This window comes from Brevundimonas sp., assembly GCF_051858995.1.
Classification (GTDB): domain Bacteria; phylum Pseudomonadota; class Alphaproteobacteria; order Caulobacterales; family Caulobacteraceae; genus Brevundimonas.
Window position 1 is genome coordinate 220,811 of sequence record NZ_JBHYGN010000009.1, and the last position, 52,967, is coordinate 273,777.

Consider the following 52,967-nt stretch of genomic DNA (forward strand, 5'->3'; position numbering starts at 1 on the left):
GTCCTATGCGGATGCTGGCCTCGACTATCGACCCCGCTTTACTCCCATCCTGCGGGCGCTTCTGAACGACGGTCCCGCCAGCATCCGCACCCTGTCAGGGCGGACGGGCGTCACCCATTCCGCCGTCAGCCAGACGGTCAGCCAGATGGCGGCGCGGGACTGGGTCTCGCTGGAGCCGGGGAAGGACGCTCGCGAGCGCATCGTCGCCCTGACGCCCTTCGCCCTCGAGCAACTTCCCCGGCTGGAGGCCTGCTGGGCCGCCACCGCCGCGGCCTCCGCCGAGCTGGAAGCTGATATCGGCCAGCCCCTGGCCGAGGTCCTGGCTCGCGCCCTCGACGTTCTCGCCCAACGCCCTTTCCGGGACCGCCTCGCGGCGTTGTCCGCCAACGCCAAGGAAAGCCACTGATGACCCGCCTCTGCTTGACCCTTTCCGTCTGCGCCCTGGCCTTCGGGGCCGCTACGCCCGTGATGGCCCAGCGCGCCGAGGCCGTCGCCGTGGCCCGGACCGCCGTTGCGCCCCTCACCGCCGCCCAGCGCGCCGGGGCGGTGGCCGCCATCATCGCCGCGGTCGAGACCCGCTACGTCTTCCCCGAGCGGGTGGCCGTCATCCGCGACCGCCTGAATGAGGGTCTGTCGTCTGGTCGCTACGACACGCCCGACCGGGGCGTCTTCTCCGAGCGGCTGACCAACGACCTGCGTGAGGCCAGCGAAGACCGGCACATGTATCTGAACAATGATCCGGCCCAGTACGCGGCGGCGATCACCACCCAGGGCGACGTGTTCGACAATCCCGAGTTTCAGGCCATCTGGGCCGCCGCCGCGCGCCGCAGCAACAACGGCCTGACCGACATGCGCATCCTGCCGGGCAATGTCCGCTATCTGCGCATCAGCCAGTTCCACTGGGTTCAGGACCGCACGGGCCAGGCCTATGACGACGCCATGCGCTTCCTGCGCGACGGGGACGCGGTGATCATCGACCTGCGGGGCAACGGCGGCGGTGATCACGCGGCCGTCCGCTACCTGCTCAGCCACTTCATGAAGCCGGACCAGTTGGACATCACCTTCCTTGAGGCGGGGGAGGAGCCGGTCCAGTCCCGCACCCTCGACCACCTCCCGGCGGGCCGTCTGGTCGGCAAGCCGCTCTATGTCCTGACCAGCCGTCAGGTCGGCTCCGCCGCCGAGGCCTTCGCCTATGACGTCCAACAGTTCCGGCTGGGCAAGCTGGTCGGCGGCGTCACGGGCGGGGCGGCCAACAACAACACCTTCGTCCCCATCGCGCCCGGCTTCATGCTCAGCGTCTCCTATGGCCGCCCCGTTCACCCCGTCTCCGGGACCAACTGGGAAGGTGTCGGAGTCAGCCCCGATGTCGCGATCGATCCCACAACCGCTCTGGAAGCCGCGACCGCCCTGGCCCTGACCGGCCTGCTGGAGCGGGCTGATGCAGACCCTGTGGATCGCGCCGGATGGGAGTGGGCCCTTGTCAACGCCGAGGCGCGGCTGCACCCCGTCACCCTCGCGCCCGAAAGCCTCGAACGCCTGACCGGCAACTATGGCGGGCGGATCATCGAACTGGAGAACGGCGTCCTGTTCTGGCGTCGCAGCACCGGCGACCGCTACCGCCTGACGCCCCTGAACACCGACAATCTGTTCACGGTCGAGGGGACCGACGATCGGCTCCGCACCCGCCTGACCGGTGAGGTGATGGAGGTCTATCGCGTCGAGGAACCAGCCCCGCAGACCATCCCCCGCAGCTGATCCGGACGGAGCTGGCACCGGTCCATCGGGCAGGCGCTTGACTCTCGATCTGTTGTGTCTGATATTTCTGTCATGACAGAAATAGAGAAAATTCCGGCGCCCATCGAACGCTTCGTCCTGCACTGGGGCGAGATGGGCGGCTTCTGGGGCGTGAACCGTTCTGTCGCCCAGATCCATGCCTTCCTGATGACGGCCGAAAAGCCGACGACCGCCGAGGACATCGCCGTGTCCCTGGAGATGGCCCGGTCGAACGTCTCCAACTCGCTGAAGGAGCTTCTGGCCTGGAACCTGATCCGTCGGGTGCCAGTGCGGGGCGACCGTCGCGATCATTTCGAGGCCGAGGTCGATGTCTGGGAGGTCGCCAGCCGCATAGCCGCCGGGCGCAAGGCCAAGGAGATCGACCCGGCGCTGGAGACCCTGCGCGCCTGCGTCGCCGAGGCGGAGAATGACCCCACGGTCCATCCGGTCGCGCTGAAGCGGCTGAAGGAGATGCTGGAGTTCACCGACACCATCGACCGCTGGTACGGCCAGATCACCACCGTGGCCCGCCCCAAGCTGATGGCGCTGCTGAAACTGGGCGCCCGCATCGCGGCGCTCATTCCCGGCGGCAAGTAAGAAGAGAGAGGAGAGGGGACGATGGGGGCCGTCGCTGCAGTCAGGATCGAGGATCGGCTTGGAGACGCCGAACTGGCCGACCTCCGCTTCCGCGCCCTCCTGACCGCCGACGACTGGGCGGCCCTCCCGCTCGCCGTGCGCCATCGCTTCAGCAAGCGGATGAGGCCCGGCGCCACCATCGTCTATCGCGGCGAGGTCGAGAGCGTGCACGCCAACCTCATGGGCCGCCTTCTGGCCCAGGCCTGCCGTCTGATCGGCGCGCCCCTGCCTCTGGTCTTCAATCCTGGCGTCAGCGTCGTCACCGTCACCGAGGACGCGGTCGGTCAGGGGCAGGTGTGGAGCCGGATGTACGTCCGCGCCGACGGCTTCCCGCAGGTGATCCACAGCGCCAAGCGCTTCGCCGGCCCGACCGGTCTGGAGGAGCATATCGGCGGCGGCGTCGGCATGGCTCTGAAGGTGACGGCGGAGGAGGGCGCGCTGGTTTTCCGTAGCGCCTTCTACTTCGCCACCCTGCTGGGCCTCCGCGTGCGCTTCCCGCGCTGGGCCGAGCCCGGCGCCCTGACCATCACCCACCGCGATCTGGGGCAGGGCCGCTTCGCCTTCACTCTCGCGCTGGACCATCCGTGGTTTGGCCGTCTCCTGGGCCAGCACGCGATCTTCCGGGATCCCCCGGCTGACGAGGCCTGAAATGACCGACCTGCTCTGGACCCTCGTGGCGCTCCAGATCGCCATGGGCGCCTTCGACACCCTGTTCCATCACGAACTGACCGAGCGACTGGCATGGAAGCCGTCGCAGAAGTCCGAGCTTCGGCTGCACGGCGTCCGCAACCTGATCTACGCCGCCCTCTTCCTGCTGATCGGCTGGGCCGAGCCGAAGGGCGCGCTCGCCGTCGCCATCCTGATCCTGCTGGCGGTTGAGGTCGTCATCACCCTGACCGACTTCGTGGAAGAGGATCGGACCCGCCGCCTTCCCGCCTCCGAGCGCGTCACTCACACCCTGCTGGCGCTGAACTATGGGGCGATCCTGACCCTTCTGGTTCCGCTGCTGCTGCGCTGGACGGCGGAGCCCGCCCGGCTGGTCGTTGTCTCCCATGGTCTGTGGAGCCTGATGATGAGCGCCGCCGCCCTGGGCGTTTTCGTCTTCGGCCTGCGCGATCTGGCCGCGAGCGCGCGTTCTGATCGCCTCATCCAGCCAGACCCTGCGATCATGGGAGGTGAGTTACCCGGCCGCCGTCGGGTCTTGGTCACCGGCGCGACCGGCTTTATCGGCCGTCGTCTGATCGCGGCCCTGACCGGCGCGGGCCATGGGGTCATCGCCCTTGTCCGCGATCCGAAGACCGCCGACCTGCCCGCGCCCATCACCATCGTCACCGACCTGACCCAGATCGCCGACGATGCCCGCATCGACGCCGTCATCAATCTGGCGGGCGAGCCGATCAGCGACAGCCCGTGGACCCTCGCCAAACGCCGTCGCATCCTGCGGTCGCGGCTCAGGGTCACCCAGGACGTTCGCCGCCTGACCGCCCGTCTGAAGGTCCGGCCCGAGGTGTTGGTCAGCGGCTCCGCCATCGGCTGGTACGGTCTCCACGGAGACAAATCGCTGGACGAGACCGGTCCGGCCAACCCCTGCTTCAGCCATCGTCTGTGCCATGCCTGGGAGCAGGCGGCCCTGCGCACCGAAACGCTCGGCGTCCGGGTGGTCACGCTCCGCATCGGACTGGTTCTCGGCGCCGACGGCGGCATGCTGTCCAAGCTGCTGACCCCGTTCGAGTTCGGCGTCGGCGGGCCGATGGGTTGTGGCCGCCAGTGGATGTCGTGGATCACCCTGGACGACTGCGTGCGGATGATCCTGCACGCCGTCGCCGAGCCGCGCGTGGTCGGCCCGATGAACGCCGTGGCGCCCAATCCCGTCACCAATCGCGATCTCAGCCGCGCCCTTGGGCGCGTCCTGAACCGTCCGGCCCTGTTGGCCGCGCCGGCGGCTCCCCTGCGTCTGGTGTTCGGCGACTTCGCCGAGGAACTGCTTCTGGGCGGTCAGCGCATCCTGCCCGGTCAGGCCCTCGCCACCGGCTTCCGTTTCCGCCATCCGGAGATCGAGGGCGCCCTCCGCGCCGTCGTCGGCGCCCGCGCGCGTCCGGCCACTGGCGTGAAGAGGGGCAAACGACTATCTTGTCAGGCGGCGGGTCATGCTGTGGCTCACGTCGAAGGCAACATATCCTCGCGGCCTTAATTCACTCGAAGGGATCTGCCCCTGTCCGACCTCGTGGGGTTGGGCACGCGGAGCCCACCTGGCTACCCAGGCTCGAGAGGATTCAAACCGTCCTTCACGGCTCTTACGGCGCCGCCACCCTCTTCCCCCTGCAGGAGCTGACGATGAAGCGCGGCTGGTTCGGACCCAAGGTGTTCGGCTGGGGCGCCTCTCCGGCGTCGTGGCAGGGTTGGGTCGCCACCGGCGTCTTCGTCCTGGCCATGGGCGCGACGGGTCTGGTTCAGCCGGGCGACAGTCTCGCCGCCTGGATCGCGCGCGGCGTCGTGCTGGCGGTCTTCCTCGGCTTCATCGCCGTCACCTACCGTTCGGACGCCCGGACCTCGCTTTGACCCTCCCCGACAAGCCCGCCCTGCGCGCCGAGGCCCGCGCCCGGCGCAAGCGGCTGGCCGGTCTGGACCCCGAGGCCGCCCAGCGCGCCGCCTCCCACATCGACACCCTGCCGACCGGCGATCCGGTCGCCGTCTATCGCGCCATCGGATCCGAGCTGGATACCGACGCCCTCGGTCTCGCCCTGATCCGTCAGGGGCGGACGCTCTGCCTGCCGGTGGTGCTTCAGACGGACGCCGCCATGATCTTCCGCCGCTGGTCGCCCGGCGAACCGCTGGAGCTGGATCAGGCGGGCGTGCCCGCGCCCTTGCCGCTGGCCGAGACGGTGATCCCGCGGTTGATCCTCACGCCCCTGCTGGCCTTCGATCTTGAGGGCGGCAGGCTGGGTCAGGGCGGCGGCTATTACGACCGCACCTTCGCCGCCCTTCCGGACGCGATCCGCATCGGCTTCGCCTACGCCGGACAGCAGGTCGAGGACCTGCCGGTGGAACGGCACGACATACGCCTGCATGGCGTTCTGACCGAGGTCGGCTATACCGCCGCCCGAAAGGTACTCTGAATATGCGTCTCGCCTTCTTCGGTGATGTGGTCGGCAAGTCCGGCCGCGACGGTCTGTCCGACCATCTTCCCGCGCTCAAGCGCGACCTGAAGCTCGACTTCGTGGTGGTCAATGCCGAGAACGCCGCGGGCGGTTTCGGCATCACCGAGCACACCGCCAACGAGCTGTTCATGGCCGGCGCTGACTGCCTGACGCTGGGCAACCACAGCTGGGACCAGCGCGAGGCCCTGACCTATATCGTGCGCGAGCCGCGCCTGATCCGGCCGCTCAACTATCCGCGCCTGATGGACGCTCCGGGGGCGGGCGCCAATCTGTTCGAGACCCAGTCCGGCCGCACCATCCTCGTCATGAACGTGCTGGGCCGCGTCCACATGGACCCGATGGACGATCCGTTCAGCGCGGTGGAGAAGGAACTGGCCGCCTGTCCGATGGGCATGGCCGCCGACGCCATCATCGTCGACATCCATGCCGAGGCCACCTCCGAGAAGATGGCCATGGGCCATTTCTGCGACGGCCGCGCCTCTCTGGTGGTGGGCACCCACACCCACGTCCCGACCGCCGACTGCCAGATCCTGCCCGGCGGCACCGCCTACCAGACCGACGCCGGCGGCTGCTGCGACTATGACTCCGTCATCGGCAACGAGAAGGAAGAGCCCCTGCGGCGCTTCACCACCCGCCTGTCGGGCGGTCGCTACACCCCGGCCCATGGCCCGGCCACCATCTGCGGCGTCTATGTCGAGACCGACGACCGCACCGGCTTGGCCACCCGCGTCGAGCCCCTGCGCGTCGGCGGTCGCCTCAGCCAGGCGATCCCGGTCGTCTGACAGGGATTGATGGATCGGTTTACGTGCGTAATCTAACTGGATTACAAATGTAATTAGGGGGCGTCATGCTGACTGTTCGTCTCCTTGCCGTCGGCGCTGCCGCGTCTCTCCCGCCCGGACTGGCTCAGGCCCGTCCCAAGCTCGCGCCCGCCGTCGTCTTTCAGGACGCAGCCCTGCCGATGCAGGCCATCATGCTTCTTCTCCTGGTCGCCAGCCTCGCGGCCATCGTGGTCGCGGCGCGCAAGGTCCTGTCCGGCCCGCGACTGACCGGCGGCTCGGCCTATCTGCAGGCGCTGCGTCTCGGCGGTCCGCTGATCGGTCTGCTGGGCGCGGCCTACAATGTGCTGATGGTCAATCTGGCCATCGCCAACGTCGGCGAGCAGCCGCCTTACCCCGTCATGGCGCCGGGCTTCGCCGAAGCGGCCTTCATCTTCGTGCTGGGCCTGATCGCAGGCGTGGTCGCGGTCATCTGCAACTGGGTCGTCGAGGCGCGCATCGACCGCGCGGTGCTGCGGTCCTGACCCGGATCGCCGTCACCGAGGCGGAAAGCGCCGTCCTCGCCGCCCTGTGGCGTTGCGGGCCGCTGTCCGCCGCCGCTTTGATGGATGAGGTGAAGTCGCGCCAGCCGTGGGGCGACGCCACCATCAAGACCCTTCTGCATCGCCTGATGCAGAAGGGCGCCGTCCGTTCGGAGAAGGAAGACGGTCGCCAGCGCTATCACGCCGTCCTCGAACGTGACGTCTGGCTGGACAATGAGATCGGCGATCTGGTCGACCGGCTGTTCGAGGGCGACTTCGACGCCCTGGTCGCCCACCTCCGGCGGTCGCCCGAAAAAGACTGAGCCTCAGCCGGCCCGGCGCGCGTCCAGCAGGCGGCGGCGCAGGGCCGACAGCTCCGCCGCGCGGGCGGCGGGGGTGTGGGTCTTCATCACATGGGCCTGCCCGGCGCGGGCCAGGTCCAGCCGCCGCTTCGGGGCATTGATCAAACCCTCGATGGCCTCGGTCAGGGACTGGGCGGTCAGGGGCTCGACATAGACGGCGTGTGGGCCGCTGACCTCGCGCAGGCCGCCCCGGCCCGACGACACCAGCGCGGCGCCCGCCGCATGGGCTTCCAGCGCCGCCAGACCCAGCGGTTCGGCCCAGACCGACGGCACCACGGCGATGGCCGCGGTCTTCATGTCCTCGCGCACGTCGGCCAGCGGGGCGTTGGGTCGGGTGGTGACCTGATCCGTCCGCGCCAGCATCCGTTTGACGTGGGGGCCGCCCCAGCCGACATGCTTGTGCCAGTCGCCGAGATACAGGACGGCGCGCCAGTTCGGGTGCCGGTTCAGCACCTCCGGCAGAGCCTCGCACAGCAGGTCCAGCCCCTTCTCGGGGATGGCGCGACCGGCGAACAGGATCAGCCGCTCCCGCTCTTCCGGCGAGGCGGACCAGAGGTCGGCGTTGATCGGATTGCGCACCGCGAAGGCCCGGTCCGTGAACGCCGGATAGGCGGCCACGAAGGCGTCGCGCGACGCCTCGCTGACGAAGATCAGCCCGTCGAACGCCTTGTGACGCCGGGCGTACCGCCACCGATGAAACGGATTGCGGGGCGGTTTGACGTCATTGTGCCGGTACAGCAGCCGCACCGCGTTCGGGAAATGCTTAGCCAGTTTGGCGGCGCTGATCGTGTGCTGGTGAAACTCGATGATGTCCGGCGCGAACGCCTCCAGCGCCTCGACCAACTGTGCGTGCCTGTCTCCGGCCTTGGGGACGACGTGCATCGGCAGGTCGCCGTGCGTCTGGGCGCCTTCGTCGCAGAAGACCTTCAGGACCTCGTCCTTGCCCGCTTCCGCCGCCAGCGTCCGGATCACCGTCTCGATGGAGTTCGGCTGGTCCGCCGCGAACAGGCCGCCCGGAGGCAGGACGATGGCGATCCTCATTCCGCGGGCGCGCCCGGGACCAGCGCCTCAAGCTCGGCGATTTCCCGTGTCCGACTGTCGACGACGGCCTGGGCCGAACGGCGCACCCGGGCGTCCCGCGCCTCGGCCAGAACGGCGCGCGCCGCGGCGACCGCCTCACGGTTCCGCTGGAGCTGGGTCCGGGCGTAGGCCGCTTCAGTCTCTGTCAGAGGCGTGGCGGCGGTCTCGACCTGATCGTAGGCGACCGTGGCGGACTGGTTCGCCGCCGCTGTCTCGCGCAGGGCCTGCTGCACCGGATCGCCGCCGCCGTCGCAGGCGGCCAGCGTCAGCAGACAGGCCGTTCCGAAAACAGCGGCGCGAAGGCGCATCAGCCGTTCATCCACTTGGGCATCCAGCCCTCGTGCATCTCGCGCAGGTGATCGACCGGCAGGCTGAACAGCTCGCCCGAGCGGAAGTCGCGGCCCTTGGCCCGGCCGACGACCGAGGCGTGTAGGCCGGCGGCCTGCGCCTTGGCGATCACCTCGGTCGGATCGGACACGGCCACCAGGTAACGGGCCTGATCCTCGCCGAACAGGAAGACGTGGGCGTGGGCCGCCGAGGTGGCGTCCAGCTCGATGCCGATGTCCGAGGCCAGGGCGATGTCCGCCGCCGCGCCGACGAGACCGCCGTCGGACAGGTCGTGGACGCAGGTCAGTTCGCCGCCTTCGATCAGGCCGCGCACGAAGTCGCCGGTCTTGCGCTCCAGCTTCAGGTCCACCGGCGGCGGCGCGCCGTCCTCGCGGCCCAGCACTTCACGCAGGTAGATCGAGGCGCCCAGTTCGCCGTGCGTCTCGCCGATCAGCACCAGCACGTCGTCTTCGACCGCGCCGCCGAACCCGACCGTGACGTCATAGTTGGGCAGCAGGCCGACCGCGCCGACCGTCGGGGTCGGCGGAATGGCGACGCCGTTGGTCTCGTTGTAGAGGCTGACGTTCCCCGACACGACCGGGAAGTCCAGTTCGCGGCAGGCTTCGGCCATGCCGTCGATGGCGCGCACGATCTGGCCCATGATCTCCGGGCGCTGCGGGTTGCCGAAATTCAGGTTGTCGGTGATGGCGATGGGACGCGAGCCGACGGCGGTCAGGTTGCGCCAGGCCTCGGCCACGCACTGCTTGCCGCCTTCATAGGGATCGTTCTGCACATAGCGCGGGGTGCAGTCCGAGGTGACCGCCAGTCCCTTGTCCGTGCCGTGCACGCGCACCACGCCCGCGTCGGCGCCGGTGGACGAGTCCTGCAGGGTGTCGGCCATCACGTGGCGGTCGTACTGCTCCCAGATCCAGCGCTTGGACGCCATGTCCGGGCAGGTCAGGACGTTCAGCACCGCGTCGACCCAGCTCTCCGGCGCGGGGACATCCTTCGGATCGAGGCGCGGCTGCAGCTCCGGCTGCACCCACGGGCGATCATACAGGGGAGCGTCGTCGAACAGCGGGGCCAGCGGCACGTCACAGACCGTCTCGCCGTGATGCTTCAGCACCAGACGGCCGGTGTCGGTGGTCACGCCGATGACGGCGGCGTCCAGACCCCATTTCTGGAAGATACGGTGGCCGTCTTCCTCGCGGCCCGGCTTCAGTACCGCCAGCATCCGCTCCTGCGATTCCGACAGCATCATCTCATAGGCGGTCATGCCCTCTTCGCGCTGGGGCACGGCGTCCATGTTCAGCTCGATGCCGACGCCGCCCTTGCCGGCCATCTCGACCGACGACGAGGTCAGGCCCGCGGCGCCCATGTCCTGGATCGCGGCGACCGCGCCCGAGGCCATCAGCTCCAGGGTGGCTTCGATCAGCAGCTTCTCGGCGAACGGATCGCCGACCTGCACGGTCGGGCGCTTGCTTTCCGACTCATCGTCGAACTCCGCCGACGACATGGTCGCGCCGTGGATGCCGTCGCGGCCGGTCTTCGATCCGAAGTAGACGACCGAGAAGCCCGCCGCCGGGGCGGCCGAGTAGAAGATGGCGTCCGACTTCGCCAGACCCACGCACATGGCGTTGACCAGGATGTTGCCGTTGTAGCCGGCGTGGAAATTGGTCTCGCCCGCCACGGTCGGCACGCCGACGCAGTTGCCGTAGCCGCCGATGCCCGAGACGACGCCCGAGACCAGGCGCTTGGTCTTCTCGTGCTCCACATCGCCGAAGCGCAGGGCGTTCAGCAGGGCCACCGGACGCGCGCCCATGGTGAAGACGTCGCGCATGATGCCGCCCACGCCCGTCGCCGCGCCCTGGTAGGGCTCGATGTAGGACGGGTGGTTGTGGCTCTCCATCTTGAAGATGCAGGCGTCGCCGTCATCGATATCGATGACCCCGGCGTTCTCGCCCGGTCCGCAGATCACGCGGTCGCCGGTGGTCGGGAACTTCCCGAGGTGAATCTTGGACGATTTGTACGAGCAGTGCTCGGACCACATCACCGAGAAGACGCCCAGTTCGACATGGTTGGGCTCGCGGCCCAGCCGGTCGAGGACGACCTGATATTCGTTCGGGGCCAGGCCGTATTCGGCGGCCAGCTCGGCCATGGTCTTTTCGGGAGCGCTCATGGGCGCGCCTTCTAGCGGGAGAAGGCTCTTCTGTCAGCCTTTCCGGGCGGAACATCGCCGCCATCGGACCATTGAATCCGGGAAGGCCAGTTGAAGGAGCTTCCCATGCCCGACCAACCCATTGATCCGGCGGCCACGCCGGAGGATCCGAACGCCCCGAGCATCGCCGCCGATGACGCCGGAGCCTCGGCCCTGGCGGAGCGCGCAGCCCGTGAGGCGGCCAATGATGACGGTGGACAGGGGGACGACTGATGCGGAGCCGCGACGAGATCACCCCCGACCACCAGCAGATGGATCTGTCCAACGATCCGGAGGAGGCCGCCCGCCTCAAGGCGCTCGCGCCCGAACTGGCCATGGCCAGCCGCCGCCAGCGCCTGACCGGCTCGGCCACCGGCGTCGGCAGCGTCGGCTTCGACGAATCGGGCGCCTTCGACGTCGGCGCCGCCGATGTGGATCCGGAGCACCCGGAGCCGGGCGACCCGCCCTTCGCCGGAAAGCTCTAGTCCGGCTTCTCGACCGGCGGCTTCAGGCGGAAGGTCAGGATGAAGGCGCCGACCAGCGTCAGGCCTGATGCGGCCACCGCGCCACCGGCCAGCACCGCGTTGCGCTCCATCTCGGCCACGAACACGCCCAGCAGACCCCAGGCGATCGGCAGGGCGAAGGCGGGCATGCGCAGCACCCAGGTCACCGCCAGCGCCTTCGCTGTCACGACCACCACGGCCAGCAGGGCCCAGACGGTCGGCGACAGGGCCGCAGGTAGGTCGCCATTGCCGGTCAGCACGGTCAGCAGGTTCACCGGCGCCGCGATCCCCAGCCACCCCGCCAGCATGGCCAGCGGCCAGACCACCATCCACCGCTCCCGCGAGGCGCGGGGCAGGGCGCGGATCGCTCGTGCATTCATAAGCAGGGGAACCAGCAACACCAGCAGTGATCCGAAGATCAGCACGATGGTGCCCAGCTCCCAATCGAACGCCGCCGCCACGATCCACCAGCCGATGCCGAGGAAGGCCAGCACCGACGGCCAGCCCAGTCGGGACAGCAGTTCACTCTCGCCCGTCGCGGGCAGGGCCTGCCGGACCGCATAGATCAGCAGGCCCAGATAGATCACGCCCCAGATGGCGAAGGTGTAGCCCGCCACTTTCAGGGTCGCGTCGCTGTCCGCCGCGAACTCGCCCGGCGTCTGGCCCCAGCCCATCAGCATCTGCGCCTGGGCGATCACCACCGCGAAGACGGCGCAGGCCAGCACGATCAGGCGGCGGGTCATCTGATCGGAGGTCGGACGGATGATTGAGGACATGGGGGCTCCGGGCGAACTGACACCGGGTTTACGTCCGGCGTCGCGCTTTGGTTCACCGGAACCGCCGCGCTTCTGGCCGGTTCCACCTCCACACATCCGGAGACGACCGATGGCCGAAGACAAACCCCGTTTCGAAACCGATTTCGTCGAGACCGACCGCGCCCGCGAACAGGGGCTGGGCCTCGGCGAGCGCGAGCTCAAGGCTCAGCGCGATCCGGGCGGCATCGCCACCCCGGACGTCGATGAAGTCGATGAGCCGGGCGACCCGGTCGTGCGCAATATCAAGGATGACCTCGAGGGCTGATCGCCCTTCGGATCAGGCAGCGTTGTAGATGCTCTGGAACAGGGTGGCGCCGTCGGCCGAACCCAGTTCGGCCTCGAAGGCCCGGTCCGGGTGGGGCATCATGCCCAGCACATTGCCGCGTTCGTTCTGGATGCCGGCGATGTCGGCGACCGAGCCGTTCGGATTGTCGACGTAGCGGAAGACCACCTGGCCCTCGCCCTCGATCCGCTTCAGGGTCTCCGCGTCGGCGAAGTAGTTTCCGTCGCCGTTGCCCTGGGTCATAACGACCTCGCGCTGCCCCTGATAGCCCGAGGTGAAACGGGTCTGGCCGTTGGCGACCGTCAGGCTGATCGGCTTGCAGACGTATTTGAGGCCCGAGTTGCGCAGCAGGGCGCCCGGCAGCATCCCGGCTTCGCACAGGATCTGGAAGCCGTTGCAGATGCCGACCACGGCCACGCCGTCGTCAGCGGCCTTCTTCACCGCCTGCATGATCGGAGCCTGCGCCGCCATCGCGCCGCAGCGCAGATAGTCGCCGTAGGAGAAGCCGCCCGGCAGGACGATCAGGTCCAGGCCCTTGGGCAGTTCGGTCTCGGCATGCCAAACCATCTGCACCTGTTCGCCGGTGGAGCGTTCGACGGCGACCTTGCAGTCGCGATCACAGTTGGAACCGGGGAAGACGATGACGGCTGCGCTCATGGCGCGGGCTCCTAGCAGGGTTCGCGGAGAATGTCAGGTCGCAGCTGCAGTTCGTTGCGTCACCCGCTTCCCGTCCAGCCACGCCCACACCCAGATCGCCAGCCCGCCCAGCGTCAAGCCCACGGCCACCCAGCCGGTCGAGGCCCAGCCCAGACCGGCGGCGACGGTCGTCCCGGCCAGCAACGGCCCCAGCGCATTGGCCGTGTTGAAGGCCGAGTGGTTCAGCGCCGCCGCCAGCGTCTGCGCCTCGCCGGCCACGTCCATCAGTCGGGTCTGCAGAATCGAGCCCAGTCCGCCGCCGAAGCCGATGAACAGGACGATGACCAGCATCGACCACAGGTGCTGCGAGGCCAGCGGGTAAAGGGCCAGGGAGATCGCGCTCCAGATCAGCACGCCCGCCGCCGCCTTGAAGCCGAACCTGTCCCCGGCCCAGGCGCACAGCAGGTTGCCCGCGAACATGCCGACGCCGAACACGGCGAACACCCAGGGCAGGACGTCGTGGCCGACGTGGGTCACCTCGCGCAGCACCGAGGCCAGATAGGCGTAGACGGCGAACATCCCGCCGAAGCCGATGGCGCTGACACCCAGCGTCAGCCAGACCTGCCGGTTCTTCAGCGCCTTCAACTCCCGCAGGGGGCTGGCGCCGGGATGGGCCGCGTCGCGCGGCGCGAACAGGGCCACCAAGGTCATGGTCAGCACCGCCAGCGCGCCGACGATATAGAAGGTCCACTGCCAGCCATGGGCCTGGCTGACCAGATTGACCACCGGCACGCCCAGCACCGTCGCGATGGTCAGGCCCATCAGGATGGTCGAGACCGCGCGCGTCCGGAACTTCAGCGGCACCGCCGAGGCGGCGACCAGCGCCGCCACCCCGAAATAGGCCCCGTGCGGCAGGCCGCTCAGGAAGCGGAAGACCAGCATGGTCTCGAAATTGGGGGACAGGGCGCTGAGGGTGTTGGCGACGGCGAACAGGCCCATCAGCCCGATCAGCAGAATCCAGCGCGGCAGCCGCGCCCCGAACGCCGCCAGAATGGGGGCTCCGATCACCACGCCCGCCGCATAGGCGCTGATGGCGTGCCCGGCGGTCGGCTCATCGACGCCCAGTCCGCGCGCGAAGTCGGGCAGCACGCTCATGGCGGCGAACTCGGTCACGCCGATCGCGAAGCCGCCCATGCCCAGCGCGGTCAGCAGCAGGGCGACCGCGCCGGGCTTGAGGACTTTCGCCGGTTCGACGCCGTCGGTCTCAAGGTTGGTGGCGTCGACGGGCGTCATAGGCTTACTCGGGGGAAGGAATGTTGCGCTGCAACATAGGTCGCCGCCTTCCCCCTTCAACCCGACAGGTGATCAATAATCACTTATGTGGAGATTTCGGACTCAGCCCTGGCCGGTGTCCTCATAGGTGGCGGTGATCGTCGCCTTGGCCAGGGTGTGGAAATGCAGGTTGAAGCCGAACACGGCGCCCGAGTTGTCGGGGGTCACGTCCAGCTTGTCCGTGTCCACGGCGAAGACGGTGAAGATGTAGCGGTGCGGGCCGTGGCCCGGAGGCGGGGCGGCGCCGCCGAAGCCCGCGGGGCCGTAGTCGGTGCGTCCCTCGACCGCCCCGGCGGGCAGGTCGGCGGACGAGGCGCCGGTCTTCAGCTCGGTCACATCGACGGGGATGTTGGCCACCGTCCAGTGCCAGAAGCCCGAGCCCGTCGGGGCGTCGGGATCATAGACGGTGACGGCGTAGCTCTTCGTTCCCTCGGGCGCGCCCGACCACGACAGGTGTGGCGAGGTGTTGCCCTTCGCCTTGACCTGCGCGTCGGACAGCACGCCGCCGTCCGTGATGTCGTTGGAAGTGAGGGTGAAGGTCATGGGCGTCTCCCGCGAAATGGCGCGGGACCCTAACGCCTCGGCGGCGTTTCCGTCACCCGGAAGACGAGCTTTAGTGCGCCGCGTCCTTGGCCGCCTGTGTAAAGGCGCTGTCGTCCATCAACCCGCCGGCCAGCGCGGAGGCGAACACCACGCAGCCGGCGAGGATGAACAGCACGATCAGCAATTTGCCGATCCGCTTCAAGCGACCTCGATCCGGTAGGATTCGATCACCGTGTTGGCGAGCAGGGTCTCGCACATCTTCTTGGCCTCGACGGCGGGGTCGCCCTCGCCGGCGAAGTCGAACTCGATCAGCTTGCCGACGCGGGCGTTCGACACGCCAGCCCAGCCCAGACCGCCCAGGGCGCCCTCAACGGCCTTGCCCTGAACGTCCAGAACGCCGGGCTTCAGGAACACATGCACCTTCACCTTGGCCATTAGTGCAGTCCCCCCTGGATGACGGTCGGCATGCCCTTCATGATGCCCAGGCGACGCGCGACTTCGGTGTAGCTTTCGATGACATTGCCCAGGTCGCGGCGGAACCGGTCCTTGTCCAGCTTCTCGCCGGTGGTCGTGTCCCACAGGCGGCAGCTGTCCGGGCTGATCTCGTCGGCCAGGATCACGCGGGCGAAGTCATTCTCCCAGATGCGGCCGAACTCGATCTTGAAGTCCACCAGCTGGATGCCGACGGCGCCGAACATGCCCGACAGATAGTCGTTCACGCGCACGGTCATGGCCAGGATGTCGTCCAGCTCCTGCGTCGAGGCCCAGTTGAAGGCGGTGATGTGCTCTTCGGTCACCATCGGATCGTTGAGCTCGTCCTTCTTCAGGTAGAACTCGATGATCGACCGGGGCAGGGGCGTGCCTTCCTCGATGCCGAGGCGCTTGCTCATCGAACCGGCCACGACGTTGCGGCAGACGACTTCCAGCGGAATGATCTCGACTTCGCGGATCAGCTGCTCGCGCAGGTTCAGACGCTTGATGAAGTGGTTCGTCACGCCGATGCCGTTCAGGCGCGACATGATGAATTCGCTGATCTGGTTGTTGATGACGCCCTTGCCCTCGAGCTGGGCCTTCTTCTCGCCGTTGAAGGCGGTGGCGTCGTCCTTGAAGTACTGGATCAGGGTGCCGGGCTCAGGTCCTTCGTACAGGATCTTGGCCTTGCCCTCGTAGAGCTTCTTGCGCTTGACGTTCATGGGGTCTCGTCCAGGCGGGGCCACGCGGGAAACAAAAAACGCGCGGCCAGCGCGGGGAGTCTGGGCAGCGCGGTTCCGGAATCGGGCGGGCGGGTAAAATCGTCGCGGTCTCCTTAGCGGAACCCGTCCCGTGATACAAACGGCGTGGCGGAATCCACAGCAATCAGGACAAGCCGCCGCAACCGTTCGGTTCCGGTTGCGTTCGCATGCCTCGCGGCTTAGAGCAGCGCGACGCGGCCACCACCCGGTCGTTTGAGGAGCCTGCAGACGCCCATGACCACCTTCGACGACCGCGAAAAGGGCTACGAGGCCAAGTTCGCCCTCGATGAGGAGCAGGAGTTCAAGGCGACCGCGCGCCGGAACAAGCTGCTGGGTCTGTGGGCCGCCGAGAAGATGGGCCTGAACGACGAAAGCGCCGCGCAATACGCCGCCGCCGTCGTCCGCGCCGATTTCGAGCAGCCGGGCGAGGAAGACGTCTTCCGCAAGGTCGCCCAGGACTTCGAAGGCTCGGGCCTTGTTGTCTCGGAAGGTGAAATCCGCCGCAAGATGGACGAGCTGTCGTCGGTCGCCCGCGAGCAGATCCGCAACGGCGAGTAAGCGCTTCAGGACCGCCCTACAAAAAAGGCCGCCTCGTGAGAGGCGGCCTTTCTCGTTTATCGTGCGACCGACCTAGTTCGGCATCACCACGGTGTCGATGGCGTGGATCACGCCGTTCGACGCGGCGATGTCCGTCTGGGTCACGGTGGAGACGTTGCCCGCCTCGTCCGTCAGGGTCACCGAACCGCCGGCGCCGACGCGGGCGGTCAGGGTGCCGCCCTCGACCGTGGTGAGGGCCGCCGATCCGCCGCCGGCCTGGATCTGCTGCGTCAGGGTCGCTGCGTCCACGCGGCCCGGGACCACGTGATAGGTCAGGATCTTGGTCAGATCAGCCTTGCCGGCCGGAGCCATCAGGCTTTCGCGGGTCGCCGCCGGGACCTTCTCGAAGGCGGCGTTGGTCGGAGCGAAGACGGTGAACGGACCGGCGCCGTTCAGGGTGGCGACCAGATCGGCGGCCTGGACCGCCGCGACGAGGGTCGAGAAATCGGGCGCGGCCTGGGCCACGGCGACGATGGTTCCGGCTTCCGTGGTCTGGGCGGGAGCCATGGCGCCGGCCGGGGCGGCCTCGGCCGGCGGGGGGGCTTCTTCGGCGTTGCTGCAGGCTGCGAGCAGCAGGGTGGAGGCGGCGGCGAGGAGGGCGGCTTGAGCGGTGAGCTTCATGATCTTGTTTCCTTCCTGAGTTGACGCTCGGGGGGCGGCGTCATCAGCAAGTACGCGTGGGGAGTGTCCGTGGATGAAGGCTGCGTCAGAGCGCCGCGATCAGGGCCGGTCCCACGGGCGTCAGTCTGCGAACACCACCGTCTTGGAGCCGTTCAGCAGCACCCGGTCCTCCAGATGGTGCGACACGGCCCGGGCCAGCACCCGGCGCTCGATGTCGCGGCCCTTGCGGATCAGATCGTCCGGGGTGTCGCGATGGCTGATCCGCTCGACGTCCTGCTCGATGATCGGACCTTCATCCAGATCGGCGGTGACATAGTGGGCCGTGGCGCCGATCACCTTCACCCCGCGCGCATGGGCCTGATGGTAGGGTTTGGCGCCCTTGAAGCCGGGAAGGAAAGAGTGGTGGATGTTGATGCACCGCCCAGCCAGCCGTCCCGCCAGACCGTCGGACAGGATCTGCATGTAGCGGGCCAGCACCACCAGCTCGGTCTGCGTCTCCTCGATCAGCCGCAGCAGAGTCCTCTCCTGCGCCGCCTTGTCCGCGGCGACGACGGGCAGGTGATGGAAGGGCAGGTCGCCCAGATCGACGTGGCCAATCTGGTCCCGGGGATGGTTGGAGACGATGCCGGTGATGGTCATCGGCAATTCTTCCGCCCGCCAGCGGTAAAGAAGGTCCGCCAGGCAGTGGTCGAAGCGCGAGGTCAAAATCATCACCCGGCGCGGCGCCGGGCCCCGCAGCGTCCAGTCCATGTCGAACCGCTCGGCCAGCGGCGCGAAGGCGGCGCGGACGGCCTCGGCGTCCATCGCCTCGGGGCGCTCGAACACCACCCGCATGAAGAAGGTCCCGGTCGACCGGTCCCCGAACTGCTGGGCGTCGGAGATATTGCAGCCGCAGTCCGACAGCAGGCCGGACACGGCGGCGACGATCCCGGAACGGTCCGGGCAGGAGAGGGTCAGAATCATGAAGGCCGGGGAAGAGTGGCGCCGAGTTCCCCGATGATGGCCCAGCGTTCCGCCTTCCAGGCAAGCGGTTTCGCCAGGGCGGGACTGCTGGACGGCAGGATGATCCGGCGGAACGCCCCCGTGTCCGGCCCCAGCACCCGCTCGCCCTCCTTGGCCGCCCTGCCGCCGTTGAAGGCGACGGCGCGGAGATGGGGCAGGGAGGCGATCAGCGTCTTCAGGTCCGCATGGGTCGGCAGGCGGATCGCGGTATCCAGGCTCCCGACCCGCACCGCCTCGGCGATGACGTCCCACAGGCCCACGCCGTGAGCCCGCAGCGTCTCCAGACGGGCCTCATAGGCCAGATCGGCCAGATCGGGCCGCCCGACGGCCGCGCCGGTCAGCCGCCAGAAGGCGTTGCGCGGGTGGGCGTAATACTGTCCCGCCGCCAGCGAGGCCTCGCCGGGCAGGCTGCCAAGGATCAGCAGGCGCGTGTTCGCGTCAACGACCGGAGCGAAGGCGCGCTTGCGCTCCATCAGTTCCCGAACACTCGCGCGAACACCGTGTCCACGTGCTTGGTGTGGTAGCCGAGATCAAACAGCGCCTCCAGTTGGCTTTCCGGCAGGGTCACCCGCGCGTCGGCCTTCAGGAAGTCCAGGAACCGGCCCTCGCCGCGCCAGACCCTCATGGCGTTCTCCTGCACGGCGGCGTAGGCGTCTTCGCGGCTCACCCCCGCCTGCGTCAGCGCCAGCATGACCCGCTGCGAGTGCACCAGCCCGCCCAGCAGATCGATGTTCTTCTGCATGTTCTCCGGATAGATGTTCAGCCGCTCGACCACGTTCGCCAGACGATGCAGGGCGAAGTCCAGGTGGATCGTGGCATCCGGCCCGATGCCGCGCTCGACTGAGGAGTGGCTGATGTCCCGCTCGTGCCACAGGGCGACATTCTCCATCGCCGGAACCACCGACGAGCGGACCAGACGAGCCAGACCCGTCAGGTTCTCGGTCAGGATCGGGTTGCGCTTGTGCGGCATGGCCGACGAGCCCTTCTGACCCTTGTCGAAGAATTCCTCGGCCTCCAGCACCTCGGTGCGCTGCAGGTGACGGACCTCGGTGGCCAGACGCTCGATCGACGAGGCGACGACGCCCAGGGCGGCGAAGAAGGCGGCGTGACGGTCGCGCGGGATCACCTGGGTCGAGACCGGCTCAACCTGCAGGCCCATCTTGTCGGCGACGTACTGCTCAACCGCCGGATCGACGTTGGCGAAGGTGCCCACGGCGCCCGAGATGGCGCAGGTGGCGATCTCTTCCTTGGCCGTGATCAGGCGGCGCTTCGCCCGCTGGAACTCGGCGTAGTAGCCGGCCAGCTTCAGGCCGAAGGTGATCGGCTCGGCGTGGATGCCGTGGCTGCGACCGACCTGCGGGGTGAATTTGTGCTCCTTGGCGCGGGTCTCCAGTGCGGCCAGCACGCGATCCACGCCGCCGATCAGCAGGTCCGCCGAGCGGGCCAGCTGGACCGCGAAACAGGTGTCCAGCACATCCGAGGAGGTCATGCCCTGGTGCAGGAAGCGGGCTTCCTCGCCGACGATCTCGGCCACATGGGTCAGGAAGGCGATCACGTCGTGCTTGGTGGTGCGCTCGATCTCGTCGATCCGGTCGGCGTCGAAGACCGCGTCCTTGCCCTTGGCCCAGATGGCCTCGGCGGCGTCGGTCGGGATGACCCCCAGCTCGGCCATCTTGGTGGCGGCGTGGGCCTCGATCTCGAACCAGATCTTGTACTTGGTCTCTTGCGACCAGATGGCGACGGCGTCGGGGCGGGAATAGCGCGTGATCATGGACGCGCCGTGTCGGGTGATGGGGCCTCCGAGTCAAGCGCCGCTTGTGTTTCGCGCGATCAATCTCGGTCGCATCCGCCCGCGTCAGGCCCTATGAACGGCCCCGAACCGGGAGGGATATCAAATGGAACTGATCATCGGGCCGCGCCTGTATTCGACCTGGTCCCTGCGCCCCTGGCTGGTGCTCAAGCGCTGCGGCGCGGCCTTCACCACCACCGAGATCGACATCTACTCCGCCGCCGGTCAGGCCGAGCTGGAGCGCATCTCCCCCTCCCGCCTCGTACCGCTGCTCAAAGTGGACGGCGAAACGATCTGGGATTCGATGGCCATCTCGGTCTGGTGCGCCGAACGCTATCCGGAGGCGAAACTCTGGCCCGCCGACGCCCACGCCCGCTGGCTGGCCCGGTCGGCGGCCTGTGAGATGCACGGCGGCTTCATGGCCCTGCGCACCCACTGCGGCATGGGGCCGGATCACACCATGGTCGGGCCGGATCGCTCGCCCCTGCCGACCGGCGAAGGGCTGGAGCGCGACATTCGCCGCCTCGTCGCCCTGTTCCGCGAGATGCGCACCCGTTTCGGCGCGGGCGGATCGTATCTGTTCGGCGAGTGGTCGGTGCCGGATGCTTTCTTCACCCCGGTGGCGACCCGCTTCCGCCACTTCCAGGTCAACCTGTCCGACTTCGGCGACGAGGACGGCGTGGCCCAGGCCTATTGCGACGCCCTCCTGGCTCAGCCCGACTTCCTCGAGTGGTCGGCGTCAGCGTTGCGTTAACCGCACACCCGAACCCGACCTTAAGACAACGGCGGTATTCATGGAAACCTGAGCGCATCGAGGCGTTCGAGGTCCGTCATGTCGCTGCAAGCCGAACAGCCCGTCGCCGCCCGCCGCCCCAGCCTGCTGGTGTACGGCCTCCTGATCGTGGTCGCCTGCTGCCTTCCGGCTCTGCTGCTGGCGGGGCTCTAGCTTCCGGTCGTCGCCACCGCGGCCACTTCCACCGGCTGAGCCGGCAGAGGAGGGGGCGGCACATAGTCCAGGCTCAGCGGCACCAGCGTCGCGCCCGACGCCACGGCGTCCAGGGTGTTCAGCGGACGACCGTTCATGCGCTGGTAGATCCAGTAGGCGGCGACCACCTTCTCCACGTAATCGCGGGCTTGCGGCACATCGATGGTCTCGATCAGCAGCAGCGGATCGGCGTCCGGTCCCAGCTTGCGCACGGCGGCCATCATCGGCCCCGGCCCGGCGTTGTAAGAGGCCGCGACGCGCAGCAGGTCGCCGTTGATCTCCGGCAGGGCCAGCACGCGGTTCACATAGGCCTGACCGAGGCGGGCGTTGACGGCCGGGTCGAACAGCCGTTCCGGCGAGCTGACGAAGCCGCGGTCGCCCGACAGCTCGGCGGCGGTGCCGGGCATCACCTGCATCAGACCATAGGCCCCGGCGCCGGAACGGGCGCGGGCGTTGAAGCTCGTTTCCTTGCGGGCGATCGCATAGACCAGCGAGCGCTCGATGGTGAACCCGCCGACCGGCTCGATCACCGGCTGGGCGTAGTTGTTGGCGTCAACGCGGCGGACATCGGCGTCCGATCCGGTAATGCGCGGTCCCAGCGCCCGGCCCAGCGCGGCCCACAGGCGACGGCCCTGATCGGTGACCGCCGAGCGCATGCCGGTGCGCAGTTCATCGCGGGCGTCGGTGCGGCGGCCGATCTCGAAGAAGGCCACGGTGCGACGGGCGCGAGGCTCTGAGCGCACGAACTCTTCCAGTTCGTCTCGGTCAACGCCCAGCGGCTCATCCGGCGTATAGCCCGCCGTCTGCAGCGTCGCCGCGCCGTAGGGGCGCGGCCCCATGTTCTCGATGTTCGGCTCCTCGCCCAGCTGACGCAGGGCGATCTGGCCGTAGAAGGTGGCGGGCCAGACGGCGGCGCGGCGCAGCAGCGGCTGCACCCGGTCCTGCTGGCTCGACCGGGCGGCCGAGCGCGCGGCCCAGAAGGCGGCGCCGGCGCGGACCCAGCTGTCCTCGGTCGGATCGTCCAGCACCTTCTCGAAGGCGTTCGCGGCGCTGCCGAACTCACCCAGCCGGTACTGGGCCAGGGCGACGGTCCACCAGTCGCCAATCTCCTGACCGATGACCACTGCGCCCGCCAGATCGTCGCGGTTCAGGGCGACGCGGGCGGCCTTCATCGGGTCGCCCTCGGTGTTCTGACCGGCGGCGGAGGCGGCGGCCCAGCTGCGGTTCGAGAAGCGCGAGGCGCTGCGCGGCTCGGGCGCGCCGTCCGGGCGGCGACGCATGGCCAGATTATAGACCCGGTCCGCGCACGGCAGATCGGAATATTCCTCCAGCCACGCCGCCAATTCTTCGTAGGTGGCGGTGTAGTCGGGGTGGAACAGGCGTTCGAACTCGACCTGTCCCAGCAGAACGTGATCCTGCGCGGCGCGGGCCGAGGCGCGGGCGGCCTCCAGGTCTCCACGGCGCAGGGCGTCGAAGGCGTTGGTGTAGCTCAGCCGGTCGGCGGCGCTCAGCGCGCTCGGCGCGCGGCGGTCGTCGTCGGCAGCGGCATGCGCGATCCCACCGATGGCGGCGAGCGCAAGAGCCAGCGTCGGCGCGAGGATCGCGCGGCGAAAGGATACAGGCACTGAGGCGGCCCCCCTGAGAGCGGTTTCGGGATCGTCTCGATTCGATCCGTATGCCGCTGTTCGTTCGGTCGTCAGGCCAAAAAGGCGCCACGCCTTCGACCCATGTCAAGATTTGCCTTGGTTTTGGGGCGGTTTTGCGTCGCGGAGGTTAACGCGCCGATCAGGCGTCCGCGGCGTCCAGTCGCGCTGTCAGGGCCAGAAGATCGGCCCAGGCCGCCCGTTTGGCCATCGGGGTGCGCAGCAGGAAGGCGGGGTGGAAGGTCGGCATCACCGGCGCGGAGACATTTCCCTCGGGCAGGCGCCAGTCCTTCCAATTGCCGCGCAGGCGCATGATGCCCTCGTCGGTGGACAGCACCGACTTGGCCGCCGCCGCGCCCAGCAGCAGCACCGCTTTCGGCTTCAGCAGGAAGAAGGCCCGCTCCACGAAAGGCGCGCACGCCGCCTGTTCCGCCGGGCTCGGCGTCCGGTTGCCCGGCGGCCGCCAGAACACCGTGTTTGTGATGAACACGCGGTCGGTCAGCCCGGCCTCGGCCAGCATCCGGTCCAGCAGCTTCCCCGCCTTGCCCACGAAGGGCTGGCCGCGGTCGTCCTCGTCCGCGCCCGGGCCCTCGCCGATGATCATCACCGGCGCCTGCGGGTTCCCGCGTGAGAAAACGGCCTGTTTGGCGCCCATTTCCCGCAGCGGGCAGCCGGTGAACCCGGCGATGGCCTCGCCCAGCGCTTCCAGCGTGTCCGCGCCCGCCGCCAGCCTGCGCGCCTCCGCCGCCGCATCGCCGGTGACCGGCAGGGCGACCACCGAGGCCGTGGCCTTGGTTACCGCCTTCACCGCGGGCGGCGGGGCCACATGGGTGCGGTCGATCGGCGCGTCCTCATAGCAGGCGTCCACCCCCGCATCCCGCCAAAAGGCGAGCAGGCTTTCAGCGGCTGCGGTGTCGAGGGCTTGGGCGTTCACAGGACGGGTGTAGCGCGAATGGCGACAGGTTGCGACGGCTGGTTAGTTGTGCGTATCTGCACCCATAGTATGATCAATATCCCGAAAGGCTTCTTCCATGGGCGCGGTTCGCAAGACGATCACCCTGACAGAGCAACAGGACGCCTGGATTTCCGCCCAGGTCGAGGCGGGGCTCTATACGAACGACAGCGAGGCGATCCGGGATCTGATCCGCCGTGAGCAGGCGCGGGCGGTCGAGATCGAGCGGATTCGCGGCGCGCTGATCGAGGGGGAGCGCAGCGGCGAACCCGAGGCCTTCGATTTCGCCGACTTCAAGCGGCGCAAGGCCGATGAGCGAGGCTGAATACCGGCTCTCGCCGGCCGCCCGGCACGATCTCGAAGCCATCTTCGACTACACCGCCGCCGAATGGGGCGTGGCTCAGGCCTTCCGCTACATCGATCAGATCGAGGCCGCCTGCATCGCCGCGACGCAAGCGCCTCTGGCGGCGGTCGCCTGCGATCACATCCGCCCCGGCTACCGTCGCCGGACGGTGCAGCGTCACGTCCTCTATTTCCGCCCCGAACCCTGGGGCGCGGCGATTATCCGTATCCTGCACGATCGGATGGACGTGGAACGCCAATTCTAGAGGGCCGTTCGTCGCGGGTTCTGCTTGACCGCCCCCGCGTCACCTTCCGATAAGCGAACACAGGGAAGACCATACGAACAACGAGGACTATCGGGCATGGCCGAGGAAGCGATCGAGGGCGGGGCGAAGAACGCCTGGCAGGAAGCGGTCATCGACAAGCTGCCGCCCGCCGAGGCTCTGGCGGGCGTCGAGCGCGAGGTCATGGAATATGACGTCGTCATCGTCGGCGGCGGCCCCGCGGGCCTGTCGGCGGCCATCCGCCTGAAGCAGCGCGCGGAAAAGGACGGCAAGGAGATCTCCGTCGCCGTGCTGGAGAAGTCCGCCGAGATCGGCGGCCACATCCTGTCCGGCGCCGTCATCGATCCCAAGGCGCTGAACGAGCTCTTCCCGGACTGGAAGGAACGCGGCGCGCCGCTGGAGACGCCGGTCAGGGAAGACCGCTTCCTGCTGCTGGGGCCGCAGGGCACGCTCCCCCTGCCGATGTTCGCCTTCCCGCCGCTCATGCACAACGACGGCTGCTACATCGCCTCGCTGGGCAATGTCGCCCGCTGGCTAGGCGAGCAGGCCGAGGCCCTGGGCGTCGAGGTCTATCCCGGCATGGCCGCCAGCCACGTCGTCTGGGACGAGCCGACCGGTCGCGTGAAGGGCGTCGTCGCCGGCGTCTTCGGCATCGACCGCGAGGGCAAGCCGACCGGCGAGTTCCAGCCCGGCATCGAACTGCACGGCAAATACGTCTTCATCGCCGAGGGCGTGCGCGGCTCGCTGGCCAAGACCATCATGGCCCGCCACAACCTGTGCGACGGCTCCGATCCCCAGAAGTTCGGCATCGGCGTCAAGGAGCTGTGGCAGATTCCGGCCGAGAAGCACCAGCCCGGTCTGGTCCAGCACTCGACCGGCTGGCCGCTGGACGAGTTCACCGGCGGCGGCAGCTTCCTGTACCACTTCGGCGACCGCTACGTGACCGTCGGCTACGTCGTTCACCTGAACTACAAGAACCCCTTCATCTCGCCCTTCGACGAGTTCCAGCGCTTCAAGCACCACCCCTCGATCGCCGAGCATCTGGAGGGCGGCACGCGCATCTCCTACGGCGCCCGCGCCATCACCGAAGGCGGCTTCCAGTCGGTGCCCAAGCTGGCCTTCCCGGGCGGCGCCCTGATCGGCTGCTCGGCGGGCTTCGTGAACGTCCCGCGCATCAAGGGCAGCCACAACGCCATGAAGACCGGCATGCTGGCCGCCGACTCCGCCTATGACGCGGTCATGGCAGGCCGCTCGGGCGACGAACTGGTCGAGTATCAGGCCGCCTACGAGAAGAGCTGGGTCTACAAGGAGCTCAAGCTCGTCCGGAACGCCAAGCCCCTGTTGTCCAAGCTCGGCACCAGCATCGGCGGCGCCGTCGGCCTGTTCGACATGTGGTTCCAGACCATCTTCGGCGGCTTCTCCCTGTTCGGGACGATGAAGCACGCCAAGACCGACGCCGCCTCGACCGAACCGGCCGCGAAGCACAAGCCGATCGCCTATCCCAAGCCGGACGGGAAACTGTCGTTCGACAAGCTGTCCTCGGTCTTCATCTCCAACACCAACCACGCCGAGGACCAGCCGGCCCATCTGAAGCTGCTGGACCCGTCGATCCCGATCCGGGTCAACCTGCCCAAATACGGCGAACCGGCGCGTCTCTACTGCCCGGCGGGCGTCTATGAGGTGCTGTACGACGAGGACGGCAAGTCCAACCCGCGCTTCCAGATCAACGCCCAGAACTGCGTCCACTGCAAAACCTGCGACATCAAGGATCCGTCGCAGAACATCGTCTGGACCACGCCCGAAGGCGGCGGCGGCCCCAACTATCCGAATATGTAATCCTCCCCGGCGCTCAGCGCGGGGGAGGGGGGGCTAAAAACCTCTCGGGCGCCCCGACAGGCCTTGTCGCCGCCGCATAAAGCGGGAAGGGTCGCGTCATGCGCTCTTCCTCGCTTCGCCTTCTCCTGTCCGGCTGCGCCCTTCTCGCCCTGACGTCTCCCGCCCTCGCGCAGGAGCCGCCGGTGGTGGTGCCCGCGCCGGCTGTCACGCCGGAACGGACGCCCGACCTGCATCCGCCCGCCGTCGTCCCGGACGAGGAGCCCGTCGCCGAGGCCGAGCCCGCCGCGCCCCCCATTCCGGCCATCTGGGCGCCCGTTCCGGTCAACGGGCGGGGCCAGTCGGCCTATGGCCTCTATCTGTCAGGCCGCATCGCGGGTTTCCGCGGCGAGGGCTCGGAGGCCGCCCGCCTGATCTCCGAAAGCCAGGCGCTGGCGCCTGAGCAGCCGCTGCTCCACAGCGAGACCTTCCTCACCAGCCTGTTCAACGGCGACCTCGACACCGTCGTCCGTCTGACCTCGACCATGTCGGCCACGCCCGAACTGGCCGAGGCGGGGCGGCTGGTCTCCATCATTGATGCGGTCGAGCGCCGCGACGGTCGCGCCGCCTGGGCCGACCTCAACGGGCGTCCGCTCGGCCAGCCCTTCACCCTGATCGGCATCTTCATCGCCCCCTCGGTGGCCGCCGCCGCCGGGGACTGGGACACCGCCCTCAAGCCGGTCGAGCTCTCGGCCCAGGACCCGGCCAGCCTGGTGCTCCGCCTCCAGCGCGCCCAGCTTCTGGAAGGCCGCCGCCGCTTCGATGAGGCCGACGCCGAGTACAAGACGCTCGTGGCCCAGCCCAACGGCTCCCGCCTATACAGCGTCGCCTATGGCGAGTTCCTCGAGCGCCGGAACCGTCGTGACGAGGCCGCCGCCCAGTATCGCGCCTCCCTGACCGGTCCCTCGCCCGACCCCGCCGCCCTTGAAGGGCTGGAGCGCGCCGCCGCTCGTCGTCGTCCGCCGCCCGCCCCGACCCCGCGCGACAGCGTCGCGGCCGCCCTCGACTTCGCCTCCATCGTCGCGAACGAGCGGGAAGATCACAAGCTGACGGCCATCCTGCTTCGCCTCGCCGAGGCCCTGCGTCCGACGGACATGACCATCCTTCGTCTCGGCATGGCGCTGGCGGCGGATGGGCAGGAAGAGCCCGCCCGGCAGGCCTTCGCCCGTGTCGGAAACTCCAACGCCATCATCCATGCGGGCGCCCAGTACAACATGGGCCTCAGCTACCAGCGCGAGGAGAAGGCTGACGAGGCGCTGGCCGCCTTCACCCGCGCCGAGGCCGCCGCGCCGGGGCAGACCCGCATCGTCCTGGCGCTCGCCGGTCAGCTGATGGCCATGGATCGCAACGAGGAGGCCCTGGCCGTCCTCAACCGCCCTGACCTGAACACCGCCGACCAGTCCGCCGACGTCCGCTTCATGCGCGGCGCCGTGCTGGAGGTCATGGGCCGCATCGACGAGGCCGAGACCGAGCTCTGGACCGCGCTTCAGGCCCATCCCGACAGCCCGGTCCTGCTGAATCACCTCGGCTACCTCTGGGTCGACAGCGGTCGCCGGGTCGAGCAGGGCGCCGAGATGATCGCCCGCGCCCACGCCGCCCAGCCCGATGATGCCAACATCCAGGACTCGCTCGGCTGGGCCCAGTATCGGCAGGGCCAGTACGACGTCGCCGTCACCACTCTGGAAGGCGCTGTCGCCAAACAGCCCGGCAACGCCGAGATCGTCAACCATCTCGGCGACGCCTACTGGCAGGTGGGCCGTCGTCGCGAGGCGACGTGGCAGTGGAACCGGGTCCTCACCCTCGACCCCGACGCCGAGCGTCGCGCCGAGGTCGAGCAGAAGCTGGCCAACGGCCTGACCGAGCCCACCCCGGTGGTCGGAAGCCAGCCCTGATCCATGAGTGCCGCCCCGGCGCTCGCGCCCGCCAAGGTCAATCTGTTCCTGCACGTCGGGCCGCTCGACGCTGACGGCTACCACCCGCTGGCCAGCCTCGTGGCCTTCGCTGACGTCGGCGACCGGGTCAGCGTCGCCCGCGCCGACCGCCTGTCCCTGACGCTCACCGGCCCCTTTGCGGACGGGCTGGCCGGGGAGGGTGACAATCTGGTCCTGCGCGCCGTCCGGGCTCTCGCCGCGCAGGCGGGCGTGGCCGAGCCCGGCCTGGCCTTCACCCTCGACAAGCGCCTGCCCCTCGCGGCGGGGCTCGGCGGCGGGTCGTCGGACGCGGGCGCGGCCCTGAAGCTGGCCCGCGACGCCCTCGGCCTGTCCTTCGACGACGACGCCCTGGCCGAGGTCGCGGCCCTCGTCGGCGCCGACGGCCCCATGTGCCTGCACGCCCGCCCCGCCTGGGCCGAGGGGCGAGGGGACATCCTGACCTTCGAACCCGCCCTGCCGCCCTTGCCCGCCGTCCTGATCAATCCGGGCGCGCCGTCGCCGACCGGGGCGGTCTACCGCGCCTATGACGCGGGGCCGCCCGCCACGGCGGACCGTCCCGCCTCGCCGTCGTCTTGGAGTCTGGGCGCCGTCATCGACTGGCTGGCCCGGCAGCGCAACGACCTGCAGGCGCCCGCCGTCGCGCTTGAGCCCGCTATCGGCGTCGCCCTCTCCGAGGCGGAGGCCCTGTCGGGCGTCCGGCTGGTCCGCATGTCCGGGTCGGGCGCGACCGTCTTCGCCCTGTTCGACAATTCCGCCGCCGCCGCCGCAGCTGCGCATCAACTGTCAGATCAACGCCCCGATTGGTGGGTAAAGGCGACGATACTCGCCTGATATAGGGCGATATTTGAGCTTCTTGCTCTCATGGCGCCGGTAATGTGCCGACCGCCGTTAAATGGCCCTGACAATACCTTGGCCGTTTAGGTGAACATCGAAAGGTCAGTCCCTACATGGAACTCAAGGCCCTGCTTGGGTCTTCAACGCTGCAGTCAAGCGTACTTCAGGCCGTCACCGACTCCCCCGGCGGCCAGGAAATTTATCGTAAGGGATACTGTCATGCTTCGCACTAAACTGCTGACCGCCGCTGCCGCCACCGCCCTGCTGGCTGGCCCCGCCTTCGCGCAGGAGGCGACCCAGAGCCCGGCTCCGGCGGCTCAGCCCGCTCCGGCGCCGGCCGCCACGCCGGCTCCCGCCGCCGCCCAGGCGAACAACGTCGTCGATGTGCTGCGCGCTCAGGGCAATTTCACCACTCTGCTGACCGCTCTGGATCAGGCTCAGCTGACCGAGACCCTCAGCACCCGCCCGGCGATCACCATCTTCGCCCCGACTGACGCGGCCTTCGCCGCCCTGCCGGAAGCGGACCGCACCCGTCTGCTGGACCCCGCCAACGCCCAGGAACTGCGCAGCCTGCTGCTCTATCACGTGATCGTCGCCGACGTTCAGGCCGGCCAGATCGCCGGCGCGCGCGGCGGCGTCGAGACCGCAGCCCGCACCCAGGTCCTGCTGGACGGCACCGGCGACGCCATCAAGGTCGACGGCGCCACCGTCACCAACGCCGACATCGACGCGTCCAACGGCGGCGTCTACGTCATCGACAAGGTGCTGAACCCGGCCCAGTCGCAGGCCGCCATGGGTGACGAGGAAGCCGCCGCTCCGGCCGCGACCACAACCGAGGCCCCGGCTGACGAGGCGGCTCCGACCGAAGCTCCGGCTTCGACCGAGGCTCCGGCCGCGACCGAGACCCCGACGCCGAACCCCACGGGCGTCACCGAGACCACCCGTCCGGCCTCGCCGGGCGCGACCGCTCCGAACGGTGAACCGTCGGCGATGACCACCACGGTCCAGTCGCCTCCGGTTCAGAACCCGACCGACGGTCAGGTCGATGACCAGGAAGATCCGGCCAACCCGGCGCCCACCCCGACGCCGAACTAATCCGGGCCATAGCCTGATTGAAGGGCGGGAGTTTCGGCTCCCGCCCTTTCTCGTGCGTGCTTAACCGTCGGCAAACCGGTGGTGGTGCAGGATACGGGCATGGAAACGCTCACGCCCGCCCACATCGCCGCGTTCGAGGCCGTTCTGAACCGTGTCCCGTCCGAGGACCGCGCTCGCCTCCACGCGCTCAAGGACGCCGCCGCCGACGCGGCCGCCGCCTCCGCCCCGCACTGGGACTTCGACCAGCCGGGCCATCGCGCCGAGGAAGCCCTGCAGGCCGCCTTCGGCCCCGCCCTGACCGACGATCACCGCCGTGCGCTGGTCGCCATCTGGGCGCTGGAGATGCCCGCCCGCGTCCCCGCCGCCGATCTGCCGTCGGCCTCGCTTGAGCTTTATCCGCAATGGATCGACCGGCTCGCCGCCTTCCTGACCGAGGGCGCCGACCCCTACGACCGCGACTTCTGGGCCAAGGACGTCCGCATCTCCCTGGTCCTCAGCGTGCCCGGCGCCCGCACCCAGATGATCGACCTGAGCTCGCCCATGGGGCCGGGCCAGATTCTGCGTCACGCCCGCGAGGGCTGGGGCTGGTCTGTCATTCCCGCCTACGCCGCCGCCCAGTCATGGAAGCCGTGGCTGGAGGTTCACACCGAAAGTCGCGAACTCAGCGACTTCAACGAGGCCGGCTGGGACCGCGCCTGGGCCACCGCCGCGGAAATCCTCAAGCGCCGCCCGGAGATGGCGGGCATGCTGGGTTCGTCGTGGTTCTATGACCCGCCGCTGGAGCAGATCAGCCCGCGCCTCGCCTATCTGCGCGTGAACCCGCTCAAGCACGGCGCCTTCCTGATCCATCAGGGGCCCGGCGAAATCCACACCCAACGTGCCGCCACCAGCTCCCCCACCCGCGCCGCCCTGATCGAAAAGGGCGAATACACCGCCCGCTCGTGGATCGTCGCTTGGCCCCGCGCCGCACTCATCAAATGGGCGGACGCGCGGAAGGCTCAGTTGGCCGACGCCGCATGACTGTTGGGGCAGAGTCTTTCGCGCTTGGAGCGTCTGATCTCGTCGCGGCAATGGACCGCTTTGAGAACTTCAACGACGGCTTGGTGACCTCTTGGCGGTTCGGAACGCAGGACGCATGGGCCTACAAGCATGGCGTCCGGCAAGATAAGCAGTTTGTTGAGTTCGAGATTGAGGTCCAAGACGCCGAGAATGAGAAGGGCAGCCTGATCACCCTCAGGTTGGCGGACTGCGAAAGCATAGTTTTGCATCGCAACAACCAAGTCTCGTTGGATGTCCTGTTTTACGGACTCCACGTTCTGGAGTCGGATGGGCTCATTGGTATCGAGTTTGGGGATCTCGGGGACGAAGCGCCCGCGACGATGGAAGACTTGCGGAAGTCCCGCTTCCACGTCGTCGCCAAGTCTTTGGTCTGGCAGGTGTCGCCCTTTTCCTGATCGTCAGGTGTTCAGCGGTCGGGCGCACGTCCAATTCTGACGCATCGGCCTGCTAGAGTGAGCCGTATCGCTTCACTCTGACTGATAGACTATCGCCCGGATAATATTTCCGCCCACCGGACAGGCTGAATCCGCAAATCCCCGCCAACACTGACTGAACGCCCGACGAATCTAATAGACGGTATAGACGCCATAGACGGTATAGACGGTGTATTTCGACAGTCTCCGCCGTCTCGATCACATATTTACCCGGGTATAATCGACCGCCAGGCCTCGCCGACCGGCCGCACCTCCAGCCCCGCCGCCTTGGCCAGCCGGATCACCCGGTCCAGATCGTCGGGGGTGCAGCCATAGTCCGTCGGGTCGTCCGACACGTCGTGGGCATAGGCGGTCAGCCAGCCGCTCGATGCCGCCGCCTCGGCCATCAGGCCCTCGAGGTCGTAGTGGGGCAGACGGCGGCTCTCCAGCCCGATGGACTTGATCAGCCCCCGGTCCTCGCGCCCCGCATTGACCCCGTCGCGCACCCCGCGCCCCAGATCGAACCGCCCGCGCACATACCGCTTGGCGCTAAGCGTCGCGTCGCCGAACGGATAGGCGAAGGTGGTCATCTCATAGCCGCCCAGCCGCTCACTCACCCAGGCCGCATTGGCGTCGAGGCTCAGCTTCAGCGCCGTCGCATCCATCCGCAGCACGCTGGTGTGCCCGTACGTATGACACCCGACCTCGTGCCCGGCGGCGTGCAGTTCCTGCAGGTGCCGCACCTGAAACTGGTCCCGGTCCATGTTCCGTCCGCCGGCCAGTCCGCCGCAGACATAGTAGGTCGCCTTGATCCCGTGCTCCGCCAGGATCGGCCCCGCCTCGGTCCAGGCCGTCGCCGGAATATCGTCGAAGCTCAGCGAAAACACGCCCTTCGCCGGGGCGATGGTCACCGCCTCCACATCGAGATACCGCGCGGCGCGCCGCCGCATCTGGTCGATCTGCTTCATGGGGCCACGAATACCGGTTCGCGCTTAAGGAACCGTATGGCCTCGCCTTGCCCCGCAAACCCCCGCCGTCTAGGGTCCGCGGCCTTCTTCCCCGGATGAAATAACCCGCCGTGACGACCGAACCGCTCGCCTTCCAGGACCTCATCCTGACGCTCCACAAATACTGGGGCGATCAGGGCTGCGCGATCCTCCAGCCGTACGACATCGAGGTCGGCGCGGGCACCCTGCACCCGGCCACCGTGCTGCGCGCCCTGGGGCCCAAGCCGTGGAAGGCCGCCTACGTCCAGCCCAGCCGCCGTCCGGGCGACGGCCGCTATGGGGAAAACCCCAACCGGCTCCAGCATTATTATCAATATCAAGTACTTCTGAAGCCGAACCCGGACAATCTGCAGGAGCTCTACCTCGGCTCGCTGCGCGCCATCGGCATCGATCCCAGCCTGCACGACATCCGCTTCGTCGAGGACGACTGGGAGAACCCGACCGTGGGCGCCTGGGGCCTGGGCTGGGAGGTCTGGTGCGACGGCATGGAGGTGACCCAGTTCACCTACTTCCAGGGCGTCGGCGGCATCGAGGTCGATGTGGTCTCGGGCGAGCTGACCTACGGGCTGGAGCGTCTGGCCATGTACGTCCAGGGCGTCGACAACGTCTACGACCTCAAGTTCACCAAGGAAGGCACGACCTACGGCGAGGTCTTCCTCGAGAACGAGCGCCAGCAGTCGAAAGCCAATTTCCACGGCTACGACGTCGACGGCCTGAAGCGCCGCTTCGAGGACATGGTGGCCGAGGTCTCGCGCCTTCTGGCCATGACCGGTCCGCAGGGCCAGCCGCTGGTCCTCCCGGCCTACGATCAGGTCCTGAAAGCCTCGCACCTCTTCAACCTGATGGACGCCCGCGGCGCCATCGCCGTCGCCGAACGCCAGAGCTACATCGGCCGCATCCGCGAGCTGTGTAAGGCGTGTGCCACGGCCTACGTCGAGCGGGAGCGAGCGGAAGCTTGATCGAAGGGCGCGATCAGACTCCCTTCCCCCTTGATGGGGGAAGGGTTGGGGATGGGGGTGATACCCTGTCCGCCAAGCCGCGGCATCGCAGCGGCGCGGTCGCACGCGCTCGTCATCTCCGTCGCGAGCAGACCCTCCCGGAAAAGCTCCTCTGGGCCGATCTGCGAAAGCTGAAGCTCAACATTCGACGCCAAGCGCCCATCGGCCGCTTCGTCGCTGATTTCGTGCACCACGAAAGTCGATTGATCATCGAGGTCGATGGTCCGCTTCACGATACGCCCGAAGCGAAACTCCACGACGCGGCCAGAACCGAATGGCTGAACAGCCAAGGGTATCGGGTCCTGCGCTTTTCGAACAAGCGGGTCACCGATGATCGCGAAACCGTTCTGACCGAGATCCGCTCGGCCATCGCCTCACCCCCATCCCAACCCTTCCCCCATCAAGGGGGAAGGGCTCTCTGGCGTGCCCGCGATCAGTGGGTGCGAGATGACGAAAACTAGATGCCCCAACTCCTCCTCGAACTTTTCTCCGAAGAAATCCCGGCCCGCATGCAGCAGGGCGCGGCGCGCGATCTTGAGCGGATGGTCGCTGACCGGCTGAAGGCCGCGGGCCTGAGCTATGAAGCGCTGACCACCTATGGCGGGCCGCGCCGTCTGACGCTGGTCATCGACGGCCTGCCGTCGGCCACGCCGGACCGTGAGGAAGAGCTGAAAGGCCCGAAGGCCACGGCTCCGGAACAGGCGCTGGAAGGCTTCCTGCGCAAGACCGGCCTGACCCGTGAGCAACTGGTCGAGCGCGACGGCGTCCTGTTCGCCGTCATCAGCCAGAAGGGCCAGTCCACCGCCGCCCTGATCCCGGCCATGGTCGACCAGATCGTCCGCACCTTCCCCTGGCCCAAGTCGATGCGCTGGGGCTCGGGCACGCTGCGTTGGGTGCGTCCTCTGAAGCGTATCGTCGCCCTGTTCGACGGCGCCGTGGTCCCGTTCGAGATCGACGGCATCGAAAGCGGCGACCTGACCGAAGGCCACCGCTTCCTCGGCTCGGGCCAGCCGTTCACGGTCAAGGACTTCGCCGACTACCGCCAGAAGCTGGAGCGTGAGTTCGTCCTGCTGGACGTCGCCGACCGCAAGCTGCGCATCCTCGAAGCCGCCCGGAAGGTCTGCGCCGACAAGGGTCTGGCTCTGGTCGACGACGACGGCCTGCTGGACGAGGTCGCTGGCCTGGCCGAATGGCCGACCCCGATCCTGGGCGGCATGGACCCGCAGTTCCTCGCCCTGCCGCCCGAAGTGGTCCGCCTGTCGATGAAGGTGCACCAGAAGTATTTCGCGGTCCGTGATCCGGCCAAGCATGGCCTCGCACCGCACTTCGTCGTCGTGGCCAACGTCGAGGCTTCCGATGGCGGCAAGGCTCTGGCCGCTGGCAACAGCCGCGTCCTGTCGGCCCGCCTGAACGACGCCCGCTTCTTCTGGGACGAGGACCAGAAGGTCGGCTTCGAACCCTGGCTCAAGAAGCTGGAAGGCGTAACCTTCCACGCCAAGCTCGGGACCCTCGCCGAGCGTGTCGAACGCATCGCCGCCCTGGCCCGTGAGATCGCCCCGCTGGTCGGCGCCGACCCGGATCAGGCCGAGACCGCCGCCCGACTGTCAAAGGCGGACCTCGCGTCTGGCATGGTCAGCGAGTTCCCGGAACTGCAGGGCATCATGGGCGGCTACTACGCCCGCGCCTTCGGCCAGCCTGACGCCATCGCCGACGCCATCCGCGACCACTACAAGCCGCAGGGCCCGGGCGACTCCGTCCCGACCGCCCCGCTGACCGTGGCCGTCTCACTGGCCGACAAGCTCGACACCCTCGTCGGCTTCTTCGCCATCGACGAGAAGCCCACCGGCTCTAAGGACCCGTTCGCCCTGCGCCGCGCGGCGCTGGGGGTGATCCGGCTGGTGCTGGAGAATGACAAAGCCATAAGTTTGGTAGAGCTGCTACGCGGCCATACCGTACGAGTATGGGTCGATGCGATTACTCGTCAGTACCGTAGTTTGCCCCGGCTGATGCCATTCGACCTGTACGACGTTGTTCAGACTAAAGACGGCTTTGACATGTCTTTCGGCGTGGGCTCTACAGTTCTGCATAGCCTCGACGCAGAGAACCCCGACGAATTTGTCGCTGCAGCATTCGGCGACTTTGAAGAAGACGAAGCAGTTCACTTCCTTGAGGTGCCTCGCGAGGCACCGGTCCGGCTTCATTCGGATACCCCGCGCCGTGCCGACTTGCTCGCCCGCCGAGACGTCGTTGAAAACCTTCTCGCCTTCTTCGCCGACCGCCTGACCGTCCTTCTGCGTGACCAAGGCCAACGCCACGACTTGGTGGCCGCCGTGTTCGCGCTGGGCGACGACGACCTCGTCCGTATCGTGCGGCGGGTGGAGGCGCTGGACGCCTTCCTCGCCACCGACGACGGCGCCAACCTGCTGGCGGGCTACAAGCGCGCGTCCAACATCCTCAAGGCCGAGGAGAAGAAGGGCGAACTGCCGACCGGCATGGTCGAGACCGGCCTGCCGGACCAGCCGGAGGAGGAGTCCACGCTCGCCTTCGCCGCCGCCGCCGCCGCGACCGCCGTCGACGCCGCGCTGGAGACCGAGGACTTCGCAGCCGCCATGCGGGCGCTCGCCGCCCTCCGCGCGCCGGTCGACGCCTTCTTCGAGAAGGTCATGGTCAACTCGGATGTGCCGTCGGAACGCGACAACCGTCTGAAGCTGCTCGGGCAAGTCCGCGCCGTCATGGGCCGCGTCGCCGACTTCGGCCAGATCGCGGGCTAAACCCCGGCTCACCGACTCACCTCCCCATCGCCCCTTCAAGGCGATGGGGAGGACAGACCGCGCAGCGGTCAGGAGGGGGCGGCGCAGGCATTGGGTGAGTAGCCGCCGACACCGGTGTTCGAGACCTCTCCGGCCCTGACGGAGCCGCCCTCTCCTGATCGGCGAAGACGCCGATCTGTCCTCTCCATTCGCTTGAGGGCGAACGGAGAGGTGAGTGTCAGCGATACCTCGGCTGATCCATGAAGGCCGCGTCCAGCCCGTAGCCGGCGAACCGCGCCACCCGTTCGGCGATCCGGCCGTGCCCCGCCGGAGCATCCCCCACGCGATCCGCCTCCGGCAGGAAGGCGTTCTCGGCGCGGAAGGTCCAGGCCGCCACCTTCAGCCCCGCCGCATGGGCGTCGGCGATCAGCGTGGTCGGTGCGCCCGGCTCCGGCTCGATCATCGCCGTGTCCGCCCCGATCCAGTCCGCATAGGCCCGGACGCGCGCCAGCCCCTCCGGCGTCGCCATCTCCGCATAGGTCACGCCCGGCCGATCCGCCGGGCCGCCGCCCCGGGCCATCAGTTGCAGCAGGGGTGTCTCGATCCGGCGGCTCAGCCGCTCAAGCGGCCCCACCTCGAAGCACTGGACCAGCACCGGCGCGTCCGCCCCCGTCAGCCCGCGCCGTTCCAGCACCGCCACGAAGGCGTCCTCCATCGGCAGGCCGATCCCGACGAAATACAGCGGGTGCTTCAGCTCCGGCGCCACCCCGACCCCGGCCTCCGCCGCGATCTCCAGCGCCTGCTCGAAGGTCAGGATGGGCTCGCGTCCGTCGAAGGCCGTCCCGCGCAGCTCCGGCAGCCGCTCCCGCGCGCGCAGGGTCATCAGCTCGGCCAGGGTGAAGTCCTCGGTGAACCAGCCCGTCACCACCTGCCCGTCGATAGTCTTGGTGGCCCGCCGGTCCGCGAACTCCGGATGGGCGGCGACATCGGTCGTGCCGCCGATCTCGTTCTCGTGCCGGACCACCAGCACGCCGTCGCGGGTCATCACCAGATCCGGCTCGATGACGTCCGCGCCCTGTTCGATGGCCAGTTCATAGGCCGCGCGGGTGTGTTCGGGCCGTTCGCCCGAGGCGCCGCGATGGGCGATGATGATGAGGTCAGGGGAGGCCAGGGCCGGGCTCGCGGTCAGCAACAGAAGGGCCGTCAGAATGATCCGGAACATGCGCCGGACATAGGGCCCTCAGGCGACAGGGCGGTGACGCCCGAAGCGGGGCGCCGGAACCGAGGCCCGACACCCCTTCATCTTCAGATCGAAGGGATCAACATTCCCATTCGACGTAGTCGTAGGAGTCGCCCAGGGTCAGGTCCGGCCAGCCGTTGTAGCCGTCCCAGTGCTCCCAGCCATCGCAGCCCATGTACTGGGTCGAGACCAGTTGGCCGCTGATGTAGTAGGTGTACATGTAGCCGTAAGGCTGCGGGCCGAAGTAGTGGCTGGTTTGCGCCGCCGCCGGGCTCGCGGCGGCCGCTGCGATCGAGGTCGCCAGAGCGGTCAGAAGCAGGATACGCGGCAGTTTCATCGTCGTTCTCCTTGATTGATCGCGTCACAGGAATGCGTGACGGCTCAGCTTCGCCTGTAAGGCGAAGCTGTCAACCGAGGGGCGAGGTTAATGTGCTGATTCCCGTTATTGGACCCCCAGGATCCAGCCTTCTTCCTGCTCGACATGCTGGATCAGCGCCTCGCTCGCGCCCTTGGGCGGGGCGAAGGCCTTGGCCAGATCACCGGCGTCGTCCATCTTCGCCAATGCCTCGGCGGTGACGCGGACCTGGGCCTGGTCCTTGTATTCGCCGGCCTCGGGCTTGGCGTCGAACATTGACGGCCAGACCTCGACGACGACGGCCGACAGGGGCTCCACGTCCACCGTGTCCAGCGCGCGCCAGCCGGTGCCGAACGGCCAGATGGCCCCCGCGTCGCCCAGGCTTTCCAACAGGCGGCGCACCATGGGGATGCCGATCAGGGTCTGGCCGCCGACGGCCCCCGCGCCGTGCATCTGCCAGACCGACTTGGGCTGGAGCTTGCCCTTGCGGACCGCATCCTCGGTGGCGCGGAACTCGGGGATGTCGGCGCCGGCGCCCGCCGGGGGCTTGGTCGTGGTCAGCCAGCGCTGCGCCTGCTTGGCGGGCGCGCCCCAGAACGGCCATGCCTCGTCGGTCATCAGCCGGTTGATCTTGGCCGCGACCTGGTAGCGGTTGTTGGTGTTGTCGGCCTTGTCGACAATGTTGGCCGCGATGAATTTCCACATCGCCGACCACGGGGTTCCGTCCAGCTTCAGCCGCGCAGCGGTTCCGGCGGGATAGCCCAGGGTGAAGTCGAAGCCGACCAGCACCCGGTCGCCGCGCTTGCGGTGTTCCGAGATCAGCTTGTTCAGCAGGGCCTCGCCCTCGGCGCGCGTCGCCGTGTTGTGGGTCTCGGTGTACAGGCGGAAGCGGACGTCGCGCTTGGCCACGCCGATCCAGACCGACTGATCGCCCAGCTTCTTGCCCTCGGCGGCGGTCCAGTCAGCAATGATCACGGCGTCGAACAGGCGGGCCACGGCGGGCTCCTTCAGGCTTACTCAAGATAGGTTGGGGGCTTCCTAGTCTCCTCCCCGTTGCGCAGCAATGGGGAGGGGGACCGCGTAGCGGTGGAGGGGCTCTGGCGGCGGGCTCGGTCAAGAGCCCCTCCGCCTCCTCGCGAGGCTCGGAGCCACCTCTCCAGTTCGCGGGGAGGAGACGGCTAGCCCCTCAACAGCGCTTCCAGATGCGACAGCCAGCGTCGGCCCAGACGCAGGGCCTCGCCGGGAGAGCCGGTCTGCACCGGCACGGTGGCGTCCCACAGGGCCAGTTCGAACTCCGGGTGCCGGGCGTCCGCGAACATCAGCCGCAACACCACCTGTTCGGCGTCGGGCGCCAGGATATCCAGCGACTTGCGGGTCTCACCCCGCCGCACCCGGGCGACGACATGGCCGTCGACGATGATCTCGCCGCCCTCGATCTCCTCGAAGGCGTAGACCAGACCCGAGCCGCCCCGGTTCCACAGGACCGCGATCTGGGCGCCGTCGAAATCCAGACCGGCGGCGCGGCCCTCGGCGGGTGACAGGGCCTCAGCCTCGGGCGTAGCGCCCAGCGACTTGAGCAGGGCCCGCCGCATCCGGCGCACGGGCTCCATCCACCAGACCAGCAGGAGCGCCCCGGTAGTCAACGCCGCCGCGGCCAGCGCCACCAGCAGGACCACCCGGAACACCTCTCCCAAGGCCTAGTCCTCCAGTTCAACGACCACGGGGACGTGGTCGGACGGCTTGTCCATGTCGCGGGCGTCGCGGTGCGTCTCCACACCCCGGAACCGGTCCGCAGCCTGCGGCGACAGCAGGTGGAAGTCGATGCGGATGCCGTGATCCCTCTGCCAGGCGCCCGCCTGATAGTCCCAGAAGGTGTAGGTCCCGGGCGGCTGTTTGCCGAGCTCGCCCGCCTCGCTCAGGCCGAGGTAGCGCAGGGCGCGGAAGGCGGCGCGGCTCTCGGGCTGGAACAGGGCGTCATTGACCCAGGCCTTGGGATCCTTGGCGTCGTCCGGCGTCGGGATGACATTGTAGTCGCCGCACAGGGTGAAGGCTTCCTCCTGCGCCAGCAGGGTGCGGGCGTGGGCCTCCAGCCGCTCCATCCAGCCCAGCTTGTAGGCGAACTTGGGACTCTCCACCGGATTGCCGTTGGGCAGGTAGAGGCAGCCGACCCGAACCGGGCGCGGACATTCGATCAGCGCCTCGATGTAGCGGGAATGGACGCCCTCGGCCTCGACGCCCGACTGATCCTCGCCCGGCAGGCCGCGCAGAACGTCGGACATCGGGTATTTCGAGAGCAGGGCGACGCCGTTGTAGGTCTTCTGGCCGTGGACCTCGACATTGTAGCCGAGGCTCTCGAAGGCCTCGCGCGGGAACTTCTCGTCCACGCACTTGATCTCCTGGAAGCCGACGACATCCGGTTGGGCGGCTTCCAGCCACGCCAGCACGGTGGGCAGGCGGGCGTTGACCGAGTTCACATTCCAGGTAGCGATACGCATGAGAGCGGAAGCTAAGGCGTGTCGCGGAGCGAGGGAAGCGCCAACGAAAAACGCCCCGGAGTGTCCTCCGGGGCGTTGATCGTTTTTAGGGCGGTTCCGCTTACGGACGGCCGCCCGTCGCCGGGGCCACAGCCGTCAGGGTGCAGCCGCCGCCGATGCGCTGGGCGCGCGAGCAGGGGTAGACCTGATTGATGATGTTGTCCTTCACCTGGGCGACGTAGCCGTCGCCGGCGGCGCATTTGACCTCGATGAAGCGGCCGGTGTCATTCTCAGCCAGCATGCGGATCTGCTGAGCGTCGCAGTCGTCGATGGCGCTGCCGACCAGCAGAGGCTTGAAACCCGCGGCCTGCTCTTCAGGGGTGGTGAACCGGCAGGTCATCTGCGAGCCCATGATCTGAAGGCAGTCGGTCTTGTTCCAGCCCTGGGCGGTGCGCTCGATGTGATAGCCATCGGCGCCGGCGCAGCCGACTTCGTAGACGAGGTTGCCCTCAGGCGTCGCGCCCAGGGCCGCGCCGGCGTCCACCTGACAGGTCACGCCGGCGTCGCGGGCGTAGCTGGCGATCGCGCCCACGGCGTTCTGGTTGCCCGGCAGGGTGCAGACCGAGTTGGCGGCGACTTCGCCGCCACTGGCGCGGACCTGATCCGCCTGGGCGGCCAGCACCAGACAGTCGAAGGTCTGCGGCGGGGTGGCGCTGGTCAGGATGTAGCCGGCGCCGTTCGCGCAGCTCACTTCGTACAGGTCGGCATTGTCATCGGTCGCGCCGAGAAGGGCCGAGCCGTTCACCTGACAGGCGAGGCCGGCGGCGGTGGCTGCGGCCTGGGCGCCGGCGGCGACCTGTTCGGGGGTCTGCTCACGGCCGCGGCGGTCGCGGCGAGTGGCGTTGGGCTGAAGGTCCCGGCGCATGCGGGCCTGGTCTTCGGTCGAGCGGCGGTCGCCGGACTGGCGATAGGCGCCGGAGCCCCGCATTTCCTCGCGTCGTTCCTGCGGGGCGGCCTGGGCCTGATCGAGAATTGGGGCGGACGCGATAAGCGTCGCGGCGGCGACGGCGATGAGTCTGAGCAGGGTCATTGAGCGCCTCGGTTGCGGACCATGCGCGATTAATACGCGCGAGGCGGGGCAAGGCAATCCCGCCGCCGATCCAGGGTCCGGAGTCCGCCCGGCGTCCACGCGTGAACGTCGGGCGGGTTGTCAGGACGCAGGCGTCAGGGGCGACCGCCGGTCGCCGGAGCCGCGGCCGGAGCCGGGGTCAGGGTGCAGCCGCCGCCGATGCGCTGGGCGGTGGCGCAGGCGTAGACCTGCTGGGTCACGCCCTCATTGTTGACGCGGGCGATGTAGCCCTGGCCTTCAGTCGAGCATTTGGCTTCGTAGAAGCGGCCGTTGGCGTTCTGGCCCATCATGCGGACCTGGGTGACGGCGCAGTCCGCGGCGTCCGTACCGGCCAGCTTGGACTGGAAGCTCTGGGCCTGCTCGGCGGCGGTGGTGAAGCGGCACGAGCCGTTCATGTTGGCGACCTGCAGGCAGTCCTTCAGGTCCCAGCCGGCGGCGGTCTTCTCGAGCCAGTAGCCGTCGGCGCCGGCGCAGCCGACTTCGTAGACCATGTTGTTCTCGTCGCTCTTGCCGATGGCCTGGGCCTCGTCGACGGTGCAGGTCGCGCCAGCTTCACGCGCCCAGCCGCTGATGATGGCGAGGCTGTTCTGGTTGGCGGGCATCACGCACTGCTGGCCGACATCGGCGTTCGGATCGCGCGAGCGGGCGATGGCGGCGGTGCCAGCCAGCTCGATGCAGCTGAAGGCTTGCGGCGGGGTCGAGGCGATCAGGATGTAGCCTTCGGCGTTGGCGCAGGCGGCTTCATAGACCTGCGACTCGCCGATCACGCCCGGATTGGCGGCTTCGGTCAGGGTGCAGGACAGGTTGGCGGCAGTCAGCTGGGCCTGGGCGGCGGCGCGAATTTCCTCCGCCGTCGGGGCGGCGGCGGCCGGAGCCGGGCGGCCACGGGGACGCTGGCGCGGCGAGCCCGCGGCGGGATCGCGGTCATTCAGGCGGCCCGGCTGGACGCGGGTGCCGGTGAAGGCGCCGCTGGCGCGGTCGGTTTCGGTGCGTCGGTCGGACGAGCCGGTTTGGCCGGGCGTGGTCGTCTGGGCCAGCGCGGGCTGGGCGACGCCCATCAGCACCACGAAGGCGCCCGCCAGGCCGAGGATTTTTCTGTTCAACACGGGGTCACTCCGGGAAGGAAATCTTCGGCGGACACCCTTGGCGAGCGGCGGTGGCCGGGTCAAGTCGCCAGACCGGTGACGCTGGACGGAAGGCGGCGGTTCGCGCTATCCCTCCTGCGTTGCGATTGGAGACGGACTTGGCGGACGGCGTGATCCCGGCGGAAACCGAGGCGAAGACCGCCGAGCGTGGTCTGACCTATCCGTTCGCCCGACCTCCGGCGTCGGGCGAGGCGATCAGGGTCGCCGACGACGTGCTGTGGATGCGCGTCGCCATGCCGATGCAACTGGATCACATCAACGTCTATGCGGTGCGCGACGGCGACGGCTGGGCGGTCATCGACTGCGGCCTGGCCATCCCGGGCACGAAGGACGAGTGGGAACTGCTGCTGGCAGGGCCTATGGGCGGTGATCCGGTCACCCGGGTGATCTGCACCCACATGCATCCCGACCATATCGGACTGGCAGGGTGGTTGTGCGAACGCTTCGACGCGCCCCTGCTGATGACCCGGCTGGAATACGTCATGGCGCGGATGCTGCTGGCGGACACCGGCAAGACCGCGCCCGAGAGCGGGGCGGCCTTCTATCGCGCGGCGGGCTGGGACGAAGAGCAGATCGAGCGCTACCGCAAGGAGTTCGGACGGTTCGGCATGGCGGTATCGCCTCTGCCCGCCAGTTATCAGCGCATCCGGGAGGGCGAGCGGATCGTCATCGGCGGACGCGACTGGACCGTGGTGGTCGGCGAGGGGCACAGCCCTGAGCATGCCTGCCTGTGGCGTCAGGACGACGGCGTCGTTCTGGGCGGGGACCAGATCCTGCCGCGCATCTCGTCCAATGTGTCGGTCTGGCCGACCGAGGCGGACGCCGATCCTCTGGGCGACTGGCTGACCTCGCTGGAGCGGATGAAGAGCGTCTTCCCGGACGATGTGCTGATCCTGCCGTCGCACGGCGAGGTGTTCCGGGGGGCGCAGACCCGGTTGGAGGCGCTGATCCGCGGCCACCACGTGGCCCTGAAGCGGCTGGCGCGGTCGCTTAAGGAGCCGAAAAGGGCGGTCGACGTGTTCCCGGCCCTGTTCGCCCGCCCCGTCGGGGACGGCGTGCGCGGCATGGCCACGGGCGAGGCGATCGCTCATCTGAATTATATGCTGCTTCAGGGGACAGCTGTACGCGAGCGCGATGCGGACGGCGTCGACTGGTGGCGTTCAACGACAAACGGGGAGGAGGCGGCATGACCGACCACATCAAGACTGAACTGGCCGGCGGCGTCCTGACCGTGACCCTGGCCCGCGCGGACAAGAAGAACGCGATCACCCAGGCCATGTATGCGGCGATGGCTGACGCTACCGAGCGCGCGCGCACAGACGACGCCGTGCGGGTGCTGGCCTTCAAGGGCGAAGGCGACAGCTTCTCGGCGGGCAATGATATCGGCGACTTCATCGCCATCGGCTCCCAGACCGGAAATCCGTCCGACATGGCGGTCTTCCGCTTCCTCAAGGCGCTGGCCGATCTGGACAAACCGGTGGTCGCGGCCGTGCGCGGCCGGGCGGTCGGCATTGGCCTGACCCTGCTGCTTCACTGCGACATGGTGGTGGTGGCTGAGGACGCCCTGCTGTCGGCGCCCTTCATCAATCTGGCCTTGGCCCCGGAAGCGGCGTCGTCCCTGCTGCTGCCGCAGGTGCTGGGTCATCAGCGCGCCTTCGAGATCTTTGCGCTCGGCGAGCCGATCGATGGCAAGACGGCCCTGGCCTGGGGATTGGCCAACCGCGCGGTTCCCGCCGATCAGGTCGAGGCCGTGGCCGACGAACTGGCGGGCAAGCTGGCCGCCCGAGCCCCCAACTCGATCCGCAAGACAAAGCGCCTGATGCGTGACGCGGAACGCCTCTGGGAACTGATGCAGCGCGAGGGCGAGGCCTTCGGCAGCCAGATGAAGAGCCCCGAGGCGATGGAGGCCTTCATGGCCTTCACCCAGAAGCGCGCGCCGGATTTCTCGAAAGCCGGTTGATTCCCGAGCGCGCGGGCCTTAGGTGCGCGCGCTCATGACCGAAGCCGCCTTCCAGACCACCGTGCGCATCGACGCTGAAACACCCGCCGACGTCGCATCGGTGGAGGCGCTGGTCATGGCTGCTTTCGGCCCGGGCCGCTATGCCAAGACCGCGGAACGCATCCGTGAGCACGCGGGCGTGGCGGCGGGGTTCGTCGCGCGCGAGGATGGTCGGGTGATCGGCGCGGTTCGCCTGTGGTCGATCACGGTCGGGGACCGTCCGGCCCTGTTCCTGGGCCCGATCACCGTCTCGGCGGACAGCCGCAAGGGCGGGCTGGGCGCGGATCTGGTGCAGGCCTGTCTCGACCATGCGGGCGAGACCGGCATCCTGCTGGTCGGCGACGCTCCCTATTTCGGCCGCTTCGGTTTCCGTCCTGCACCGGAAGCCCGCCTGCAGGGGCCGGTGGACCAGCGCCGCGTCCTTTGGCTGGGCGAGGGCGACGCCGTCGGGCCCGTCCGCCCCGCCTGAGCGGGTTTGCAGGCGGGGGCGAACACCCTAAGTCTGGCCCCATGGCCGACGCCGACAAGACAACAGGACTGGCCGCCGTGGCCGAGGCGGTGAAACAGGCGCCCGGGCGCGGCCTGCCGCCGGTGCATCTGTGGCATCCCGAACATTGCGGCGACATCGACATCGTCATCCGCCGCGACGGCATTTGGATGCATGAGGGCTCGCCCATTGGCCGCCCGGAGCTGGTGCGGCTGTTCTCGACCATCCTGCGCAAGGACGCCGACGGCCATGTGCTGGTCACGCCCGGCGAGAAGCTGTCGATCACGGTGGAGGACCTGCCGTTCCGCGCTGTGGCGGTAGAGCGGAAAGGCGAGAGCCTGGTCTTCACCACCGACGTCGGCGACAAGACCGTGGCTGGCCCGGAGGCTCCGCTGATCGTCGAGACCGATCCGGAGACGGGCGAACCCGCGCCGCGCGTGCGGGTGCGGGCGGACCTGTGGGCGCGGATCGCGCGACCGGTCTTCTACGAACTGGTCGAAATGGCCGATCAGGACGGCGAACAGCTGATTGTCCGCTCGAACGGCGCGGCGTTCAGCCTTGGAGCCTTCGCCGCATGAGCCTGGCCAGTCTGCGCGAACGCCTGCTGACGAAGCTGACGCCGGCGTCCGAATGGTCGGCGGAAGCCGGTCCTGGACGCTCGGACTTCGACCTGAACCCGGATGCCCGCCCCTCGGGCAAGACGCTGCGGCCGGCGGCGGTGCTGATCCCGATCATCGCCAATCCCAAAGGCGCGACCGTGCTGATGACCCGCCGCTCCGACAGCCTGGCCAGCCATACCGGTCAGATCGCCTTCCCCGGCGGTCGGCTGGATCCGGGCGAGACGGCGGTCGAGGCGGCTCTGCGCGAAGCCTTCGAGGAAGTCGCGCTGGACCCGGCGGCGGTCGAGGTGCTGGGCGTCTGTGAGCCCTATGAGACCGGGACCGGCTTTTTGGTGACCCCGGTGGTCGGCTGGTTGCGAGAGACGCCGTCCACCACCCCGTCGCCCGCCGAGGTGGCTGAGGTGTTCGAAGTGCCGTGGGACTTCGTCATGGATCCGGTCAATCACCGGCGGGATTCCTACCAGCTGGAAGGCCAGCCGGTGCGCTGGTTCTGGGCCATGCCCTATGAGCAGCGCTACATATGGGGCGCGACGGCGGGCATCCTGCGGAACCTTTGCGCCCGGCTGTACGGCGATGAGGCCGACAAGGCCGCCGCCGCCGGGGAGGATGCGGCATGACCGTGTTGACCGGACAGGACTGGCTGACCGCCTCGGCGACCCGGTCAGTGATCGCGGCGCTGGAGGCGGCGGGCGGTCCGGGCTGCGCGCGCTTCGTCGGCGGCTGCGTGCGCAACGCCCTGATGGGCAAGCCCATCGACGACATCGACATCGCCACCACCCTGAAGCCCGAAGAGACCGAGAAGGCGATCCGCGCGGCGGGGCTGAAGGCCGTGCCGACCGGCATCGCTCACGGCACGGTGACGGCGGTGTCTGAGCGGACCCCATTTGAGATCACCACCCTGCGCCGCGACGTGACGACGGACGGACGCAACGCCACGGTCGCCTTCACCGATGACTGGGCCGAGGACGCCGCGCGTCGCGACTTCCGCCTGAACGCCCTCTACGCCGACGGTGAGGGGCAGGTGTTCGATCCGACAGGGAAGGGCGTCGATGACGCCGCGGCGGGCCGAATTGTCTTCGTCGGCGACCCGCGCACCCGCATTCAGGAAGACTATCTGCGCATTCTGCGCTTCTTCCGATTCTTCGCCTGGTACGGCCGGGGCGAGCCGGACGCCGTCGGGCTGGAGGCGTGCCGCGATCTGGCGTCGGGCATGACCCGCCTGTCAGCGGAGCGGGTGTCGAAGGAACTGATGAAGCTGTTGGCCGCCGAAGATCCCCGTCCGGCCATGTCGGCGATGGCTGTGACCGGGGTTCTGGCTCAAGTCCTGCCCGAGGCAGGGGCGTTGGATCTGTTCGAGGCGGTGGTCCCGCTGAGCGCCGATCCGGTGGTGCGGCTGATGACCCTGTTCGCGGTCGATGCCGAAGCGATGCGGGGCGCGGCGGAGCGGCTGCGGTTCCCCAATGCGGCGCGGGACCGGTTGGTGGCGTCAGCGATGGCGGCGCCTGTGGTGTCGCTGGACATGACGGACGCCCAGACGCGCGCCGCCGTCTATCGCCATGGCGGGCGGGCGGTGGCGGATGCGGTGTTGCGCCGGTTCGCGGGGGAGCCGTCCAGAACGGCTGAGGCGACCCGCTTGCTGGCCATCGCGGGCGACTGGACGCCGCCGCGTCTGCCGGTCGGCGGCAAGGACGTCGCGCGGCTGGGGCTCATGCCGGGGCCGGAGACCGGGCGGCTGCTGAAGGTGTTCGAGGATGGCTGGATCGCCGATGACTTCCCGGCCGAGGGCCACGCCGAACGGCTGGCGGCCCTGATCAGCCGGCGCGGGTGAACTCGGTCACGACCGGACGGTGGTCCGAGCCGTTGGGCTGACCGACCTTGCGGCTGACGAAGGTCAGGTCCGGGGACCGCCACACCTGATCGATGGTGATGCCCAAGGGGGCTGGCAGGTCGCTGGGCCAGGTGCCGGGGAAGCCCGTGGCGGGCGCCATGCCCAGATCATCCTTCATCTGGCGACCGATGCGGGCGTTGGACACGCTGTTGAAGTCGCCCGCGATGATCACCGGCCCGTCCAGCGTGCGCCGGATGTCGCCCAGCGCCATGGTCTGGCTGATCTGGCCCCACTGATACTGGAACGGCCAGGGCCGGGTCAGGTGGACGCCGATGACGTTCACCTCGCCCAGCGGCGTCCGCGCCACGGCGGCGACGGAATGCAGCCCGTCGGGTCGGTTCTCGATCTGCCGCAAGGGCCAGCGGGAGGCGATCACCGAGCGGGAGGGGCCGCGTGTCTGGTCCATCCGCATGGATCCGGCGCGATACGGATATCCGGCCAGCAGCGTGTCCATCTGCTCCATGGGGCCGCGCCCCAGTTCGATCAGGATCACGATGTCCGGGTCGGCGGTCTCGATGGAGCGGCGCATCGCGGCGACGTCGTCGTTCAGATAGTAGACGTTGGCCGAGTACAGTCGGACGACTGGCGCGTCAGGCGCGGGCGCGGGCTCATTCGTCATCCACTGGGAGCTGACGACGACGAGCAGAAGAAGGCTGGTCACGAGTCCAGCCCAGGTCGCCATCCGGAATCGCATGACCGCCAAAACAGCCGTCGCCACCGCACTGGCGATGAACATCGGGGCGGTGAACTGGGCGAAGATGTCGATCCAGCGATGACCGACGCCGGCGAAGATCAGACCGCCCAGCAGCGTCATCCCCGCGAAGCCCAGGCCGACCAGTCGGTCGAGCCATCTGCGCACGAACGCCCACGCTGAAGAAGACGCTTGCGCTTTATGGTGAACGTCGGTCTCCATGGGGCGTTGGATTGCTCGCTGTCGGAGGATGGAATGCCCAGACGGACCATCGGCGATATCGAGAAAATCTGGACCAATGTCGAGAGCATCAAGAAACTCTCGGACCGGGTGATTGGCATCGGCCCGTTCGGGGTCGGGATGGACGGTCTGCTGACCTGGATCCCGGTGGTGGGCACCGCCTACACCCTCGGAGCGGCGGGCTGGCTGATCGTTCAGGCGGTGCGGGCCAAGGCCGCGCCGGGCACCGTGGTGCGGATGTTCGGCTATCTGGGCCTCGACAGTGTGACCACGGCAGTGGGCGAGGTGCCCTTCCTCGACTTCGTGCCCAGCGTCGTCGACGTCCTGTTCCCGGGCCACCTGATGGCGGCCAGGGCGCTGCAGAAGGACATCGAGAGCACCCACTGGGTCGAGAACAACGAGCGGGACGCCCGGGCGTCGGGCGAGCATGACCGTCACCTGGCCAAGGTGAAGGCCGATCCCAAGCTGCGCCGGGTCGTCTATCTGCACGACTGAGAAAGCGCGGGAGTTAATGTTTTCCCATCATATGGATCGTGCCTAACGCCTTGATTGGCTTGGGGCCGAAAGGGCCTCAGCGTCATATGTCCGCCTGAGGAAGCGGCGCCCGCAGACTGATCTCCGACGATGTTTCGGAGATTTCCATGAGCCACGACCAGTCCGCGCGCCTCGGCCTGCCCTATCTGGCGGCGGGGCAGATGCAGAAGCATGTGACCCTCAATGAGGCGCTGACCCGGCTGGACGCCCTGATCCAGACCGCGGTCGCCAGCCGCACGATCATGACCGAGCCGGAGGCGCCGGACGACGGGCGCCTCTACATCCTGCCGGAGGGGGCGGAGGGTCCCGGCTGGAGCGCCTTCGCGGCGGGGACGCTGATCCGCGTCGAGAGCGGCGGCTGGACGGGGATCGAGGTCGCCGACGGTCAACTGGTCTGGGTGGAGGACGAGGCGGCCTTCGTGGTGCGCGACGGCGACGGCTGGAGCCCGCTCGGCGCCCGGATAGGCGAGGTCGGGCCGTTGGAGCGGCTGGGGCTGGGCGCGACCGCCGACGAGGCCAATCCCTTTGTCGCCAAGCTGAATAAGGCGCTGTGGACGGCGCTGGAGGCGGCGTCCGGCGGCGACGGCGATCTGCGGCTGACGCTGAACAAGGAGGCCCCGGTGGATGTGCTCTCCCTGCTGTTCCAGTCGGGATACGGCGGACGGGCGGAACTGGGCCTCATCGGCGATGACGATCTGAGCCTGAAGGTCAGCGCGGATGGCGCGGTCTGGCGTCCCGCGCTGAGCGTGGATCGGGCGACCGGGCGGGTGAGCTTCGCCCAGGGCGCGGGCCGTCGCGAGATCACGGTGCTGACGGCCAACGGATCGTGGACCCCGCCAGTTTGGGCGCGCAGCGTGGAGGCCATCGCCGTCGGTGGCGGCGGGGGCGGCGGCGCGGGGGCGTTCGGCGCATCGGGCGCTCGCTATGGCGGCGGTGGCGGCGGCGCCGGGGGCGTCAGCCGAACCATCTGGGCGGCGGATCAGATCGCGGCGGGCCTGACCGTCGTGGTCGGCGCGGGCGGGACCGGAGGCGTGGCGAGCGCGGGCGCGGGCGGCAGCGGCTCGGTCGTCTATCTCGGCTCGACCGCCCTGCTGCTGGCGACCGGAGGCGGGGGCGGAGGACTGGGCGGCGGTTCGAGCGGCGCGGCCGGGGCCGGCGGGGCCAGTGTTCCCAACTCCAACGCGGGCGGGGCGTCCAGCGTCTCGGCCGCGGGCGGGGCGGGCAAGGCCTTCGACCGTCCCGATGCGCCGGGCGGTGGTGGCGCCGGGGGCGGCCTCGATACGAGCAGCGTCGCGCGCTCCGGAGGCGCGGGCGGCGATGGCGGCGTCCTAGCGGTCAAGGCCCCGGGCGGCAGCGGCGGGACAGGCGCTGTCGGCGGTCCGGGCGCGGCGGCGCCCCTGAACCATCTTCACTGGGCCGGAGGCGGCGGGGGCGGTGGCGGCGCGGTCGTCTCGGGCGCCGGTCGCTCGGGCGGCGCCGGCGGGGCGTCCGGCGCGGGAGGCGGCGGTGGCGGAGCGGGCGTGAGCGCAGGCGGAGCCGGAGGCGCGGGCGCGTCCGGCGTCGTCTGGCTGATCGCTCAGGGATGAGGCGCGCCATGACCCTGCTTTCCCGCACCGACTGGCCGCTCGATGAGGCCGAAACCCTCGATCCGGACGCGGCGGACATCCCGCTGCGCCTGACCCGCGATGAGTTGCTCGCGTCGGCCGATGCGGGTTGGCGCCGCCACGGCTGGCGCATGGACGAAATGGAGGATGACCAGTGACCGAGCCCGCGCTTCCCGAACAAACCTCGCCGCTGGCCGAGGGACGGTGGCTGTGGCGGCGGCTGTATGTCTTCGCCACCAGCGGAGTCGCCTGGATGCTGCTTGATCGACTGATCGCCATGGTGCCCGCCGAGGCGGCGCCGCGACTGGTCGAAGGCCTGATGAGCCTGCTGGCCCTGACCATGCTGCTGTATCTCGTCGCGCCCAGCGCCCAGCAACTGATCGCCAGCCTGCGTCTGCTGCGGCCTGGGCCGGGCGGGGAGGGGCGCTGATGGCCTACCGCCTGTCCGCCCGCTCTCTGGCCCGGCTGGACGGGGTGCATCCGCGCCTCGTCGCCGTACTGCAGGAGGCGATCACCCTGACGCCGGTCGATTTCATGGTCACCGAAGGCGTCCGGACGGCCCAACGTCAGGCGGCCCTCGTCCGCGCCGGGGCCAGTCGAACAAAGGCCTCGCGCCATCTGACGGGACATGCGGTCGATCTGGCGGCGATGGTCGATGGGCAGGTCCGCTGGGACTGGCCGCTCTATCCCCGCATCGCCGCCGCCATGAAGGCCGCGGCGGCGCGACAGGGGACCGCCATTGTCTGGGGCGGCGACTGGCCGACCCTGCGCGACGGCCCGCATTTCGAGCTCGACCGGAAGGGCTTCCCGTGAGCGCGCGGTTCATGACGGGCGCGGGCGTCGGGCTGGGCGTCGCCCTGCTGATCATCGCCCTGCTGCTGGCTGGGCGCGGCCTGGGCCTGCGCTGGGATCCGTTGGGGCTCGACGCGCGCCGACTGGAGCGGGTCGAACAACAGGCCGAGGTCGCCACCGCCGACGCCCGCGCCCGCACTCTGGAAGTCGAGGGCGCCCGCGTTCAGGCGCGCCGCCTTGAGGACGCCCATCAACAGGCTGTCGAACTGGCGCAGGTCACCGCCGCCGCCGAGGCCGAAGCAAGGAAAGCCGATGACGCCCATCTCCCTCTTGATCCGGATCGTATCGGTCGCCTGCGTGACCATGATCGTGAGCTGTGCCGCATCGCCCCGGACGTCTGTGGCGCCGCCCCGGTTGGAGCTGCCGGGGATCGCCCTGACGCCGTGCCGACTGGATCGCCTGCCGGATGCGCCGACGCAGGCTGATCTGGAGGCGTCCTACATGGCGCGCGGGCGGGCGCTGGTGGAATGCGAGGCGGCGCGACGGACGGCGGTCGAGACGCTGGAGGCCGAACGGGCGCTGCAGGACCGATGGAAGAGGCCCGGCTGAGGCGCGATGCGGCAGTTTCTGCAGCCCTGCCCGGCAAAATCTGCCGGGGCTCGGCAAAATCTGCCGGGGTCTCGACGTGCTTAACAGGAACTAACGTAGCAAAAACAATGGTCGCCCGGCTGGCACGGCAGAAATGCGACTGGTCCCATCCTTGCTCCAAGACCTTCCGAGCAAAATGCTCCCGGCAGCCAAAATGGCGTCGGACACCTTGAAACAAGGACTATCGTCATGGCGCTGAACAGCGTTAACACGAACATGGGCGCTATGGTCGCCCTCCAGAACCTGTCGGTTACCAACTCGGAACTGTCGACGGTTCAAAGCCGCATCAATACCGGTAAGAAGGTCAACTCCGCCAAGGACAACGGCGCCGTTTGGGCTATCGCCCAGGGGCAACGTGCCGAGATGGGCGCCCTGAATGCCGTCAAGGACAGCCTGAACCGCGGCCAATCGGCTGTGGACGTCGGCATCGCTGCCGGTGAAACGGTGTCGGACCTGCTCACGCAAATGAAGGAAAAGGCGCTCGCCGCCACCGACAAGAGCCTGACCACGGCCGCCCGCTCCGCCCTGAACGAAGACTTCGTCGCCCTGCGCAAGCAGATCGCCTCGACCGTCTCGAACGCCAAGTTCAACGGCGTCGCCGTGATCTCGGGCACCGCCGGCTTCAAGGCCCTGGCTGACTCGGCCGGCACCAGCACCATCGACATCAAGGCCGAGAACATGACGCTCTCGGGCGCCGTCGTGACGCTGAGCTCGACCGCTTCGATCGGCACCCTGACCAACGCCACCGCCAACCTGGCCAAGGTCAACAC

At 68.7% G+C, this 52,967-nt stretch carries 62 protein-coding genes, 1 other RNA gene and 1 pseudogene (2 of these 64 running past the window's edge); 40 read left to right on the forward strand and 24 right to left on the reverse strand.

Going from position 1 to position 52,967, the window contains the following annotated elements; translation table 11 throughout:
* From ACTIEF_RS10710 to ACTIEF_RS10760, 11 genes and pseudogenes are all read left to right on the forward strand, one after another.
* Positions 1 to 406, forward strand: partial view of a MarR family winged helix-turn-helix transcriptional regulator gene (locus tag ACTIEF_RS10710; protein ID WP_439472126.1) — the 3' portion only. 74 nt of this gene lie to the left of the window's left edge; only the last 406 of its 480 coding nucleotides appear in the window; its start codon lies off the left edge, out of view; the stop codon is at positions 404 to 406.
* Positions 406 to 1,755, forward strand: coding sequence for a S41 family peptidase (locus tag ACTIEF_RS10715; RefSeq protein ID WP_439472127.1), 1,350 nt, complete (start codon positions 406 to 408; stop codon positions 1,753 to 1,755). Before ACTIEF_RS10710 ends, ACTIEF_RS10715 begins: the two co-directional genes overlap by 1 nt.
* Positions 1,756 to 1,827: 72 nt before the next feature.
* The gene (locus ACTIEF_RS10720) at positions 1,828 to 2,370 is read left to right on the forward strand and encodes a GbsR/MarR family transcriptional regulator (protein WP_439472128.1); all 543 of its coding nucleotides are present in this window, start codon (positions 1,828 to 1,830) and stop codon (positions 2,368 to 2,370) included.
* 21 nt (positions 2,371 to 2,391) lie between these two features.
* Positions 2,392 to 3,057 carry a DUF4166 domain-containing protein gene (locus ACTIEF_RS10725; protein ID WP_439472129.1) on the forward strand — a complete coding sequence of 222 codons (666 nt, stop codon included), beginning with the start codon at positions 2,392 to 2,394 and terminating at the stop codon, positions 3,055 to 3,057.
* A gap of 520 nt (positions 3,058 to 3,577) precedes the next feature.
* Positions 3,578 to 4,423: pseudogene (locus ACTIEF_RS10730) on the forward strand (TIGR01777 family oxidoreductase); the annotation flags it as partial.
* Positions 4,424 to 4,553: 130 nt separating this feature from the next.
* A non-coding RNA gene (gene ssrS / locus ACTIEF_RS10735) (6S RNA) lies at positions 4,554 to 4,716 on the forward strand.
* A gap of 27 nt (positions 4,717 to 4,743) precedes the next feature.
* Positions 4,744 to 4,968 carry a hypothetical protein gene (locus tag ACTIEF_RS10740; protein ID WP_439472130.1) on the forward strand — a complete coding sequence of 75 codons (225 nt, stop codon included), beginning with the start codon at positions 4,744 to 4,746 and terminating at the stop codon, positions 4,966 to 4,968.
* Positions 4,965 to 5,525 (forward strand): 5-formyltetrahydrofolate cyclo-ligase, encoded by a 561-nt coding sequence (locus tag ACTIEF_RS10745; protein ID WP_439472131.1) that lies wholly within the window; start codon positions 4,965 to 4,967, stop codon positions 5,523 to 5,525. Before ACTIEF_RS10740 ends, ACTIEF_RS10745 begins: the two co-directional genes overlap by 4 nt.
* Before the next feature lie 2 nt (positions 5,526 to 5,527).
* Entirely contained in the window at positions 5,528 to 6,349 is an 822-nt protein-coding gene (locus ACTIEF_RS10750; protein WP_439472132.1) for a TIGR00282 family metallophosphoesterase, read from the forward strand.
* Positions 6,350 to 6,414: 65 nt separating this feature from the next.
* Positions 6,415 to 6,870, forward strand: coding sequence for a MotA/TolQ/ExbB proton channel family protein (locus tag ACTIEF_RS10755; RefSeq protein ID WP_439472133.1), 456 nt, complete (start codon positions 6,415 to 6,417; stop codon positions 6,868 to 6,870).
* Between the two features lie 5 nt (positions 6,871 to 6,875).
* Positions 6,876 to 7,190, forward strand: a complete 315-nt coding sequence (locus ACTIEF_RS10760; RefSeq protein WP_439472208.1) for a BlaI/MecI/CopY family transcriptional regulator — start codon at positions 6,876 to 6,878, stop codon at positions 7,188 to 7,190.
* 3 nt (positions 7,191 to 7,193) lie between these two features.
* Here ACTIEF_RS10760 and ACTIEF_RS10765 read toward each other — a convergent pair whose 3' ends face one another.
* From ACTIEF_RS10765 to purL, 3 genes are read right to left on the reverse strand one after another with little or no spacing between them, the layout of a single operon-like run.
* A complete protein-coding gene (locus tag ACTIEF_RS10765) occupies positions 7,194 to 8,270 on the reverse strand; it encodes a glycosyltransferase family 4 protein (protein ID WP_439472134.1) in 1,077 nt (358 codons plus the stop codon).
* On the reverse strand, positions 8,267 to 8,617 hold the full coding sequence (locus ACTIEF_RS10770; protein ID WP_439472135.1) for a DUF305 domain-containing protein: 351 nt from the start codon (positions 8,615 to 8,617) through the stop codon (positions 8,267 to 8,269). The genes ACTIEF_RS10765 and ACTIEF_RS10770 overlap by 4 nt, the downstream gene beginning before the upstream one ends.
* A complete protein-coding gene (gene purL / locus ACTIEF_RS10775; RefSeq protein WP_439472136.1) occupies positions 8,617 to 10,815 on the reverse strand; it encodes a phosphoribosylformylglycinamidine synthase subunit PurL in 2,199 nt (732 codons plus the stop codon). Before purL ends, ACTIEF_RS10770 begins: the two co-directional genes overlap by 1 nt.
* A gap of 105 nt (positions 10,816 to 10,920) precedes the next feature.
* Between purL and ACTIEF_RS10780 the strand changes: the two genes are divergently transcribed.
* Both ACTIEF_RS10780 and ACTIEF_RS10785 read left to right on the forward strand, forming a co-directional pair.
* The gene (locus ACTIEF_RS10780) at positions 10,921 to 11,067 is read left to right on the forward strand and encodes a hypothetical protein (protein WP_439472137.1); all 147 of its coding nucleotides are present in this window, start codon (positions 10,921 to 10,923) and stop codon (positions 11,065 to 11,067) included.
* A complete protein-coding gene (locus tag ACTIEF_RS10785; RefSeq protein WP_439472138.1) occupies positions 11,067 to 11,318 on the forward strand; it encodes a Tat pathway signal protein in 252 nt (83 codons plus the stop codon). Before ACTIEF_RS10780 ends, ACTIEF_RS10785 begins: the two co-directional genes overlap by 1 nt.
* On the opposite strand, the gene ACTIEF_RS10790 is transcribed toward ACTIEF_RS10785, so the two are convergent.
* The gene (locus tag ACTIEF_RS10790; RefSeq protein WP_439472139.1) at positions 11,315 to 12,112 is read right to left on the reverse strand and encodes a hypothetical protein; all 798 of its coding nucleotides are present in this window, start codon (positions 12,110 to 12,112) and stop codon (positions 11,315 to 11,317) included. The two genes, ACTIEF_RS10785 and ACTIEF_RS10790, sit on opposite strands and share 4 nt — an antisense overlap.
* Before the next feature lie 109 nt (positions 12,113 to 12,221).
* On the opposite strand from ACTIEF_RS10790, the gene ACTIEF_RS10795 reads away from it, so the two are divergent.
* Positions 12,222 to 12,416, forward strand: coding sequence for a hypothetical protein (locus ACTIEF_RS10795; protein ID WP_439472140.1), 195 nt, complete (start codon positions 12,222 to 12,224; stop codon positions 12,414 to 12,416).
* A gap of 12 nt (positions 12,417 to 12,428) precedes the next feature.
* Here the strand turns inward: ACTIEF_RS10795 and purQ are convergent, their stop codons facing one another.
* The 5 genes from purQ to purC form a co-directional block, all read right to left on the reverse strand.
* Positions 12,429 to 13,091, reverse strand: coding sequence for a phosphoribosylformylglycinamidine synthase subunit PurQ (purQ, locus tag ACTIEF_RS10800; protein ID WP_439472141.1), 663 nt, complete (start codon positions 13,089 to 13,091; stop codon positions 12,429 to 12,431).
* Positions 13,092 to 13,124: 33 nt separating this feature from the next.
* Complete coding sequence (locus ACTIEF_RS10805) at positions 13,125 to 14,363, reverse strand: MFS transporter (RefSeq protein WP_439472142.1); 1,239 nt, start codon at positions 14,361 to 14,363, stop codon at positions 13,125 to 13,127.
* Positions 14,364 to 14,465: 102 nt separating this feature from the next.
* Entirely contained in the window at positions 14,466 to 14,945 is a 480-nt protein-coding gene (locus ACTIEF_RS10810; protein ID WP_439472143.1) for a YbhB/YbcL family Raf kinase inhibitor-like protein, read from the reverse strand.
* 198 nt (positions 14,946 to 15,143) lie between these two features.
* Positions 15,144 to 15,380 (reverse strand): phosphoribosylformylglycinamidine synthase subunit PurS, encoded by a 237-nt coding sequence (gene purS, locus ACTIEF_RS10815; RefSeq protein ID WP_439472144.1) that lies wholly within the window; start codon positions 15,378 to 15,380, stop codon positions 15,144 to 15,146.
* On the reverse strand, positions 15,380 to 16,138 hold the full coding sequence (gene purC / locus ACTIEF_RS10820; protein ID WP_331046206.1) for a phosphoribosylaminoimidazolesuccinocarboxamide synthase: 759 nt from the start codon (positions 16,136 to 16,138) through the stop codon (positions 15,380 to 15,382). Before purC ends, purS begins: the two co-directional genes overlap by 1 nt.
* A 273-nt stretch (positions 16,139 to 16,411) precedes the next feature.
* Between purC and ACTIEF_RS10825 the strand changes: the two genes are divergently transcribed.
* Complete coding sequence (locus tag ACTIEF_RS10825) at positions 16,412 to 16,735, forward strand: DUF1476 domain-containing protein (RefSeq protein WP_439472145.1); 324 nt, start codon at positions 16,412 to 16,414, stop codon at positions 16,733 to 16,735.
* 72 nt (positions 16,736 to 16,807) lie between these two features.
* Here the strand turns inward: ACTIEF_RS10825 and ACTIEF_RS10830 are convergent, their stop codons facing one another.
* The 4 genes from ACTIEF_RS10830 to purB form a co-directional block, all read right to left on the reverse strand.
* Positions 16,808 to 17,395: a fasciclin domain-containing protein gene (locus ACTIEF_RS10830; RefSeq protein ID WP_439472146.1), complete on the reverse strand. Its 588-nt coding sequence runs from the start codon at positions 17,393 to 17,395 to the stop codon at positions 16,808 to 16,810.
* A gap of 120 nt (positions 17,396 to 17,515) precedes the next feature.
* Complete coding sequence (gene purU, locus ACTIEF_RS10835; protein WP_439472147.1) at positions 17,516 to 18,358, reverse strand: formyltetrahydrofolate deformylase; 843 nt, start codon at positions 18,356 to 18,358, stop codon at positions 17,516 to 17,518.
* Positions 18,355 to 18,870, reverse strand: a complete 516-nt coding sequence (locus ACTIEF_RS10840) for a DNA-deoxyinosine glycosylase (RefSeq protein ID WP_439472148.1) — start codon at positions 18,868 to 18,870, stop codon at positions 18,355 to 18,357. The genes purU and ACTIEF_RS10840 overlap by 4 nt, the downstream gene beginning before the upstream one ends.
* Positions 18,870 to 20,168 (reverse strand): adenylosuccinate lyase, encoded by a 1,299-nt coding sequence (gene purB, locus ACTIEF_RS10845; protein WP_439472149.1) that lies wholly within the window; start codon positions 20,166 to 20,168, stop codon positions 18,870 to 18,872. The genes ACTIEF_RS10840 and purB overlap by 1 nt, the downstream gene beginning before the upstream one ends.
* A gap of 124 nt (positions 20,169 to 20,292) precedes the next feature.
* On the opposite strand from purB, the gene ACTIEF_RS10850 reads away from it, so the two are divergent.
* Positions 20,293 to 20,940, forward strand: a complete 648-nt coding sequence (locus ACTIEF_RS10850) for a glutathione S-transferase (RefSeq protein WP_439472150.1) — start codon at positions 20,293 to 20,295, stop codon at positions 20,938 to 20,940.
* Between the two features lie 188 nt (positions 20,941 to 21,128).
* Here the strand turns inward: ACTIEF_RS10850 and ACTIEF_RS10855 are convergent, their stop codons facing one another.
* Both ACTIEF_RS10855 and ACTIEF_RS10860 read right to left on the reverse strand, forming a co-directional pair.
* A complete protein-coding gene (locus ACTIEF_RS10855; protein ID WP_439472151.1) occupies positions 21,129 to 22,796 on the reverse strand; it encodes a lytic transglycosylase domain-containing protein in 1,668 nt (555 codons plus the stop codon).
* Between the two features lie 160 nt (positions 22,797 to 22,956).
* The gene (locus ACTIEF_RS10860; protein ID WP_439472152.1) at positions 22,957 to 23,748 is read right to left on the reverse strand and encodes a uracil-DNA glycosylase; all 792 of its coding nucleotides are present in this window, start codon (positions 23,746 to 23,748) and stop codon (positions 22,957 to 22,959) included.
* Between the two features lie 97 nt (positions 23,749 to 23,845).
* On the opposite strand from ACTIEF_RS10860, the gene ACTIEF_RS10865 reads away from it, so the two are divergent.
* From ACTIEF_RS10865 to ACTIEF_RS10900, 8 genes are all read left to right on the forward strand, one after another.
* On the forward strand, positions 23,846 to 24,091 hold the full coding sequence (locus ACTIEF_RS10865; RefSeq protein WP_439472153.1) for a type II toxin-antitoxin system ParD family antitoxin: 246 nt from the start codon (positions 23,846 to 23,848) through the stop codon (positions 24,089 to 24,091).
* A complete protein-coding gene (locus tag ACTIEF_RS10870; RefSeq protein WP_439472154.1) occupies positions 24,078 to 24,374 on the forward strand; it encodes a type II toxin-antitoxin system RelE/ParE family toxin in 297 nt (98 codons plus the stop codon). The genes ACTIEF_RS10865 and ACTIEF_RS10870 overlap by 14 nt, the downstream gene beginning before the upstream one ends.
* A gap of 201 nt (positions 24,375 to 24,575) precedes the next feature.
* Positions 24,576 to 26,228: an electron transfer flavoprotein-ubiquinone oxidoreductase gene (locus tag ACTIEF_RS10875; protein ID WP_439472209.1), complete on the forward strand. Its 1,653-nt coding sequence runs from the start codon at positions 24,576 to 24,578 to the stop codon at positions 26,226 to 26,228.
* Positions 26,229 to 26,326: 98 nt separating this feature from the next.
* Complete coding sequence (locus ACTIEF_RS10880) at positions 26,327 to 28,156, forward strand: tetratricopeptide repeat protein (protein WP_439472155.1); 1,830 nt, start codon at positions 26,327 to 26,329, stop codon at positions 28,154 to 28,156.
* 3 nt (positions 28,157 to 28,159) lie between these two features.
* Positions 28,160 to 29,026: a 4-(cytidine 5'-diphospho)-2-C-methyl-D-erythritol kinase gene (locus tag ACTIEF_RS10885; protein ID WP_439472156.1), complete on the forward strand. Its 867-nt coding sequence runs from the start codon at positions 28,160 to 28,162 to the stop codon at positions 29,024 to 29,026.
* 222 nt (positions 29,027 to 29,248) lie between these two features.
* On the forward strand, positions 29,249 to 30,124 hold the full coding sequence (locus ACTIEF_RS10890; RefSeq protein ID WP_439472157.1) for a fasciclin domain-containing protein: 876 nt from the start codon (positions 29,249 to 29,251) through the stop codon (positions 30,122 to 30,124).
* Between the two features lie 99 nt (positions 30,125 to 30,223).
* Entirely contained in the window at positions 30,224 to 31,144 is a 921-nt protein-coding gene (locus tag ACTIEF_RS10895; protein WP_439472158.1) for a hypothetical protein, read from the forward strand.
* A 50-nt stretch (positions 31,145 to 31,194) separates the two neighbouring features.
* Positions 31,195 to 31,578: a hypothetical protein gene (locus ACTIEF_RS10900; protein WP_439472159.1), complete on the forward strand. Its 384-nt coding sequence runs from the start codon at positions 31,195 to 31,197 to the stop codon at positions 31,576 to 31,578.
* Between the two features lie 245 nt (positions 31,579 to 31,823).
* Here the strand turns inward: ACTIEF_RS10900 and ACTIEF_RS10905 are convergent, their stop codons facing one another.
* Positions 31,824 to 32,564 carry a polysaccharide deacetylase family protein gene (locus ACTIEF_RS10905; protein ID WP_439472160.1) on the reverse strand — a complete coding sequence of 247 codons (741 nt, stop codon included), beginning with the start codon at positions 32,562 to 32,564 and terminating at the stop codon, positions 31,824 to 31,826.
* 110 nt (positions 32,565 to 32,674) lie between these two features.
* On the opposite strand from ACTIEF_RS10905, the gene ACTIEF_RS10910 reads away from it, so the two are divergent.
* From ACTIEF_RS10910 to glyS, 3 genes are read left to right on the forward strand one after another with little or no spacing between them, the layout of a single operon-like run.
* Positions 32,675 to 33,562: a glycine--tRNA ligase subunit alpha gene (locus ACTIEF_RS10910; protein WP_439472161.1), complete on the forward strand. Its 888-nt coding sequence runs from the start codon at positions 32,675 to 32,677 to the stop codon at positions 33,560 to 33,562.
* Complete coding sequence (locus ACTIEF_RS10915) at positions 33,559 to 34,062, forward strand: endonuclease domain-containing protein (RefSeq protein WP_439472162.1); 504 nt, start codon at positions 33,559 to 33,561, stop codon at positions 34,060 to 34,062. Before ACTIEF_RS10910 ends, ACTIEF_RS10915 begins: the two co-directional genes overlap by 4 nt.
* The gene (gene glyS, locus ACTIEF_RS10920; protein WP_439472163.1) at positions 34,063 to 36,372 is read left to right on the forward strand and encodes a glycine--tRNA ligase subunit beta; all 2,310 of its coding nucleotides are present in this window, start codon (positions 34,063 to 34,065) and stop codon (positions 36,370 to 36,372) included.
* Positions 36,373 to 36,589: 217 nt separating this feature from the next.
* Here glyS and ACTIEF_RS10925 read toward each other — a convergent pair whose 3' ends face one another.
* The 7 genes from ACTIEF_RS10925 to ACTIEF_RS10955 all read right to left on the reverse strand — a co-directional run bounded on the left by ACTIEF_RS10925 (position 36,590) and on the right by ACTIEF_RS10955 (position 42,655).
* On the reverse strand, positions 36,590 to 37,573 hold the full coding sequence (locus tag ACTIEF_RS10925) for a glycerophosphodiester phosphodiesterase family protein (protein WP_439472164.1): 984 nt from the start codon (positions 37,571 to 37,573) through the stop codon (positions 36,590 to 36,592).
* Positions 37,574 to 37,670: 97 nt separating this feature from the next.
* Positions 37,671 to 37,928 carry a hypothetical protein gene (locus ACTIEF_RS10930; RefSeq protein WP_439472165.1) on the reverse strand — a complete coding sequence of 86 codons (258 nt, stop codon included), beginning with the start codon at positions 37,926 to 37,928 and terminating at the stop codon, positions 37,671 to 37,673.
* A gap of 105 nt (positions 37,929 to 38,033) precedes the next feature.
* A complete protein-coding gene (locus ACTIEF_RS10935; protein WP_439472166.1) occupies positions 38,034 to 38,942 on the reverse strand; it encodes a cobalamin biosynthesis protein CbiG in 909 nt (302 codons plus the stop codon).
* A 182-nt stretch (positions 38,943 to 39,124) separates the two neighbouring features.
* Positions 39,125 to 39,631: a hypothetical protein gene (locus ACTIEF_RS10940; protein ID WP_439472210.1), complete on the reverse strand. Its 507-nt coding sequence runs from the start codon at positions 39,629 to 39,631 to the stop codon at positions 39,125 to 39,127.
* A 12-nt stretch (positions 39,632 to 39,643) separates the two neighbouring features.
* Positions 39,644 to 40,441, reverse strand: coding sequence for an exodeoxyribonuclease III (gene xth, locus ACTIEF_RS10945; protein WP_439472167.1), 798 nt, complete (start codon positions 40,439 to 40,441; stop codon positions 39,644 to 39,646).
* 100 nt (positions 40,442 to 40,541) lie between these two features.
* Complete coding sequence (locus ACTIEF_RS10950; protein ID WP_439472168.1) at positions 40,542 to 41,510, reverse strand: hypothetical protein; 969 nt, start codon at positions 41,508 to 41,510, stop codon at positions 40,542 to 40,544.
* A 134-nt stretch (positions 41,511 to 41,644) separates the two neighbouring features.
* Positions 41,645 to 42,655, reverse strand: a complete 1,011-nt coding sequence (locus ACTIEF_RS10955; RefSeq protein WP_439472169.1) for a hypothetical protein — start codon at positions 42,653 to 42,655, stop codon at positions 41,645 to 41,647.
* A 137-nt stretch (positions 42,656 to 42,792) separates the two neighbouring features.
* On the opposite strand from ACTIEF_RS10955, the gene ACTIEF_RS10960 reads away from it, so the two are divergent.
* From ACTIEF_RS10960 to ACTIEF_RS10985, 6 genes are read left to right on the forward strand one after another with little or no spacing between them, the layout of a single operon-like run.
* Positions 42,793 to 43,884 (forward strand): MBL fold metallo-hydrolase, encoded by a 1,092-nt coding sequence (locus ACTIEF_RS10960; RefSeq protein ID WP_439472170.1) that lies wholly within the window; start codon positions 42,793 to 42,795, stop codon positions 43,882 to 43,884.
* Positions 43,881 to 44,654 carry an enoyl-CoA hydratase gene (locus tag ACTIEF_RS10965; RefSeq protein WP_439472171.1) on the forward strand — a complete coding sequence of 258 codons (774 nt, stop codon included), beginning with the start codon at positions 43,881 to 43,883 and terminating at the stop codon, positions 44,652 to 44,654. The genes ACTIEF_RS10960 and ACTIEF_RS10965 overlap by 4 nt, the downstream gene beginning before the upstream one ends.
* A gap of 34 nt (positions 44,655 to 44,688) precedes the next feature.
* Positions 44,689 to 45,162 (forward strand): GNAT family N-acetyltransferase, encoded by a 474-nt coding sequence (locus ACTIEF_RS10970; RefSeq protein WP_439472172.1) that lies wholly within the window; start codon positions 44,689 to 44,691, stop codon positions 45,160 to 45,162.
* 41 nt (positions 45,163 to 45,203) lie between these two features.
* Entirely contained in the window at positions 45,204 to 45,758 is a 555-nt protein-coding gene (locus tag ACTIEF_RS10975) for a DUF1285 domain-containing protein (RefSeq protein ID WP_439472173.1), read from the forward strand.
* Positions 45,755 to 46,417, forward strand: a complete 663-nt coding sequence (locus ACTIEF_RS10980; RefSeq protein ID WP_439472174.1) for a CoA pyrophosphatase — start codon at positions 45,755 to 45,757, stop codon at positions 46,415 to 46,417. The genes ACTIEF_RS10975 and ACTIEF_RS10980 overlap by 4 nt, the downstream gene beginning before the upstream one ends.
* Entirely contained in the window at positions 46,414 to 47,628 is a 1,215-nt protein-coding gene (locus tag ACTIEF_RS10985) for a CCA tRNA nucleotidyltransferase (protein ID WP_439472175.1), read from the forward strand. Before ACTIEF_RS10980 ends, ACTIEF_RS10985 begins: the two co-directional genes overlap by 4 nt.
* Here ACTIEF_RS10985 and ACTIEF_RS10990 read toward each other — a convergent pair.
* Entirely contained in the window at positions 47,612 to 48,547 is a 936-nt protein-coding gene (locus ACTIEF_RS10990; protein ID WP_439472176.1) for an endonuclease/exonuclease/phosphatase family protein, read from the reverse strand. The two genes, ACTIEF_RS10985 and ACTIEF_RS10990, sit on opposite strands and share 17 nt — an antisense overlap.
* 87 nt (positions 48,548 to 48,634) lie before the next feature.
* Here ACTIEF_RS10990 and ACTIEF_RS10995 point away from each other — a divergent pair, with 87 nt between their 5' ends.
* The 7 genes from ACTIEF_RS10995 to ACTIEF_RS11025 all read left to right on the forward strand — a co-directional run.
* On the forward strand, positions 48,635 to 49,114 hold the full coding sequence (locus ACTIEF_RS10995) for a DUF4112 domain-containing protein (protein WP_439472177.1): 480 nt from the start codon (positions 48,635 to 48,637) through the stop codon (positions 49,112 to 49,114).
* Positions 49,115 to 49,260: 146 nt separating this feature from the next.
* Positions 49,261 to 50,739, forward strand: coding sequence for a DUF2793 domain-containing protein (locus tag ACTIEF_RS11000; RefSeq protein WP_439472178.1), 1,479 nt, complete (start codon positions 49,261 to 49,263; stop codon positions 50,737 to 50,739).
* 8 nt (positions 50,740 to 50,747) lie between these two features.
* Positions 50,748 to 50,915 (forward strand): hypothetical protein, encoded by a 168-nt coding sequence (locus tag ACTIEF_RS11005; protein WP_439472179.1) that lies wholly within the window; start codon positions 50,748 to 50,750, stop codon positions 50,913 to 50,915.
* Positions 50,912 to 51,187 carry a hypothetical protein gene (locus ACTIEF_RS11010; RefSeq protein WP_439472180.1) on the forward strand — a complete coding sequence of 92 codons (276 nt, stop codon included), beginning with the start codon at positions 50,912 to 50,914 and terminating at the stop codon, positions 51,185 to 51,187. The genes ACTIEF_RS11005 and ACTIEF_RS11010 overlap by 4 nt, the downstream gene beginning before the upstream one ends.
* A complete protein-coding gene (locus tag ACTIEF_RS11015) occupies positions 51,187 to 51,570 on the forward strand; it encodes a M15 family metallopeptidase (RefSeq protein WP_439472181.1) in 384 nt (127 codons plus the stop codon). Before ACTIEF_RS11010 ends, ACTIEF_RS11015 begins: the two co-directional genes overlap by 1 nt.
* Complete coding sequence (locus ACTIEF_RS11020) at positions 51,567 to 52,034, forward strand: hypothetical protein (protein WP_439472182.1); 468 nt, start codon at positions 51,567 to 51,569, stop codon at positions 52,032 to 52,034. The genes ACTIEF_RS11015 and ACTIEF_RS11020 overlap by 4 nt, the downstream gene beginning before the upstream one ends.
* 352 nt (positions 52,035 to 52,386) lie before the next feature.
* On the forward strand, positions 52,387 to 52,967 hold the 5' portion of the coding sequence (locus ACTIEF_RS11025) for a flagellin (protein ID WP_439472183.1). It continues 247 nt past the right edge of the window; 581 of the gene's 828 nt are visible here — the first part of the coding sequence; its start codon is at positions 52,387 to 52,389; its stop codon lies beyond the right edge, outside the window.

What these genes read in the sequence shown, in the direction of transcription:
- ACTIEF_RS10715 (WP_439472127.1), top strand. Translation starts at nt 406, where the DNA reads ATGACCCGCCTCTGCTTGACCCTTTCCGTCTGCGCCCTGGCCTTCGGG.
- ACTIEF_RS10720 (WP_439472128.1), top strand. Translation starts at nt 1,828, where the DNA reads ATGACAGAAATAGAGAAAATTCCGGCGCCCATCGAACGCTTCGTCCTG.
- ACTIEF_RS10725 (WP_439472129.1), top strand. Translation starts at nt 2,392, where the DNA reads ATGGGGGCCGTCGCTGCAGTCAGGATCGAGGATCGGCTTGGAGACGCC.
- ACTIEF_RS10740 (WP_439472130.1), top strand. Translation starts at nt 4,744, where the DNA reads ATGAAGCGCGGCTGGTTCGGACCCAAGGTGTTCGGCTGGGGCGCCTCT.
- ACTIEF_RS10750 (WP_439472132.1), top strand. Translation starts at nt 5,528, where the DNA reads ATGCGTCTCGCCTTCTTCGGTGATGTGGTCGGCAAGTCCGGCCGCGAC.
- ACTIEF_RS10755 (WP_439472133.1), top strand. Translation starts at nt 6,415, where the DNA reads ATGCTGACTGTTCGTCTCCTTGCCGTCGGCGCTGCCGCGTCTCTCCCG.
- ACTIEF_RS10765 (WP_439472134.1), bottom strand. Translation starts at nt 8,270, where the DNA reads ATGAGGATCGCCATCGTCCTGCCTCCGGGCGGCCTGTTCGCGGCGGAC.
- ACTIEF_RS10770 (WP_439472135.1), bottom strand. Translation starts at nt 8,617, where the DNA reads ATGCGCCTTCGCGCCGCTGTTTTCGGAACGGCCTGTCTGCTGACGCTG.
- purL (WP_439472136.1), bottom strand. Translation starts at nt 10,815, where the DNA reads ATGAGCGCTCCCGAAAAGACCATGGCCGAGCTGGCCGCCGAATACGGC.
- ACTIEF_RS10780 (WP_439472137.1), top strand. Translation starts at nt 10,921, where the DNA reads ATGCCCGACCAACCCATTGATCCGGCGGCCACGCCGGAGGATCCGAAC.
- ACTIEF_RS10785 (WP_439472138.1), top strand. Translation starts at nt 11,067, where the DNA reads ATGCGGAGCCGCGACGAGATCACCCCCGACCACCAGCAGATGGATCTG.
- ACTIEF_RS10790 (WP_439472139.1), bottom strand. Translation starts at nt 12,112, where the DNA reads ATGTCCTCAATCATCCGTCCGACCTCCGATCAGATGACCCGCCGCCTG.
- ACTIEF_RS10795 (WP_439472140.1), top strand. Translation starts at nt 12,222, where the DNA reads ATGGCCGAAGACAAACCCCGTTTCGAAACCGATTTCGTCGAGACCGAC.
- purQ (WP_439472141.1), bottom strand. Translation starts at nt 13,091, where the DNA reads ATGAGCGCAGCCGTCATCGTCTTCCCCGGTTCCAACTGTGATCGCGAC.
- ACTIEF_RS10805 (WP_439472142.1), bottom strand. Translation starts at nt 14,363, where the DNA reads ATGACGCCCGTCGACGCCACCAACCTTGAGACCGACGGCGTCGAACCG.
- ACTIEF_RS10810 (WP_439472143.1), bottom strand. Translation starts at nt 14,945, where the DNA reads ATGACCTTCACCCTCACTTCCAACGACATCACGGACGGCGGCGTGCTG.
- purS (WP_439472144.1), bottom strand. Translation starts at nt 15,380, where the DNA reads ATGGCCAAGGTGAAGGTGCATGTGTTCCTGAAGCCCGGCGTTCTGGAC.
- purC (WP_331046206.1), bottom strand. Translation starts at nt 16,138, where the DNA reads ATGAACGTCAAGCGCAAGAAGCTCTACGAGGGCAAGGCCAAGATCCTG.
- ACTIEF_RS10825 (WP_439472145.1), top strand. Translation starts at nt 16,412, where the DNA reads ATGACCACCTTCGACGACCGCGAAAAGGGCTACGAGGCCAAGTTCGCC.
- ACTIEF_RS10830 (WP_439472146.1), bottom strand. Translation starts at nt 17,395, where the DNA reads ATGAAGCTCACCGCTCAAGCCGCCCTCCTCGCCGCCGCCTCCACCCTG.
- purU (WP_439472147.1), bottom strand. Translation starts at nt 18,358, where the DNA reads ATGATTCTGACCCTCTCCTGCCCGGACCGTTCCGGGATCGTCGCCGCC.
- ACTIEF_RS10840 (WP_439472148.1), bottom strand. Translation starts at nt 18,870, where the DNA reads ATGGAGCGCAAGCGCGCCTTCGCTCCGGTCGTTGACGCGAACACGCGC.
- purB (WP_439472149.1), bottom strand. Translation starts at nt 20,168, where the DNA reads ATGATCACGCGCTATTCCCGCCCCGACGCCGTCGCCATCTGGTCGCAA.
- ACTIEF_RS10850 (WP_439472150.1), top strand. Translation starts at nt 20,293, where the DNA reads ATGGAACTGATCATCGGGCCGCGCCTGTATTCGACCTGGTCCCTGCGC.
- ACTIEF_RS10865 (WP_439472153.1), top strand. Translation starts at nt 23,846, where the DNA reads ATGGGCGCGGTTCGCAAGACGATCACCCTGACAGAGCAACAGGACGCC.
- ACTIEF_RS10870 (WP_439472154.1), top strand. Translation starts at nt 24,078, where the DNA reads ATGAGCGAGGCTGAATACCGGCTCTCGCCGGCCGCCCGGCACGATCTC.
- ACTIEF_RS10875 (WP_439472209.1), top strand. Translation starts at nt 24,576, where the DNA reads ATGGAATATGACGTCGTCATCGTCGGCGGCGGCCCCGCGGGCCTGTCG.
- ACTIEF_RS10880 (WP_439472155.1), top strand. Translation starts at nt 26,327, where the DNA reads ATGCGCTCTTCCTCGCTTCGCCTTCTCCTGTCCGGCTGCGCCCTTCTC.
- ACTIEF_RS10885 (WP_439472156.1), top strand. Translation starts at nt 28,160, where the DNA reads ATGAGTGCCGCCCCGGCGCTCGCGCCCGCCAAGGTCAATCTGTTCCTG.
- ACTIEF_RS10890 (WP_439472157.1), top strand. Translation starts at nt 29,249, where the DNA reads ATGCTTCGCACTAAACTGCTGACCGCCGCTGCCGCCACCGCCCTGCTG.
- ACTIEF_RS10895 (WP_439472158.1), top strand. Translation starts at nt 30,224, where the DNA reads ATGGAAACGCTCACGCCCGCCCACATCGCCGCGTTCGAGGCCGTTCTG.
- ACTIEF_RS10900 (WP_439472159.1), top strand. Translation starts at nt 31,195, where the DNA reads ATGGACCGCTTTGAGAACTTCAACGACGGCTTGGTGACCTCTTGGCGG.
- ACTIEF_RS10905 (WP_439472160.1), bottom strand. Translation starts at nt 32,564, where the DNA reads ATGAAGCAGATCGACCAGATGCGGCGGCGCGCCGCGCGGTATCTCGAT.
- glyS (WP_439472163.1), top strand. Translation starts at nt 34,063, where the DNA reads ATGCCCCAACTCCTCCTCGAACTTTTCTCCGAAGAAATCCCGGCCCGC.
- ACTIEF_RS10925 (WP_439472164.1), bottom strand. Translation starts at nt 37,573, where the DNA reads ATGTTCCGGATCATTCTGACGGCCCTTCTGTTGCTGACCGCGAGCCCG.
- ACTIEF_RS10930 (WP_439472165.1), bottom strand. Translation starts at nt 37,928, where the DNA reads ATGAAACTGCCGCGTATCCTGCTTCTGACCGCTCTGGCGACCTCGATC.
- xth (WP_439472167.1), bottom strand. Translation starts at nt 40,441, where the DNA reads ATGCGTATCGCTACCTGGAATGTGAACTCGGTCAACGCCCGCCTGCCC.
- ACTIEF_RS10950 (WP_439472168.1), bottom strand. Translation starts at nt 41,510, where the DNA reads ATGACCCTGCTCAGACTCATCGCCGTCGCCGCCGCGACGCTTATCGCG.
- ACTIEF_RS10965 (WP_439472171.1), top strand. Translation starts at nt 43,881, where the DNA reads ATGACCGACCACATCAAGACTGAACTGGCCGGCGGCGTCCTGACCGTG.
- ACTIEF_RS10970 (WP_439472172.1), top strand. Translation starts at nt 44,689, where the DNA reads ATGACCGAAGCCGCCTTCCAGACCACCGTGCGCATCGACGCTGAAACA.
- ACTIEF_RS10975 (WP_439472173.1), top strand. Translation starts at nt 45,204, where the DNA reads ATGGCCGACGCCGACAAGACAACAGGACTGGCCGCCGTGGCCGAGGCG.
- ACTIEF_RS10980 (WP_439472174.1), top strand. Translation starts at nt 45,755, where the DNA reads ATGAGCCTGGCCAGTCTGCGCGAACGCCTGCTGACGAAGCTGACGCCG.
- ACTIEF_RS10985 (WP_439472175.1), top strand. Translation starts at nt 46,414, where the DNA reads ATGACCGTGTTGACCGGACAGGACTGGCTGACCGCCTCGGCGACCCGG.
- ACTIEF_RS10995 (WP_439472177.1), top strand. Translation starts at nt 48,635, where the DNA reads ATGCCCAGACGGACCATCGGCGATATCGAGAAAATCTGGACCAATGTC.
- ACTIEF_RS11000 (WP_439472178.1), top strand. Translation starts at nt 49,261, where the DNA reads ATGAGCCACGACCAGTCCGCGCGCCTCGGCCTGCCCTATCTGGCGGCG.
- ACTIEF_RS11005 (WP_439472179.1), top strand. Translation starts at nt 50,748, where the DNA reads ATGACCCTGCTTTCCCGCACCGACTGGCCGCTCGATGAGGCCGAAACC.
- ACTIEF_RS11015 (WP_439472181.1), top strand. Translation starts at nt 51,187, where the DNA reads ATGGCCTACCGCCTGTCCGCCCGCTCTCTGGCCCGGCTGGACGGGGTG.